This window comes from Sneathiella sedimenti, assembly GCF_017313765.1.
Taxonomy (GTDB): domain Bacteria; phylum Pseudomonadota; class Alphaproteobacteria; order Sneathiellales; family Sneathiellaceae; genus Sneathiella; species Sneathiella sedimenti.
This window is the reverse complement of sequence record NZ_JAFLNC010000001.1, coordinates 454,947-511,849: the sequence shown is the minus strand read 5'-3', so window position 1 is coordinate 511,849 and position 56,903 is coordinate 454,947. Positions and strand designations below refer to the sequence as shown.

General features: G+C 53.7%; 57 protein-coding genes (2 of these 57 cut by a window edge). 44 read left to right on the top strand and 13 right to left on the bottom strand.

The window, feature by feature from the left end; translation table 11 throughout:
* Positions 1-25, top strand: the end of a protein-coding gene (locus J0X12_RS02500) for a hypothetical protein (RefSeq protein WP_207041781.1). Its footprint begins 302 nt before the window's first position; only the last 25 of its 327 coding nucleotides appear in the window; the start codon falls outside the window, past its left edge; its stop codon occupies positions 23-25.
* On the opposite strand, the gene J0X12_RS02495 is transcribed toward J0X12_RS02500, so the two are convergent.
* The 3 genes from J0X12_RS02495 to acnA form a co-directional block, all read right to left on the bottom strand.
* Positions 26-835: an NUDIX hydrolase gene (locus J0X12_RS02495; RefSeq protein WP_207041779.1), complete on the bottom strand. Its 810-nt coding sequence runs from the start codon at positions 833-835 to the stop codon at positions 26-28.
* 68 nt (positions 836-903) lie between these two features.
* Positions 904-1,638, bottom strand: a complete 735-nt coding sequence (locus J0X12_RS02490; protein WP_207041777.1) for a DUF1223 domain-containing protein — start codon at positions 1,636-1,638, stop codon at positions 904-906.
* Between the two features lie 119 nt (positions 1,639-1,757).
* Positions 1,758-4,451, bottom strand: coding sequence for an aconitate hydratase AcnA (acnA, locus tag J0X12_RS02485; protein WP_237687929.1), 2,694 nt, complete (start codon positions 4,449-4,451; stop codon positions 1,758-1,760).
* Between the two features lie 264 nt (positions 4,452-4,715).
* On the opposite strand from acnA, the gene ccmA reads away from it, so the two are divergent.
* The 11 genes from ccmA (at position 4,716) to J0X12_RS02430 (ending at position 13,311) form a co-directional block, all read left to right on the top strand.
* Positions 4,716-5,327 carry a heme ABC exporter ATP-binding protein CcmA gene (gene ccmA / locus J0X12_RS02480; RefSeq protein ID WP_207041775.1) on the top strand — a complete coding sequence of 204 codons (612 nt, stop codon included), beginning with the start codon at positions 4,716-4,718 and terminating at the stop codon, positions 5,325-5,327.
* On the top strand, positions 5,324-5,989 hold the full coding sequence (gene ccmB / locus J0X12_RS02475; RefSeq protein WP_207041773.1) for a heme exporter protein CcmB: 666 nt from the start codon (positions 5,324-5,326) through the stop codon (positions 5,987-5,989). Before ccmA ends, ccmB begins: the two co-directional genes overlap by 4 nt.
* Before the next feature lie 26 nt (positions 5,990-6,015).
* Entirely contained in the window at positions 6,016-6,750 is a 735-nt protein-coding gene (locus tag J0X12_RS02470) for a heme ABC transporter permease (protein WP_207041771.1), read from the top strand.
* Positions 6,751-6,863: 113 nt separating this feature from the next.
* Complete coding sequence (ccmD, locus tag J0X12_RS02465; RefSeq protein WP_207041769.1) at positions 6,864-7,076, top strand: heme exporter protein CcmD; 213 nt, start codon at positions 6,864-6,866, stop codon at positions 7,074-7,076.
* Entirely contained in the window at positions 7,073-7,513 is a 441-nt protein-coding gene (gene ccmE / locus J0X12_RS02460; RefSeq protein ID WP_207041766.1) for a cytochrome c maturation protein CcmE, read from the top strand. Before ccmD ends, ccmE begins: the two co-directional genes overlap by 4 nt.
* A complete protein-coding gene (locus tag J0X12_RS02455; protein ID WP_207041764.1) occupies positions 7,513-9,510 on the top strand; it encodes a heme lyase CcmF/NrfE family subunit in 1,998 nt (665 codons plus the stop codon). The genes ccmE and J0X12_RS02455 overlap by 1 nt, the downstream gene beginning before the upstream one ends.
* A gap of 4 nt (positions 9,511-9,514) precedes the next feature.
* On the top strand, positions 9,515-10,048 hold the full coding sequence (locus J0X12_RS02450; protein ID WP_207041762.1) for a DsbE family thiol:disulfide interchange protein: 534 nt from the start codon (positions 9,515-9,517) through the stop codon (positions 10,046-10,048).
* Entirely contained in the window at positions 10,045-10,542 is a 498-nt protein-coding gene (locus tag J0X12_RS02445; RefSeq protein WP_207041760.1) for a cytochrome c-type biogenesis protein CcmH, read from the top strand. Before J0X12_RS02450 ends, J0X12_RS02445 begins: the two co-directional genes overlap by 4 nt.
* A complete protein-coding gene (gene ccmI, locus J0X12_RS02440; protein WP_207041757.1) occupies positions 10,539-11,927 on the top strand; it encodes a c-type cytochrome biogenesis protein CcmI in 1,389 nt (462 codons plus the stop codon). The genes J0X12_RS02445 and ccmI overlap by 4 nt, the downstream gene beginning before the upstream one ends.
* Positions 11,928-11,964: 37 nt before the next feature.
* On the top strand, positions 11,965-12,528 hold the full coding sequence (locus J0X12_RS02435) for an NUDIX hydrolase (RefSeq protein WP_207041748.1): 564 nt from the start codon (positions 11,965-11,967) through the stop codon (positions 12,526-12,528).
* A gap of 24 nt (positions 12,529-12,552) precedes the next feature.
* Positions 12,553-13,311, top strand: coding sequence for a DUF4197 domain-containing protein (locus J0X12_RS02430; protein WP_207041745.1), 759 nt, complete (start codon positions 12,553-12,555; stop codon positions 13,309-13,311).
* Here J0X12_RS02430 and J0X12_RS02425 read toward each other — a convergent pair.
* From J0X12_RS02425 to dapF, 5 genes are read right to left on the bottom strand one after another with little or no spacing between them, the layout of a single operon-like run.
* On the bottom strand, positions 13,308-14,156 hold the full coding sequence (locus J0X12_RS02425; protein ID WP_207041743.1) for a heme-dependent oxidative N-demethylase family protein: 849 nt from the start codon (positions 14,154-14,156) through the stop codon (positions 13,308-13,310). The genes J0X12_RS02430 and J0X12_RS02425 overlap by 4 nt on opposite strands.
* Positions 14,153-14,728: a septation protein A gene (locus J0X12_RS02420; protein ID WP_207041742.1), complete on the bottom strand. Its 576-nt coding sequence runs from the start codon at positions 14,726-14,728 to the stop codon at positions 14,153-14,155. The genes J0X12_RS02425 and J0X12_RS02420 overlap by 4 nt, the downstream gene beginning before the upstream one ends.
* Positions 14,729-14,744: 16 nt before the next feature.
* Positions 14,745-15,686 (bottom strand): signal recognition particle-docking protein FtsY, encoded by a 942-nt coding sequence (gene ftsY, locus J0X12_RS02415; protein ID WP_207041740.1) that lies wholly within the window; start codon positions 15,684-15,686, stop codon positions 14,745-14,747.
* The gene (gene mtaB, locus J0X12_RS02410; protein WP_207041738.1) at positions 15,683-16,960 is read right to left on the bottom strand and encodes a tRNA (N(6)-L-threonylcarbamoyladenosine(37)-C(2))-methylthiotransferase MtaB; all 1,278 of its coding nucleotides are present in this window, start codon (positions 16,958-16,960) and stop codon (positions 15,683-15,685) included. The genes ftsY and mtaB overlap by 4 nt, the downstream gene beginning before the upstream one ends.
* A complete protein-coding gene (gene dapF, locus J0X12_RS02405; RefSeq protein ID WP_207041730.1) occupies positions 16,960-17,799 on the bottom strand; it encodes a diaminopimelate epimerase in 840 nt (279 codons plus the stop codon). Before dapF ends, mtaB begins: the two co-directional genes overlap by 1 nt.
* A gap of 237 nt (positions 17,800-18,036) precedes the next feature.
* Here dapF and ffh point away from each other — a divergent pair, with 237 nt between their 5' ends.
* The 17 genes from ffh (at position 18,037) to J0X12_RS02320 (ending at position 33,600) form a co-directional block, all read left to right on the top strand.
* Positions 18,037-19,398 carry a signal recognition particle protein gene (ffh, locus tag J0X12_RS02400; protein ID WP_207041728.1) on the top strand — a complete coding sequence of 454 codons (1,362 nt, stop codon included), beginning with the start codon at positions 18,037-18,039 and terminating at the stop codon, positions 19,396-19,398.
* Between the two features lie 34 nt (positions 19,399-19,432).
* Complete coding sequence (gene rpsP, locus J0X12_RS17655) at positions 19,433-19,882, top strand: 30S ribosomal protein S16 (RefSeq protein WP_207041726.1); 450 nt, start codon at positions 19,433-19,435, stop codon at positions 19,880-19,882.
* 12 nt (positions 19,883-19,894) lie between these two features.
* On the top strand, positions 19,895-20,449 hold the full coding sequence (gene rimM, locus J0X12_RS02390; protein ID WP_207041717.1) for a ribosome maturation factor RimM: 555 nt from the start codon (positions 19,895-19,897) through the stop codon (positions 20,447-20,449).
* Positions 20,450-20,479: 30 nt separating this feature from the next.
* Complete coding sequence (gene trmD, locus J0X12_RS02385; protein WP_207041715.1) at positions 20,480-21,181, top strand: tRNA (guanosine(37)-N1)-methyltransferase TrmD; 702 nt, start codon at positions 20,480-20,482, stop codon at positions 21,179-21,181.
* A gap of 16 nt (positions 21,182-21,197) precedes the next feature.
* Complete coding sequence (rplS, locus tag J0X12_RS02380; protein WP_207041713.1) at positions 21,198-21,584, top strand: 50S ribosomal protein L19; 387 nt, start codon at positions 21,198-21,200, stop codon at positions 21,582-21,584.
* A gap of 67 nt (positions 21,585-21,651) precedes the next feature.
* Positions 21,652-23,058: a 3-isopropylmalate dehydratase large subunit gene (gene leuC / locus J0X12_RS02375; protein ID WP_207041711.1), complete on the top strand. Its 1,407-nt coding sequence runs from the start codon at positions 21,652-21,654 to the stop codon at positions 23,056-23,058.
* A 12-nt stretch (positions 23,059-23,070) separates the two neighbouring features.
* The gene (gene leuD / locus J0X12_RS02370) at positions 23,071-23,676 is read left to right on the top strand and encodes a 3-isopropylmalate dehydratase small subunit (protein ID WP_207041709.1); all 606 of its coding nucleotides are present in this window, start codon (positions 23,071-23,073) and stop codon (positions 23,674-23,676) included.
* 32 nt (positions 23,677-23,708) lie between these two features.
* A complete protein-coding gene (gene leuB, locus J0X12_RS02365) occupies positions 23,709-24,821 on the top strand; it encodes a 3-isopropylmalate dehydrogenase (RefSeq protein ID WP_207041707.1) in 1,113 nt (370 codons plus the stop codon).
* 69 nt (positions 24,822-24,890) lie between these two features.
* Complete coding sequence (locus J0X12_RS02360) at positions 24,891-25,913, top strand: aspartate-semialdehyde dehydrogenase (protein WP_207041705.1); 1,023 nt, start codon at positions 24,891-24,893, stop codon at positions 25,911-25,913.
* Between the two features lie 139 nt (positions 25,914-26,052).
* Positions 26,053-27,351: a right-handed parallel beta-helix repeat-containing protein gene (locus tag J0X12_RS02355; protein WP_207041696.1), complete on the top strand. Its 1,299-nt coding sequence runs from the start codon at positions 26,053-26,055 to the stop codon at positions 27,349-27,351.
* Positions 27,352-27,494: 143 nt separating this feature from the next.
* Positions 27,495-28,370 carry an HpcH/HpaI aldolase/citrate lyase family protein gene (locus tag J0X12_RS02350; RefSeq protein ID WP_207041694.1) on the top strand — a complete coding sequence of 292 codons (876 nt, stop codon included), beginning with the start codon at positions 27,495-27,497 and terminating at the stop codon, positions 28,368-28,370.
* Between the two features lie 15 nt (positions 28,371-28,385).
* The gene (locus J0X12_RS02345; RefSeq protein WP_207041692.1) at positions 28,386-29,450 is read left to right on the top strand and encodes a MaoC family dehydratase; all 1,065 of its coding nucleotides are present in this window, start codon (positions 28,386-28,388) and stop codon (positions 29,448-29,450) included.
* 102 nt (positions 29,451-29,552) lie between these two features.
* Positions 29,553-29,942 (top strand): succinate dehydrogenase, cytochrome b556 subunit, encoded by a 390-nt coding sequence (gene sdhC, locus J0X12_RS02340; protein WP_207041690.1) that lies wholly within the window; start codon positions 29,553-29,555, stop codon positions 29,940-29,942.
* 3 nt (positions 29,943-29,945) lie between these two features.
* Positions 29,946-30,326: a succinate dehydrogenase, hydrophobic membrane anchor protein gene (gene sdhD / locus J0X12_RS02335; RefSeq protein WP_207041688.1), complete on the top strand. Its 381-nt coding sequence runs from the start codon at positions 29,946-29,948 to the stop codon at positions 30,324-30,326.
* 10 nt (positions 30,327-30,336) lie between these two features.
* Entirely contained in the window at positions 30,337-32,130 is a 1,794-nt protein-coding gene (sdhA, locus tag J0X12_RS02330) for a succinate dehydrogenase flavoprotein subunit (RefSeq protein ID WP_207041686.1), read from the top strand.
* Positions 32,131-32,148: 18 nt separating this feature from the next.
* Complete coding sequence (locus J0X12_RS02325) at positions 32,149-32,925, top strand: succinate dehydrogenase iron-sulfur subunit (RefSeq protein WP_207041684.1); 777 nt, start codon at positions 32,149-32,151, stop codon at positions 32,923-32,925.
* Positions 32,926-33,024: 99 nt separating this feature from the next.
* Positions 33,025-33,600 carry an FMN-binding negative transcriptional regulator gene (locus J0X12_RS02320; protein ID WP_207041682.1) on the top strand — a complete coding sequence of 192 codons (576 nt, stop codon included), beginning with the start codon at positions 33,025-33,027 and terminating at the stop codon, positions 33,598-33,600.
* Positions 33,601-33,614: 14 nt separating this feature from the next.
* Here the strand turns inward: J0X12_RS02320 and J0X12_RS02315 are convergent, their stop codons facing one another.
* Together J0X12_RS02315 and zapE are read right to left on the bottom strand one after the other, a co-directional pair.
* Entirely contained in the window at positions 33,615-34,775 is a 1,161-nt protein-coding gene (locus J0X12_RS02315) for an iron-containing alcohol dehydrogenase (RefSeq protein ID WP_207041680.1), read from the bottom strand.
* Between the two features lie 82 nt (positions 34,776-34,857).
* Complete coding sequence (zapE, locus tag J0X12_RS02310; protein ID WP_207041671.1) at positions 34,858-35,985, bottom strand: cell division protein ZapE; 1,128 nt, start codon at positions 35,983-35,985, stop codon at positions 34,858-34,860.
* 353 nt (positions 35,986-36,338) lie between these two features.
* On the opposite strand from zapE, the gene mdh reads away from it, so the two are divergent.
* The 8 genes from mdh (at position 36,339) to J0X12_RS02270 (ending at position 47,065) form a co-directional block, all read left to right on the top strand.
* The gene (mdh, locus tag J0X12_RS02305) at positions 36,339-37,304 is read left to right on the top strand and encodes a malate dehydrogenase (RefSeq protein WP_207041662.1); all 966 of its coding nucleotides are present in this window, start codon (positions 36,339-36,341) and stop codon (positions 37,302-37,304) included.
* Between the two features lie 132 nt (positions 37,305-37,436).
* Positions 37,437-38,606: an ADP-forming succinate--CoA ligase subunit beta gene (gene sucC / locus J0X12_RS02300; protein ID WP_207041661.1), complete on the top strand. Its 1,170-nt coding sequence runs from the start codon at positions 37,437-37,439 to the stop codon at positions 38,604-38,606.
* Positions 38,606-39,481 (top strand): succinate--CoA ligase subunit alpha, encoded by an 876-nt coding sequence (gene sucD, locus J0X12_RS02295; protein ID WP_207041659.1) that lies wholly within the window; start codon positions 38,606-38,608, stop codon positions 39,479-39,481. The genes sucC and sucD overlap by 1 nt, the downstream gene beginning before the upstream one ends.
* 75 nt (positions 39,482-39,556) lie before the next feature.
* On the top strand, positions 39,557-42,445 hold the full coding sequence (locus J0X12_RS02290) for a 2-oxoglutarate dehydrogenase E1 component (RefSeq protein WP_207041657.1): 2,889 nt from the start codon (positions 39,557-39,559) through the stop codon (positions 42,443-42,445).
* A gap of 12 nt (positions 42,446-42,457) precedes the next feature.
* Positions 42,458-43,747, top strand: coding sequence for a 2-oxoglutarate dehydrogenase complex dihydrolipoyllysine-residue succinyltransferase (odhB, locus tag J0X12_RS02285; RefSeq protein ID WP_207041656.1), 1,290 nt, complete (start codon positions 42,458-42,460; stop codon positions 43,745-43,747).
* 27 nt (positions 43,748-43,774) lie between these two features.
* Positions 43,775-45,178, top strand: a complete 1,404-nt coding sequence (lpdA, locus tag J0X12_RS02280; RefSeq protein WP_207041655.1) for a dihydrolipoyl dehydrogenase — start codon at positions 43,775-43,777, stop codon at positions 45,176-45,178.
* Positions 45,179-45,262: 84 nt separating this feature from the next.
* Positions 45,263-45,862, top strand: a complete 600-nt coding sequence (locus tag J0X12_RS02275) for a glutathione S-transferase family protein (RefSeq protein WP_207041654.1) — start codon at positions 45,263-45,265, stop codon at positions 45,860-45,862.
* Positions 45,863-45,865: 3 nt separating this feature from the next.
* Positions 45,866-47,065 carry an MFS transporter gene (locus J0X12_RS02270; protein WP_207041653.1) on the top strand — a complete coding sequence of 400 codons (1,200 nt, stop codon included), beginning with the start codon at positions 45,866-45,868 and terminating at the stop codon, positions 47,063-47,065.
* 5 nt (positions 47,066-47,070) lie between these two features.
* Here the strand turns inward: J0X12_RS02270 and J0X12_RS02265 are convergent, their stop codons facing one another.
* Genes J0X12_RS02265 through fsa form a run of 3 tightly spaced genes read right to left on the bottom strand, consistent with a single transcriptional unit; the run spans position 47,071 to position 49,399 of the window.
* Complete coding sequence (locus J0X12_RS02265; protein WP_207041652.1) at positions 47,071-47,988, bottom strand: tyrosine recombinase XerC; 918 nt, start codon at positions 47,986-47,988, stop codon at positions 47,071-47,073.
* 2 nt (positions 47,989-47,990) lie between these two features.
* Entirely contained in the window at positions 47,991-48,716 is a 726-nt protein-coding gene (locus tag J0X12_RS02260; protein ID WP_207041651.1) for a DUF484 family protein, read from the bottom strand.
* Positions 48,717-48,739: 23 nt separating this feature from the next.
* Positions 48,740-49,399 carry a fructose-6-phosphate aldolase gene (fsa, locus tag J0X12_RS02255; protein WP_207041649.1) on the bottom strand — a complete coding sequence of 220 codons (660 nt, stop codon included), beginning with the start codon at positions 49,397-49,399 and terminating at the stop codon, positions 48,740-48,742.
* 65 nt (positions 49,400-49,464) lie between these two features.
* Between fsa and J0X12_RS02250 the strand changes: the two genes are divergently transcribed.
* The 7 genes from J0X12_RS02250 to J0X12_RS02220 all read left to right on the top strand — a co-directional run.
* Positions 49,465-51,645 (top strand): primosomal protein N', encoded by a 2,181-nt coding sequence (locus J0X12_RS02250; RefSeq protein WP_207041646.1) that lies wholly within the window; start codon positions 49,465-49,467, stop codon positions 51,643-51,645.
* Between the two features lie 202 nt (positions 51,646-51,847).
* The gene (locus J0X12_RS02245; protein WP_207041644.1) at positions 51,848-52,408 is read left to right on the top strand and encodes a F0F1 ATP synthase subunit delta; all 561 of its coding nucleotides are present in this window, start codon (positions 51,848-51,850) and stop codon (positions 52,406-52,408) included.
* The gene (gene atpA, locus J0X12_RS02240; protein ID WP_207041642.1) at positions 52,408-53,937 is read left to right on the top strand and encodes a F0F1 ATP synthase subunit alpha; all 1,530 of its coding nucleotides are present in this window, start codon (positions 52,408-52,410) and stop codon (positions 53,935-53,937) included. The genes J0X12_RS02245 and atpA overlap by 1 nt, the downstream gene beginning before the upstream one ends.
* A 31-nt stretch (positions 53,938-53,968) precedes the next feature.
* Positions 53,969-54,847: a F0F1 ATP synthase subunit gamma gene (locus J0X12_RS02235; protein ID WP_207041641.1), complete on the top strand. Its 879-nt coding sequence runs from the start codon at positions 53,969-53,971 to the stop codon at positions 54,845-54,847.
* Positions 54,848-54,897: 50 nt separating this feature from the next.
* Positions 54,898-56,319: a F0F1 ATP synthase subunit beta gene (gene atpD / locus J0X12_RS02230; RefSeq protein WP_207041640.1), complete on the top strand. Its 1,422-nt coding sequence runs from the start codon at positions 54,898-54,900 to the stop codon at positions 56,317-56,319.
* A gap of 26 nt (positions 56,320-56,345) precedes the next feature.
* Positions 56,346-56,747, top strand: a complete 402-nt coding sequence (locus tag J0X12_RS02225) for a F0F1 ATP synthase subunit epsilon (protein WP_207041639.1) — start codon at positions 56,346-56,348, stop codon at positions 56,745-56,747.
* Between the two features lie 132 nt (positions 56,748-56,879).
* Positions 56,880-56,903: the start of an FAD-dependent oxidoreductase gene (locus tag J0X12_RS02220; RefSeq protein WP_207041638.1), read on the top strand. It continues 1,311 nt past the right edge of the window; only the first 24 of its 1,335 coding nucleotides appear in the window; it begins with the start codon at positions 56,880-56,882; its stop codon lies off the right edge, out of view.

The following is a 56,903-nucleotide window of genomic DNA, read 5'->3' as shown; positions in this document are numbered from 1 at the left end:
TATCGCTTTGTCCCTATTAATATAATTACTTATCCATAATCGCGTCTATACGGCGGCGGGTTACACTGTAGCCGGCCTCTTTCGGGATAAGTAGATACTTTCCCTCCTCCGTTACTTCCATCTGGGGAAGGACCGTGAATGTGTCGGTTCCATGCGCATGTGCGACGGCGTATTCACTGGAGCTAAACCGGCTCAATGCCTCCACATTCATGCGGGTTGGAAAGATAACCGTATAGAGTCCCTTATCGGCATCCTCCATAACTTCCTGAGGGCCAACCCAAACTGAATCCACGGATTCTTCGCCATCATGCGCCGCCAGTTGATGCGGTGGCGCCTTGGCAATAAAGAAATGGGTGTCGAAGCGTTTAGGCATATGGGCTGGTGTTATCCAATGTGCAAAATGGCCGAGCAGGTCGGTCGCAAGCTCCAGATTTTCGGCCCGTACCATATCTCCAATCGGCAATTCTCCATTCTGGAGTGGCAGTCGGTACTTTTCCGCGAGGGCTTCCAGCCGGTCGTGGGTGACAAGCGCGCCGGTCTCCCGATTTCGGGCAAGCAGGATGTTGGCTTCCTCGAAACTTTCGCGAATGGAAGCGATTTTAAAGGAGCGCAAGGGATCGTCCCCTCGGTCGCTTTCCGGCAGATGATCGATCAGCATAGGATCCATATCACCCTCATCCACCTTGCCACCTGGAAAGACCAGGGCGCCGGAGGCAAAGTCGATCTGATGATGGCGGACAACCATAAAGACTTCAATTTTGTCGTTTTTCTTTACGCAGTCGCGAACCAGCAAGACCGTAGCAGCGGGTTTCAAAGGAACATTTTTGTCAGTCATAAAGCACCATTCTTATTCTTTTTTGGCCATAGTGCCTGAGAGTGGAAGGAGGATCAACTAAATGCTTTTTACAGCATGACTTCCAAGGCGGCAAGAATGGGTCCATATCCGTCTTGTTGAATAATCAGTGCACAGCCATCACGCCCTTCAGCGCGCATTTCCGCTAGGTCTAGGACAATGGTTTTGGCATCGCCCGCCCATTCCCCAAGGGTTCTAATTTTGCGCACCACATTGTGATAGGTGATGATCCGTCCGGTATTCTCCCCCCGGCGTATATCCACATCGTTTGAGCGGTCAATATCCGCGAGCCAGATGGTGGCATTGCCCGACCCCGCCGGCAGGACGACATTTAGCCGATCGCCATCGAACGCCCACTCAAGCGGAAGGCTTTTCGCGTGATCCGCGTGCTTTTGAATAAGGGAGTTGACGGCACTCGGGTCTGAGCCGACGGCATGGGCTTCCCCACCAATGACCATTTGCGGTGTATACACATAGCGAGAGTTGAAGCGACCACGATACTCCACCTGGCGGTCATCGTTATCGGGACTGCCGAAAGTATCCTTCCAGCCGATATAGTCCCAGTAGGTTACGGCAAAAGACAAACCCAGAACCGAGTCATCCTTGATAAGCTCGCTGAGCAGTTTATCCGCAGGAGGGCAGGAACTGCATCCCTGGGAGGTATAGAGTTCCACGACGGTCGACGGTTGATGCGCGCTCTGGGCGAAGACTGCGCTCGCGATGGTGGTCCCCATAAGAACGGCAGTGCAGATTACGGCCAATTTATTGACGTATAATTTTATCATGAATTCTAATTAGCTTATTCCAGCATCACAGACAAATCACCTGTCAGTGAGAGAAGGGTGCACAAAAAAACGGCGGATCGTTCGACCCGCCGTCTTCAATTTCATATCCCTACCGGATACTAGCTTTTTGACAGATTTCTCAGCACATACTGCAAAATACCATCGTGGCGATAATATTCGGCCTCATCCAGCGTATCGATTCGGCAGAGGAGCTCAATTTCCTGCGACGAGCCATCCGTGCGTGTGATTTTACAGGTGACATTCATACCTGGCGTAATGCCGCCTTGAATGCCAACGAGATCAATCACTTCGCTTCCGTCGAGGTTGAGCGTTTTGCGGGTGACCCCATCCGGGAACTGCAGTGGCAGAACGCCCATGCCGACGAGGTTGGAGCGGTGGATGCGCTCAAAACTTTCGGCGATGACAGCCTTGATTCCGAGGAGGAGAGTACCCTTGGCAGCCCAGTCACGGCTGGAGCCCGTACCGTATTCCTTACCGGCAAAGACCACCAGCGGCGTGCCTTCTTCGCGGTATTTCTCGGCCGCATCATAGATCCACATCTGCGTTCCATCCGGCATATGCTTGGTCACGCCGCCTTCGGTGCCCGGGGCAACTTCGTTACGAAGCCGGATATTGGCAAAGGTACCGCGGGTCATGACCTGATCGTTACCGCGACGAGACCCATAGGAGTTGAAATCCTTTGGCGCGACCTGATGCGATTTCAGATATTCCCCGGCCGGACCATCGGCCTTGATAGCGCCCGCAGGCGAAATATGATCTGTCGTTACCGAATCACCGAGAAGCGCCAGAACACGTGCACCATTGATATCCTCGAACGCGCCCGGTTCTTTCTGCATCCCTTCGAAATAAGGCGGATGCTGAACATAGGTCGAGGTGCTATCCCATGTATAGGTCTGACCTTCCGCAGTCTTAATCGATTTCCATGTGTCGTCACCGGAGAAAACATCCGCATACTGGGTTACAAACATATCGCGCGCGACGGCTTTGCGGACTGTTTCAATCACTTCCGCGTTGCTTGGCCAGATATCCTTCAGATAAACCGGGTTGCCGTCCTTGTCGTTCCCGAGTGAATCCTTGGTAATATCAATATTGAGTGACCCCGCGATTGCATAGGCGACAACCAGTGGCGGAGATGCCAGGTAGTTCGCTTTCGCTTGCGGGCTGACCCGACCCTCAAAGTTGCGGTTACCGGAGAGAACCGAGCAGGCGACAAGCTCGCCCTCGGCAATTGCGTCCGCAATGGCGGGGTCAACCGGACCAGAGTTCCCGATGCAGGTCGTACAGCCGTAGCCGACAAGGTTAAACCCGAGAGCATCCAGATCATCCTGAAGTCCAGCTTTTTCAAGGTAGTCCGTGACCACCTTGGAGCCCGGCGCGAGCGAGGTTTTTACCCAGGGCTTCACTGTCAGGCCTTTGGCAAGCGCATTGCGCGCCACCAGGCCAGCCGCCAACATCACATTCGGGTTGGAGGTATTGGTGCAAGACGTAATAGCGGCGATGATTACATCGCCATGGCCGATCTTGTAGTCCTTGCCGGCGACATCTATCTGCTTTTTCAGGTCGCTCGTCGTTCCGGCTAGTTCTGGCAGAGCGCCCTTGAAGGCGTTGGTTGCGTCTGTCAGCAGAACCCGGTCCTGGGGCCGTTTCGGGCCGGCGAGGCTTGGTTCAACCGTTGATATGTCGAGTTCCAGCGTCGCGGTGAATTCCGGATCCGGCGTATCGTTGTCACGCCACATGCCTTGTGCCTTTGCATAGGCTTCCACCAGTTTTACCCGTTTTGGATCACGGGCCGTGAAGTTGAGGTAGTTGATGGTCTCTGCGTCGATCGGGAAGAAACCGCAAGTTGCGCCATATTCCGGCGCCATGTTGGAAATGGTTGCCCGGTCGGCAAGGCCAAGTTCCGCAATGCCGGGGCCATAGAATTCGACGAACTTGCCGACAACGCCCTGCGCACGCAGCATCTGCGTTACGGTCAGTACGAGGTCAGTTGCTGTTGTCCCTTCCTTCAACTTGCCCGTCAGCTTGAAGCCGACGACTTCCGGGATCAGCATGGAGATCGGCTGGCCGAGCATAACAGCTTCGGCCTCGATTCCGCCAACACCCCAGCCAAGAACAGCAAGGCCGTTGACCATCGTCGTGTGGCTGTCTGTGCCTACCAATGTGTCCGGATACGCGACTTCGTTGCCGTTCTGGTCTTTTGTTGTCCAGACGGTCTGCGCAAGATATTCCAGGTTGACCTGATGGCAGATGCCAGTTCCGGGCGGAACAACACGGAAATTGTTGAATGCTTTCTGGCCCCACCGGAGGAAAGCGTAGCGTTCGCCATTCCGTTCCATTTCCAGTTCAACGTTCTGACCGAAAGAGGCAGCCGTTCCGAACTTGTCAACCATCACGGAATGGTCAATCACCAGGTCACATTGGGCAAGCGGGTTGATCTTTTCCGGATCGCCGCCGAGGGCTACCATTGCATCGCGCATCGCAGCAAGGTCAACAACAGCCGGTACGCCCGTGAAATCCTGCATCAGCACGCGGGCCGGGCGATAGGCGATCTCGCGATCCGCCTTGCGGTCTTTCAGCCAGCCAGCGATCGCGCTGACATCTTCCGAACTTACAGTGCGACCATCTTCGTGGCGAAGCAGGTTTTCAAGAAGGACTTTAAGGGAAAAGGGAAGGCGGGAGACATCGCCGAGGCCAGCTTTTTCAGCTTCCGGGATGCTGTAATAATCATATTTTTCACCGTCGATATCGAGTGTGCGGCGAATGTTCAGGCTGTCGTGACCAGTTGTTGTCAACGTATCGCTCCTTGAAGGTAGGGGGAACGGAAAATGCCGGAAGTTCGGCACCGGTTCAATAATGTGCGTTATGTGCCTTAAATTTGAAAAATTCTCAAGTGTTAAGGTGCAAAACCGACGTTTCAGACACCATTATCTTCGATATTTAGTAAGATCGATCCGCAAAAGTAGGTTCTAGTATTTGCGAATCCGGGATTCTTGCTGTAGTCAGTGAAACAGGGGGATACCCTAATTCTTGTCTCTTCGGAGTGATATGCCGCCACAATGAGTTTTGTCGCCCAAAATCTTGCCTGTCAGCGCGCCGATCAGCTGATATTTGAGGATGTTTCCTTCTCGTTGTCCCCCGGAGAGGCGGTTTGGGTGAAGGGGCGAAATGGCGCCGGAAAATCTTCCTTGCTACGGATATGCGCTCGCCTTTTAGCGCCTTTGCGGGGGCAAGCTGCGTGGCATGGAGAGGATATATTCAAGGATTATGACGGCTATATCGGAGACTATCATTATCTCGGTCATCTCGATGCCCTCAAGTATGCCTTGACCGTTCGCGAAAATATTGATTTCTGGGCGGAGTTTCACGGCATTCCGGATGTTGCCTCGGCGCTGGACCAATTCGACCTTCAGGCGCTTTCGGACATTCCGACGGGTATGCTTTCCCAAGGACAGAAGAAGCGGACCAACCTGGCGCGCCTTACCGCCTCTTCGGCGAAACTCTGGATATTAGATGAACCGTTAAGTGCGCTGGATCTTCATTACATCGCGCTTTTCAAGGAGAGGTTAATCCGGCATCTGGCGGAAGGCGGCATGGCGCTATTTGCAACCCATCAGGATCTGGAACTGGAGCAGGTCAAGATCCTCGATCTTGATGATTGGGCATCATGAACCGTTTTCTCCGCCTTATTGGCCGGGATGTCCGGCTAGCCTTCCGGCAGGGAAGCGCAATGACCCTCGGTCTGTCCTTTTTTGTCATCGTTGTTGTCCTGTTCCCGCTTGGTGTCGGCCCTGAGCTTGCCGTGCTCGCGCGGATCGGGCCCGGTGTACTCTGGGTGGCGGCGTTGCTCGCCTGTCTGCTAACCCTCGATCGGATGTTTCAGGCGGATTATGAGGACGGATCGCTCGACCTTCTGATGACTGGATCCTTGCCGACGGAAATATTGGTGCTCGCCAAGGTAATCGCACATTGGCTGACGTCAGTCTTACCGCTAATAGTTATAGCGCCCCTGCTCGGCATGTCCCTGAACCTGCCAGGAGACGGCATTCTTGCCCTGACAGCCGCCCTGTTGATCGGAACGCCAACGTTGAGTTTGATCGGGGCGGTTGGCGCCGCACTCACCATGGGAATGCGGCGCGGCGGTGTTTTGTTGTCACTTTTGGTACTTCCCCTATATATACCGGTATTGATTTTTGGTGTTGCCGCGGTCGATGCCTCGATGGCCCAGCTATCTGCGACCCCTCATCTCCTGTTGCTAGGCGGGGCATCGCTTGGGGCGCTGGTTGTCGGGCCGCTGGCAGCGGCGGCGGCCTTGCGGCTGTCTCTGTCGTAAGAAAGATTTAGGAACTGATTGACGTCATGGCCATAGATTTACACAAATATGCCAACCCTAAGCGGTTTCTCGCGATTACCGGGGCGATTTACCCATGGAGTGTCGGGCTGACAGTCGTATTGCTGCTGGTAGGGCTTTATCTGAGCCTGTTCGTCGCGCCACCTGATTATCAGCAGGGCGATACAGTCCGTATTATGTTCGTGCATGTTCCTGCCGCCTGGATGGCGCTTATGATCTATACCATGATGGCGATCAGTTCGGCGGTCGGCCTAATCTGGAAACATCCGGTTGCCGATCTTACGGCCAAAGCCTCGGCGCCGATCGGGGCCTGCTTTACTTTTCTTGCCCTTGTAACGGGTTCGCTATGGGGCCAGCCCATGTGGGGAACCTTCTGGGTATGGGATGCCCGGTTGACCAGCATGTTAATTCTGTTGTTCCTGTATCTCGGCTATATGGCAATTTGGGAAAGCTTCGACGATCCGGTTAAAGCCGCCAAGGCGGCGGCCATTCTTGCGCTTGTCGGGGTAATTAATATTCCCATCATCAGATTTTCGGTCGACTGGTGGAACACCCTGCATCAACCGGCAAGCGTTGCGACGATGGATGGCCCTAAAATTCATAGCACCATCCTGATTCCGCTGCTGGTGATGGGTCTTGCGTACACGGCCTTTTTTGTCATGGTACTGATTATCCGGGTGAAGGCGGAAATACTGAAACGGCGTCTTCGCGTTCTACAAATCGCGGAATTAAGAGAGAGCTAAGGCAAGGTCATAATGCCGGATCGCGGCATTGTGACGCAGAATGATCGATCCGTTGTGTATTTTAGGCGGGAAACCATTATATTCGCGCCAAACAATCGTCTTTGAGGGTCATATTGGATCAGGTTGCAACATATTTTGATATGGGTGGGTATGGGCTGTTTATCTGGCCGTGCTTTGCAGTATCCGCTTTTGTGCTGCTGGTGCTTTATCTATCGAGCCGCCGACGCCTGACTATCGTAGAAAAAGAACTTGCGACGCTCGAACGCCGTCGGCAAAAGCAAAGCGGACGGAACATCTCTTCGTCAACTGAAGAAAGCCTGTCATGACCCGGAAAAAGCGGCGATTATATTTCGTTCTTGCGGGAATGAGCGTTCTTGGGATCGCGGCGGCACTTGTGCTGACATCCTTTGAGGATAGCCTTGTATTCTTCCGAAGCCCCTCTGACCTTGTCGAGAAACCAATCCCTGCCGGAAGGAATTTTCGTCTGGGCGGACTCGTTGAAGAAGGCAGTGTCGAGAAAAATGGGGTCGTGACCCGGTTTAATGTAACCGATTTGAACAAGGCGGTGCCGGTTACTTTTGAAGGGTTGCTCCCTGACCTGTTCCGTGAAGGCCAGGGCGTTGTCGCGGAAGGGTCATTCACCGAAGATGGTGTCTTTGTCGCGACCAATGTTCTTGCCAAGCATGATGAGAATTACATGCCGCCGGAAGTGGCGGACGCGCTCAAAAAAGCCGGACAATGGAAGCCGGAGGGTGACAACTGATGGTCGCGGAAATTGGTCAGTTTGTTCTTATATTGGCACTCATAACGGCGATATTTCAGGGTGTCTTTCCGCTAATCGGCGCCGCACGGAACAGCCAGCCCATGATGCGGTTCGCGAATAATGCTGCTTTCGTTCAGTTCGCCGCTATTACCGCTGCTTTCATTTGCCTGACTGTCGGGTATATCACCAGTGATTTTTCAATTCTCAACGTGGCGAACAATTCCCATTCTCTGAAGCCCATGCTCTACAAGATAAGCGGTGTCTGGGGTAACCATGAAGGGTCACTCCTGCTCTGGAGCTGGATATTGGCTCTTTTTGGCCTCGCTGTTGCTGTTTTTGGCCGCAACCTGCCGGATAGCCTGAAAGCGCGCGTGCTTTCCGTCCAGGGCCTTGTCGGTGTTGGGTTTCTGATGTTCATCCTGTTTACGTCTAACCCGTTTGAGCGGATCGATCCTGCCCCGCTTGACGGGAGTGGCCTTAATCCGCTTCTGCAGGATCCCGGTCTTGCCTTCCACCCCCCGTTTCTTTACCTCGGCTATGTCGGGCTATCCATAACCTTCTCCTTCGCCATTGCTGCACTGATTGAAGGGAAGGTTGATCCAGCCTGGGCCAGATGGGTGCGTCCATGGACACTGGCGGCCTGGGGGTTTTTGACAATCGGAATAGCTCTGGGATCGTGGTGGGCTTATTATGAACTCGGCTGGGGCGGCTGGTGGTTCTGGGACCCCGTTGAGAACGCCTCCTTTATGCCCTGGCTGGCGGCAACGGCACTTTTGCATTCCGCCATTGTTGTTGAAAAGCGGGATGCCCTGAAAAATTGGACCATATTGCTGGCGATTGTTGCCTTTAGCCTGAGTCTGTTGGGCACTTTCCTGGTTCGTTCCGGCGTACTTAATTCCGTTCATGCCTTTGCCACCGATCCGGCGCGGGGTGTCTTTATCCTGATGTTCCTGATTGTCGTAATTGGTGGATCCTTGCTGCTGTACGGAATTCGCGCGCCGATGATGAAGGGCGGAGGCCTTTTCGCGCCGATCAGTCGGGAGGGGGCACTGGTTCTCAATAACCTGCTTCTCTCTACCGCGACAGCAACCATATTGCTTGGGACACTTTACCCGATTTTTCTGGATGCCATTACCGGCGCCAAGGTTTCAGTTGGACCGCCGTATTTTGAGGCCACCTTCATTCCCCTCGCGATCCCGCTCATAATTGCCATGGCCTTCGGACCCTTTCTCGCCTGGAAGCGGGGGGATCTTGCGGGCGTGGTATCGCGTCTTAAGTTCGCGCTGTTGCTTTCGCTCCTGCTCGTCGGCGTAATCTGGTGGCAGCAGACGGATACGCCAATTATGGCGCTTGTCGGCCTAGGCCTGTTTGGGTGGCTTGTCATTGGATCGCTGCTTGAGTGGACGGAAAGAATAAAATTGTTTCGCGGTCCTTTGTCGGCCAGTTGGCGGCGGATGACCCAGCTTCCGAGAAGCGCTCATGGCATGACGGTCGCGCATATTGGCGTCGCTCTGGTTATCTTGGGGATAACGGCCTCGGAAACCTGGCAAACGGAACATCTTGGCGTGATGCGACCAGGAGAAATTGTGTCTGTCGGCGGGTATGATTTCAGGTTTGACGGGGCAGAAACGGTTGCCGGGCCTAACTATGATGCGGTGCGCGGTACTTTTCTCGCATCAACGGGAATCGAAAAGGGTGTCTATCTGTATCCGGAACAGCGGCGCTATAGCGATCCGCCCATGGAAACGACCGAAGCCGCTATACGCCCGATGCTGAGTGCGGACCTCTACGCGGTCATTGGGGAAGAAGATGGCAAGGGCGGCTACGCGGTGAGGATTTATCACAAGCCCTTTATCTCCTGGATCTGGATCGGTGCCTTTGTCATGTTCCTCGGTGGCGCGTTGAGCCTGAGTGACAGGCGGCTGCGGCTTGGCGCGGCGCGGCGGGCGCGTCAGCAGGAGGCTGCCACTGAAAGCCTGTCAGGCGCGAAAGGATAGGAAAATGCGGATACGGTTCCTGATCCCTGTTGTGACCTTTGTCGGTATTGCCGCCATGATGTGGTACGCACTCTTCAACCTAAACCCGACGGAAATACCGACCGAGTTCGTAAGCAAGCCGGCTCCAGAATTTTCGCTGGAACCGGTTCCTGGTTATGGGCCGGGGTTGGCGCAAGAAGATCTTGCGACAGGCAAGGTAATTTTGCTGAATGTTTTCGCGTCCTGGTGTGTGGCCTGTATGGCTGAACATCCCTTTTTTATGGAGCTGAAGGCGCAGGATACGGTTGATATCTTTGGCCTGAATTACAAGGATACGCCAGACGGGGCCGCCAAATGGCTGGCCCGTCACGGAAATCCCTATAAGCGTACGGGTATGGACCTGAAAGGTCGGGTTGGGATCGATTTTGGTGTTTATGGCGTTCCCGAAACATTTGTCATCAGCCCGGATGGTAAAATCCTCGATAAAATTATTGGTCCGGTCAGTCCGGATATGTTCGAAAGCCGTATCCGCCCACTTTTGAATGAGGCCGGGTCGTGAAATCATCTTTTCGCCTGTTGATGCTGTCCATGCTGCTCGCGCCATTCCTCGTTCTTTCGGCCACGGCTGTATTTATTGAGGAGAAACTCAAGGATCCGGTCTTGGAGGCACGGGCGCTGGAAATATCAGCCGAAATACGCTGCCTGGTTTGCCAGAATCAGTCCATCCTCGACAGCAACGCGGAATTGGCGAAAGATCTCCGCCAGATTGTCAGGGAACGGATTGCGCTTGGGGAATCTGATGAGGAGGTTCGGGGCTTCCTTGTCGATCGTTATGGGGATTGGGTTCTTCTCAATCCACCCTTTAAAATAAGCACCGTTTTTCTCTGGCTTGGCCCTGCTGTAATTTTCATTCTTGGTGCTTTTGCAATGGTTGTTTTTCTGCGAGGTCGTAACCGCCTTGTGGAAGATGAATCGCGCACCAAGCTTTCCACAACGGAAGAGGCGGAAGTCAACCGGTTACTAAAATCAGATGAGACCGGACAGAATTCATGATTTGGATCGTCTTTTCTGTAGTTCTATTGTTGGCGATTGCTATTCTCGTCTGGCCTTTCCTGCGGACGGGCGGACGCTTGCGCGATCATGCGGACCAGGGGCTTGAAGTCTACAGGCAACAGCTCGATGAACTTGCCTCCGATGTGGCTCGCGGTGTCATGAGCCAGTCCGAGGCTGAGGCTATGGAAACGGAAATCAAGCGGCGTATGCTCCGAATGGATCGTGCGAGTGGAAAAAACTCCCTCTCTTCAGGGCACAAGGCTGGGTGGCCAATTGCCATAACGCTTGCAGTTGCAGTTCCGGCAATTTCTTTTGCGCTATACGCTGACCTCGGCTCCCCGGATACACCGGCCCGTCCCCTGATGGCACGGAATATCGAGGCGGAGCGGGCTGCCCTTGAAACACAGGATGTCGCTTCCCTGATTCAGCGACTTGTCGATGCATTGAAGGCCCAGCCGGATAATCTGGAGGGATGGGTTCTGCTTGCACGGACATTGAGTCGCCTGGAAAGGTATGATGAAGCTGCGGAAACCTACATGAAGGCGACCCTGCTGGCGCCTAATGCGGCGGCACTATTTGTTGGCGCAGGGGAAAATTACTATTTTGCGGCAGAGGGGAAAATCACGCCCAATGCAGAAGATGCATTCGAGAAGGCGATCGCGATTGACCCCAGTAATCCAGGCGCCCGCTATTACCTAGCGGTTCGCGATGCGCAGCAAGGGGACACATCGGGTGCGCTGGAAAAATGGATTGCACTTTATGAAGAGAGCCCGGCGGACGCTCCCTATATGCCGGTTCTGGCGAGTCGCATTGAACAAACAGCAGAACAAACCGGTACCGATACGGGCGATCTTTTCGAACGCAAAAAGGCATCTTCTGAAACGTCAGGACCAAGTTCCGAGGATATTGCCGCTGCGGCCGCGATGTCTGCAGAAGACCGGCAGGAAATGATCGCCGAGATGGTGAACAGGCTGGCCACGCGCATGGAGGAGACACCCGAATATGAGGGGCTCATGCGGCTTGGGCAAGCCTATGGCACGCTTCAGAATTACGAAAAATCAGCGGAGGCCTATCGCAAGGCACGCAGCTTGAAACCTGACAGTCTTGCTGCTCTCCAGGCTGAGGCGTTTTCCCGGATTCAGGCGGCCGGCAATTCGGGTGTCCCGCCGGCTTCCGCCGTTGAACTCTACCGTATCATCCGCGAGCAAAACCCTAACCATCCCCAGGCTCTATGGTATCTTGGAGTTGCGGAAGCAGCGGAAGGGAATAACGAGAAGGCGGTTGAGCTTTGGACCCGGCTTGAGGCTGTGACCGAGACAGGAACACCTGTAAATACCGCCGCTAAGGAGGCGATAAAGAGCCTTTCCGTTACCGGTAAAAATTGATACCGTTACTCTTTTATGGATGGAGTGAAGTCACGCTGTGTCGACACCAAACCCAGACGATTACGCTTTTGAGCGAAAGATACCCGACGGGGATAACATGGAGCGCCATGTGTGCGCCGACTGTGGCTGGATACATTATGACAATCCCAAAATTGTTGTTGGCTCAGTTGTTACCTTTGAAGAAAAATTCTTGCTGTGCAGGCGGGCGATCAACCCGCGCAAAGGTTACTGGACGTTGCCGGCAGGATATCTCGAGCAGAACGAGACCACTGCCGACGGCGCAGTGCGCGAGGCGTTTGAAGAAGCAAATGCCAACATCCGTATACGCGATCTTCTCGCCCTCTATAGCGTGACCCACATAAGCCAGGTTCAGATCATGTACCGGGCAGAGCTGGATCGCCCGGAATTTTCCGCCGGACCGGAATCATTGGAGGTACGCCTTTTTGAGTGGGAGAATATCCCCTGGGAAGATCTGGCCTTTCCTACTGTTTATTGGGCCCTACATCAGTATATGCAGATTAAGGACGAGGATTATTTCGCGCCTTTTGCAAATGCGAGCGGGGAAATGCTTGAAAAATCGTATCAAATTTTGCGTCGCTAACAGACTTATTGGAGGATTTCTATCATGAACAAAACAATAGCAGTCGTGGCGATGGGGGTCGCTTTGACGTTCGCCGGTTCGACGAACCTGCAGGCGGGGTTGCTGGACAAGCTGCAAAAAACGATTACCGATACGACGTCCTCAGGATCAGGCGGGGCAGGTAGCAGTGCAGCTAGTAATCTATCGACGGGTCAAATCACTGACGGCTTGAAAGAGGCCTTGAGAGTTGGCACGGAAACTGTGGTTGGGCAGATTGGAACGACAGACGGCTATTACGCCGATCCCGCAATCCATATTCCGCTGCCCGAAAAAATGCAACAAGCTCAATCTTTGTTGAAGAAGTTTGGCCTCTCCGGCATGGCCGACGAGGTAGAGGAACGACTAAACCGGGGCGCTGAAGCCGCCGCACCCAAAACAAAGGAAATTATCTACGCTGCCATTTCCGAAATGACGCTTGACGACGCTCGGGAGATATACAACGGTCCGGACGACGCCGCGACGCAGTATTTTCGCAAGGTTTCAACGGCGGACCTGACAGAAACGGTTCGCCCGATTATTGAACAGTCGTTGCAGGATGTGGGGGCGTTTACTGCCTATGACAATCTTGTTTCACAATATAAAAGCTACCCTCTCGTGCCGGACATCAGGTCTGACCTGACCGGCCATGCGACGGAAATGACGCTGGAAGGCCTGTTTTATTATCTCGCCAAGGAAGAGGCGGCCATTCGCACTGATCCGGTGAAGCGGACGACGGAAATTCTGACAACAGTGTTTGGTAACTAGACCAGCGCTCGCCCAAGATAGTCCATTATGAGCTTCTCATAGCGTGGTAGCGATTTATACGCACGCATGTGAGGGTCCATTGTCTGCAGTCCATGGAGAAGCCGTTCGGCACGATCTTTATTGCCACAAATCTCCGCGAGGCTGTTGTGGAATATCCGGATCGTGAAGAGGATGTCTTTGCTATCGTGCAGCCTCTGCAGGGTCTGGCGTTCGACGCGGAAGAATATCTTCTCGCCGACGGTTTTCGCCGATATTGACATGTCGACAGGTCGGTTGCTGCGCCACCAGCCGGGCTGGAAAAGCTCGCTGCTGTCATAAAGTCCCCAATTGAATCTTTCGACCCTCTTGGAGGATTTCAGGTTTCGGAAGAACCGGTCTATGGGGCTTCCCAGCCGGTCATTTAACCCGGGGACAGGCTGGTGGATGAACTTTATGGTCTGGCCGGCTTTCTCAATCAGATTCCAGCCCGTCGGAAAGCAAACACAGGCAGCCGCAAGAACATAGCCGTCAGAAGATTCGCGCATTAGGACGAGGTCTTCCTGTATCAGCAGCGCCGCCCGGACGAGTGGGCTCTCTTCGACCTGCGGTTCCGTTGAGGGGGCTATTTCCGGATGTTTTGCCGCGAGTTCATGCCTAACCAGATGGTGGATTTTCTCTTGCGCAGCCTGCGTGCCTTCCGTGTCGGAATAGACCAGATCGCGATGTTTCACCAGAAGGCGGCGCTTCTCAGCGATATCATTCTCATAATGCTCATCGATATCAAGGAAGGAGCGATCCCTTAATGCCTGCAAGCCCATGGTCAGGCGGAAATCAGAGCCGTCGAGTGGAAAATAGCGGAGTGTCATGCGTCCGTGTGAGGTTTTTCCTGTTTCATATGGCGCGTGATCAACGGGACCTGGGAGATGAAAAAGAGGAAGGTCGCGGCGGTGAAGCCAAACACCTTGATATTCACCCATAGTTCCGTCGAAAAATTGCGCCAGACGATCTCATTGGCGACGGCCATGAGAAGGAAAAAGGCAGCGAGACGCACCGTCAGCTTCTTCCAGCCGTTATCATCCAGGTTCCAGAAATTATCAAACAGGATTTTAACAAAGGATTTTCCGAGCAGGAGACCGGCGAACAGGATGACCGAAAAAATGGCATAGATGATCGTCGGCTTCATCTTGATGAAGGTTTCATCGTTCAGATAGAGGGTCAGCCCGCCAAAAACCATGACAACGATCGCGGTGACCAGCGGCATCATGGGAAGGCTGCGGGTATAGTAATAGGAGATGGCTAGCGCGATCAGCGTTGTGATCATGATGGCGCCGGTTGCAATAAAGAGGTCGCCGAAATAATAGGCGGCAAAGAAGACAAGAATCGGGCCGAGTTCTGTTGCCGGCTTCAATCCTTTCTGCATATCTTTTCCAGTCGCCATCCTTATGGTGTCCTTCCTAGTTGGCGCCGGCGCCTGACAGGGCGCGCGCGAAATCACTTGCGGCAAAGGGTTGCAGATCATCTTCGCCTTCTCCAACGCCGATGGCATGAACAGGCAGCCCGAAGCGATCAGCGATCGCGACAAGGACGCCGCCGCGGGCAGTCCCATCCAGCTTGGTCATCACCAGTCCCGTAACGTTACAGATTTTGCCGAAAATTTCGACCTGGTTCAGGGCATTCTGTCCTGTGGTGGCATCAAGTACGAGAAGACAGGAATGCGGGGCATCGGGATCAAGCTTCTTGATCACCCGAAGGACCTTTTCAAGCTCGGCCATCAGGTCGGATTTGTTCTGCAACCTTCCGGCGGTATCGATCAGCAGCAAATCCGCGCCATCAGCCTTTGCTTTTTCAAGCGCGCTGAACGCCAGACCCGCCGCGTCGCCACCAACTTTCGTGGTGATGACATCGCATCCGGTCCGCTGGCCCCATATCTGAAGCTGCTCTACCGCTGCTGCGCGGAAAGTATCTCCAGCGGCAAGAACCACTTTTTTGCCCGCCGCGCGATATTGCTTGGCGAACTTGCCGATCGTCGTTGTCTTGCCGGAGCCATTGACACCGACCACCAGAACAACATGTGGCTTGCGGCTCTCATCAAGAAGAAAGGGAGCCGCCACCGGATCGAGGATCGCCGTAACTTCCTCAGCAAGCGCTGCGCGGATTTCCTCCGGCGCAATCTCCTTGTCATAGCGGTTCTTGGCAATATTGGCGGAAATTCTGGCGGAAGTCGTTACGCCAAGGTCCGCGCTGATGAGCAGTTCCTCCAATTCCTCGATGACATCGTCGTCAAGCTTGCGTTTGGTGAAGATATCAGTAATTCCGCCGGAAATCGCGGTGGAGGAACGTTTGAGCCCGTCGCGCAGGCGGCTGAACCAGCCCTTTTTTTCTTTTGTGTCGCTCATTGGCCTCTATTCTCGGCGGGTACTGCAAAGACTTTTTTGCCGTCTGTCCCGGTTATGCGGACAGGAATAATCTCGCCTCCGGTGGCCTTGAATTCAAGCTCAACCGGCGCATAATGACGTGTCCGTCCCGTCGTCTCATTCTCAACCAGCACCGTCTGTTCCGTCCCAACCAGTCTCTCAAGGAACCGTGCAAGGTTGCTATCGCCGGCGGCCCGAAGATCAGCGGCGCGCGCCTTCCGGACATCGCCCGGAACCTGCGGCATCTTTGCGGCGGGTGTGCCAGGACGGGCGGAATAGGGAAACACATGCATATAGGCGATGTCGCACTCTTCAACCAGCTTAAGGCTGTTTGCCGCCATCTCATCTGTTTCCGTCGGAAACCCGGCAATGATATCCGCGCCGAAAACGACGTCGGGACGAAGCTGCCGTGCCTTTTCGACGAAATCATAGACGTCTTCGCGCAAATGGCGCCGTTTCATTCTTTTGAGGACCATATCATCGCCGGCCTGCAGGCTGATATGCAGATGCGGCATCAGACGTGGTTCTGTTTCAATCAGGCGCCACAGGTCATCATCCACTTCGACCGGATCAAGCGAAGAAAGACGAAGGTGCGCGATTTCTGGAACGGCAGCGAGCAGGCGACGGCACATTTGCCCGAGCGTCGGTCGTCCCGGTAAGTCCTCGCCATAGGCTGTGATATCGACACCCGTGAGAACAAATTCCTTATATCCATTCCGGGTGAGGGAGCGCGCCTGATCGACAATCGCGCCCATGGGCACGGACCGGCTATTGCCGCGTCCATAGGGAATGATGCAGAAAGTGCAGCGATGATTGCAGCCATTCTGGATCTGCAAAAAGGCGCGGGCGCGACCATCAAATCCCTCAATAAGATGCCCGGCGGTTTCTTCGGCGGACATAATATCATTTACCTGTATGCGTTCTGACTGTTCCAGGCCGAAGGACTGCGGTTCCAGCTTTTCCATATTGCCGAGAATCTGGTCAACTTCCGGCATTTTGGAGAATTGCTCCGGATTTGTTTGTGCGGCGCAGCCGGTGACAATGATCTTGGCATCGGGATGTTCGCGGCGAGCCTTGCGGACGGCCTGCCGGGCTTGTCGTTCCGCCTCATTCGTGACGGCGCAGCTGTTGATGATAACCGCATTGGACATTCCGGCCGACATCGCATGTCCGCGCATCACTTCTGACTCATACGTATTCAGGCGGCATCCGAAGGTAATGATTTCCGGCGCCTCAAGCGGCTTGATCTCCCCCATTACACGGCCCCCGCCAGCAGGCTCGCATCAAGCGCGCCCCGAAAAGAAATCGCGATGGGACCACCCATGAAAACATGACCGTTATCGCTAATCCGCATATCAAGCGGGCCACCGTTCAGATGTAATGTTGCCTTTTTACCCGCAATGCCCCTGATATTGGCGGCCACCATCGTGGCGCATGCGGCCGACCCGCAAGCGAGCGTAATTCCGACACCACGCTCCCAGACCCGCAGACGGATATCACCGTTTTTCATCTTGCTGGCAACGCTGATATTGGCTTTTTCGGGAAAAAGAGGATCCGTCTCTGCGATGGGCCCCCATTTTTCAAGATCGACAGTATCGGCATCCTCAACGAAGAACACAGCATGGGGATTCCCCATATTGACGCCTACGGGATTGCTGAGCGGCCCGACCGTCAGATTGATATGCATTGTATCCTCCTCGCGGGAAAGAGGAATATCCTGCCACCCCATCTTAGGAGACCCCATATCAATCACGATATGCTGACGGTCTTCAGTCGTCCCTCCCAGGAGTCCGGCGCATGTCTCTATCGTTACCGAGCGACTGTCCGATTCTTCCATAAGGAGATGGGCGACGCAACGGGTTGCATTTCCACAGGCCTCAGCCTCACTGCCATCGGAGTTATAAATACGCATAAAGACGTCCGCGCCATTTGTCGCTGGTTCCATGACAATCAACTGGTCATAGCCGACCCCCCGATGCCGGTCGGCAATAGCGCGCAGGGCCGCAACCGAAAGTTTTGGCAGTTGCTCCCGTCCGTCAATGATCACAAAATCATTGCCGAGGCCGTGCATCTTTATGAAGGGTATCTGATCCATATCCCGCGATATAGGCGTTTCGGTGCGTCCGGTCCAGTATATTTATCACGTTGTGCTGATGAGTTCTGCTTGACTTATGGCGGTGCCTATGGCTAATTCCAGCCAATCACGACAGTCGAGTCGCAACATAGAAGTGCCGTAACGGTATCCGCCAGCCCGCGAGTTTCGCGCCCTGGCGTTTTTTGCGTTGTTTGATTCGACGTCTGAAATGTGGATTTTGAACGGGTTTAGAACTGAATGTTTGAAAGTTTGACAGGCAGACTGGGTGATGTGCTTGGGCGGTTGACCAAGCGCGGCGCACTCACGGAAGCAGACGTCGCGGAAGCGTTGCGCGAAGTTCGCGTTGCTCTTCTTGAGGCGGATGTCGCGCTGCCTGTTGTCAAAAGCTTCATCAAGCGGGTCAAAACCAGAGCGGTGGGGACGGAAGTTCTGAAATCCGTCAATCCGGCGCAAATGGTGATCAAGGTTGTTCACGACCAGCTCATCGAGATGCTTGGATCGGAACAACAGGAACTCAACCTCGTCGCCGTTCCACCGGTCGTCTTCATGATGGTCGGTCTGCAAGGCTCCGGTAAGACCACTTCAACCGCGAAAATTTCCAAGTGGCTGACGGAGAAGCAGGGCAAGAAGGTCATGATGGCCTCTCTCGACGTACGTCGCCCCGCGGCTCAGGAACAACTCAAGATTCTGGGTGAGCAGACAGGGATTGCGACCCTGCCGATTATCGAAGGGCAGATGCCGGTCGATATCGCAAAGCGCGCCGTCCAGTCGGCAAAGCTGCAGGGTATCGATGTAGTCATGCTCGACACTGCGGGTCGGCTGCATGTAGACGAATCCCTGATGGCCGAAATGGAGGCCGTCTATAAGGAAACCCATCCGACAGAGACCTTGCTGGTTGTAGATAGCTTGACCGGTCAGGATGCGGTCAATGTGGCCGAGCAGTTCAAGTCCCGTGTCGATGTTACCGGTATCGTCATGACCCGGATCGACGGTGACGGACGCGGTGGTGCCGCGCTGTCCATGCGCGAAGTAACCGGCTGCCCGATCAAGCTCCTCGGTACTGGTGAGAAGCTGGACGCGCTGGAGACTTTTCACCCGGACCGGATTGCCAACCGCATTCTCGGCATGGGCGATATCGTCTCGCTGGTTGAGAAGGCGGCGGAGACGATTGAGAAGGATGAGGCCGAAAAACTAGCCCTTAAAATGCAAAAGGGCATGTTCGATCTTGATGATCTGGCGAGCCAGTTGCGCCAGATGCGCAAAATGGGCGGCATGAACAGCCTGATCGGTATGCTGCCCGGCGTTGGCAAGATGAAGAAGCAGCTGGACAACGCCAATCTTGATGACAAATTACTTGTCCGTCAGGAAGCCATGATCCAATCAATGACGCCGAAGGAACGGCGCAACCCGCAAATTATTGCCGCCTCCCGCAAGAAACGTATCGCGGCGGGTTCCGGCATGACAGTTCAGGATGTCAACCGTCTGCTCAAACAGCATAAGCAGATGGCAGGCATGATGAAAAAAGTGAAAAAGCTTGGTAAGAAAGGCATTGCACGCGGAGGCATGCAGGGGCTTTTGCCGCCAGGAATGAAGTTTTAATCGAAATTGAGTTTGTTAAAGGAAAGAGCGTAATATGGCACTTAAGATTCGCCTAACCCGTCAGGGCGCAAAAAAGCGTCCCTTCTACCGCGTTGTCGTTGCTGAAGCCAGCAGCCCGCGCGATGGACGGTACATTGAGCGTCTGGGCACTTACAACCCGATGCTGCCGAAGGACAATGAAAACCGCGTATCCCTGAACGGGGAGCGGATCCAGTACTGGATCGGCAATGGCGCGAAAGCAACAGACCGTGTAGCCCGTCTGATGGCGACTGCAGGTCTCGGCGAGAAGCCGGTTCGCAACAACCCTGAAAAAGCCAAGCCAAAAGCGAAGGCACAGGAACGCCTGCGGGAGCAGGAAGAAGCACGTCTGGCTGCCGAAGAAGCAGCTGCTGAAGCGGCTGCACAGCCTGAAGCTCCGGCTGAGGGCGCTGCTCCGGCCGAAGAGGCGCCTGCCGAGGATGCTGATAAGCAGGCTGAAGCGTAAGGACGTTATTCTATGCCGCAAGCAGACATGTTGCTGCTGGGCGTGATCGTCGGGGCAAAGGGCATCAAGGGCGAGGTGAAGGTAAAAAGCTTCACCGAACAGCCTGAAGATATTGCTGCCTATGGACCTTTGAAGGATGCGTCGGGAAAGTCGATTTTCGAACTGAAGGTCGTCGGGCTCAGCAAAGGTTTGCCGGTGGCGCGGATTAAGGGTATATCAGATCGCAACGCGGCTGAGTCCCTGAAGGGGACAGAGCTCTATGTGTCGCGGGACAGATTGCCCGAAACGAAAGAAGAGGAAGAATACTATCATGCGGACCTGATCGGTTTGCCTGTGTTCTTTCAGGACGGAACGAAATTCGGTACTATTTTGCGCCTGCATGATTTTGGCGCTGGGGACATGCTGGAGATCGTGCCGGAGGGAAAAGGCGCGAAAGCCGCAGTACTAGTTCCCTTCACGGTCGATTTGGTGCCGGAGGTGGATATTTCCGGTGGCCGGGTCGTGGTAGAGTTGGACGAGGACTTCTTTGAGGTTCCGGAAAACCCGGAGAATACGGTAAAGCCGTAACGTGACTGAGTCGGGAAGAGGGAAGAGCGGATGGTCTGGACCGCCCATATTTTAAGCCTTTTCCCGGAGATGTTTCCGGGGCCGCTGGGGTTAAGCCTGGCGGGCAGGGGACTTGCGGAGAAGGCTTGGGACCTGACGGTCAGAGATATTCGCGATTTTGCCATTGGCAAGCATCGCAGCGTCGATGACAGTCCCTTTGGTGGTGGTGCCGGAATGGTGATGCGGCCGGATGTGGTGGGTCCCGCGATTGATGCGGCACTTGCGGCGTCTAAAGACGTTACGCGGGTGATTTATTTCAGTCCCCGCGGCCGGGTGATGGATCAGGGATTTGTCCGGGAACTGGCGGATGGGCCAGGTGCGGTTATGATCTGCGGCCGCTTTGAAGGGGTCGACCAGCGGGTCCTGGAAACCCGCAATGTGGAAGAAGTCAGCCTTGGCGACTTCATCCTGTCCGGCGGCGAGGTTGCGGCGCTGGCATTATTGGATGCGGTGGTGCGCTTGCTGCCCGGGGTAACCGGCAACAGAGAGTCGCTGGAAGAAGAGAGTTTTGCGGATGGGTTGTTGGAATATCCCCATTACACCCGTCCATCGGTCTGGGAAGGCCGGGCGGTTCCGGAAGTTCTGCTTTCGGGGCATCACGAGAAAATAAAGGAGTGGCGAACTCGCCAGTCTGAAGAGTTGACAAAGGAACGACGGCGGGACCTGTGGGACCGACGGAAGCGTAATTTTTGAGAAAAGGGTGAAAGCCATGAATACGGTTGAAAAGCTAGAGCAAGAGCAAATCGAAAAACTCACAGCAGAACGTCCTGTGCCTGAGTTTCGTCCCGGGGATACCCTTCGGGTACATGTGAAGGTTGTTGAAGGTACACGTGAGCGTGTCCAGGCCTTCGAAGGTGTCTGCATCGCCCGCAATGGCGGCGGCATCAATGCCAACTTCACGGTCCGGAAAATTTCCTACGGTGAAGGTGTGGAGCGTATTTTCCCGCTCTATTCCCCGCGTATCGATCGTATCGAACTGGTTCGCCAGGGTGTCGTTCGTCGTGCGAAGCTGTATTACCTGCGCGAACTGCGTGGCAAGAAGGCCCGTATTCGCGAACGTCGTGAAGACCGTTACGCGAGCAAGAGCGGCGAATAATCGGGCGGTTGGCGCGCCTGCGGGAAATTAATGAATAAGAAAATTTGACGATTTGCGAGGATAGAAAATGGGAAACCCTAGAACGTTGTACGACAAAATCTGGGACAGTCATGTTGTGGATCAACTGGAAGACGAAGCCTATATTCTATACATCGACCGTCATCTTGTTCATGAAGTAACCAGCCCGCAGGCCTTCGAAGGTTTGCGTAACGCGGGGCGCAAGGTTCGCCGCCCCGACGCGACTTTTGCAGTTGCCGACCATAACGTTCCGACCAAGGACATCGAGAAGGGTATTACGGACCCTGAAAGCAAGCTGCAGGTAGACACACTGGAAGCCAATACGGCGGAATTCGGTGTTCCCTATTTCTCGATGACTGACGACCGGCGCGGTATCGTGCATATCATCGGACCAGAACAGGGCCTGACCCTGCCGGGCATGACGATCGTATGCGGTGATTCCCATACGTCGACACACGGTGCGTTCGGGTCTCTGGCCCACGGGATCGGTACCTCCGAAGTCGAACATGTGCTGGCAACCCAGACGCTGGTTCAGGAGAAAGCGAAAAACATGCGCGTAACCGTAAAAGGGGAAATTCCTCTCGGGGTTACGGCGAAGGATATCGCGCTTGCCATTATCGGCAAGATAGGTACCGCAGGTGGAACCGGGCATGTCATCGAATATGCCGGCGATGCGGTTCGCTCGCTTTCCATGGAAGGGCGGATGACCCTTTGCAACATGACAATTGAGGCGGGCGCACGTGCTGGCCTGATTGCTCCGGATGAAACCACTTTCGAATATATCAAGGGTCGCCCATATGCGCCAAAAGCCGGAGCCTATGAACAGGCTGTGGCTTACTGGAAGACATTGAAGTCTGACGAAGGCGCTCATTTCAATAAGGAAGTCGAGCTCGATGCGAGCGAGTTAATTCCTTATGTGACATGGGGCACCAGTCCTGAAGACGCATTGCCAATCACGGGTTCAGTCCCTGCGCCTGCCGATTTCGCTGACGAAGGCAAACGTGGTGCGGCAGAGCGGGCACTAAAATATATGGGTCTTACGGCCGGCATGAAGCTTTCCGACATTGAGGTAGATCATGTCTTCATCGGCTCCTGCACAAACGGCCGGATTGAGGACTTGCGCGCTGTCGCCAAGATTGTTGAGGGCCGGAAAGTCAAGGATACAGTGAACGCGATTATCGTTCCGGGATCCGGACTGGTCAAAATTCAGGCGGAAGCTGAAGGGCTCGACAAGATATTTGTTGCCGCCGGATTTGAATGGCGCCAGCCAGGATGCTCCATGTGTCTGGCAATGAACCCGGATAAACTTGCGCCGGGTGATCGTTGTGCGTCAACCTCCAACCGGAACTTTGAAGGGCGTCAGGGCCAAGGTGGCCGCACCCATCTGGTGAGCCCGGCAATGGCGGCAGCCGCAGCCGTGACCGGCCATTTGACGGACGTTCGGGAACTGGGATAAGGGAATAAGAAAATGGAAAAATTCAACAAATTGACGGCGGTTGCCGCGCCAATGCCCCTGGTCAATATCGATACCGATATGATCATTCCCAAACAGTATCTGAAAACAATTCAGCGTAAAGGTCTCGGCAAGAACCTTTTTGCCGAGATGCGTTACAAGGATGACGGCAGCGAGCAGGAAGATTTTGTGCTGAACCAGCCGGCATACCGGAACGCTGAAATTCTCATTGCCGGGGACAACTTTGGTTGCGGTTCCAGCCGTGAACATGCGCCCTGGGCGTTGCTTGATTTCGGAATTCGTTGCGTTATTTCCACGAGCTTTGCCGACATCTTTCATAACAATTGCTTCCGGAACGGCATTTTGCCGATTGAGGTATCTCAGGAAGACCTCAGTAAACTAATGGAAGACGCTGAGCGCGGCGCCAACGCGACAATCTCTATTGATCTGGAAGCTCAGGAAATCCGGGGCCCGGACGGAGGTGTCATACAATTCGAGATCGACCAGTTCAACAAGCATTGCCTGTTGACGGGACTTGATGAAATCGGCCTGACCCTGAAAAAGGAAAATAAGGTCACAGAGTATGAGGAAACCCGCAAAATGCAGCAGCCTTGGCTGTAGTTTGAGTTTCGATTAATTGAGAGTGTATTGTTATGGCATCTAATAAATCCCTGTTGATCTTGCCCGGCGACGGTATTGGCCCAGAAGCTATGGGCGAAGTACGCCGCATTGTGAACTGGATGGAAGATAATCGCGCCGTTTCCTTCGATGTTGACGAAGATCTCGTTGGTGGTTCGTCCATCGATAAACACGGCATACCGGTGACGGACGAAGTCGTCGAAAAGGCGCAGAATGTAGATGCCGTCCTGCTTGGTGCGGTTGGGGGCCCGAAATGGGATAACCTTGATTTCTCGATCAAACCGGAGCGCGGCCTCTTGCGTCTGCGCAAGGATCTCGAGCTATTCGCCAACCTCCGTCCGGCGGTCTGTTTTGATGCATTGGTAGATGCATCCAGCCTGAAACCGGAATTGGTAAGCGGCCTGGATATCATGATCGTGCGCGAGTTGACGGGTGGCGTCTATTTTGGGGAACCGCGCGGGATTGAAGACCTCGGGAACGGTGTTCGCCGGGGTGTGAACACGCAGGTTTACACGACGCCGGAAATTCAGCGGGTTGCCCGCGTCGCCTTTGAGTTGGCAAAGAAGCGCAATAATCGCGTTTGCTCCAGTGAAAAAGCAAATGTCATGGAATCAGGTGTCCTCTGGCGTGAAGAGGTTACTAAAATTGGCGAGACCGAGTTCCCCGAAGTGGAGCTCAGCCATATGTATGCGGATGCCGCCGCGATGGAACTTGTCCGCAAACCCAAGCAGTTTGATGTAATTGTCACCGATAACCTGTTTGGCGACATTCTTTCAGACTGTGCGGCGATGTTGACCGGTTCACTTGGCATGCTGCCATCGGCGTCTCTCGGCGATGTTGATGAGACAGGACGGCGCAAAGCCCTTTATGAGCCGGTTCATGGCTCCGCACCGGATATCGCGGGGCAGAATATCGCGAACCCTATCGCAACGATCCTCTCCTACGGGATGGCGTTGCGCTATAGCTTCGATATGGGCGAAGAGGCAGATCTTGTAGAGACAGCAGTGCAAAAAGTGCTTGCAAGTGGCATTCGCACTGGCGATATCATGTCTGCGGGCATGACGCAGGTATCGACCACGGAAATGGGCGATGCCATTATCCGTGAGCTGGACAAGGCGAACGGTTAATTCACGCTAAATGCGCGATTGATTTAACCATCGGTGTGAACGCACCGGGAAAGAGAAGAGATTAAGACCATGGGATACAGAGTTGCGGTAGTCGGCGCCACTGGCAACGTGGGGCGCGAAATGCTGAATATTTTGCATGAAAGACAATTTCCGGTGACGGAAGTAATCGCGCTCGCCTCGAAACGTTCCGTCGGGCGCGAAGTCTCCTTTGGCGATAAGACGCTGAAGGTGAAGGCGCTCGAAGATTTTAATTTCACGGGCATGGATTTTGCCCTCTTTTCCGCAGGCGGTACGGTATCGGCAAAGTTCGCTCCGATTGCGGCTGCGCAGGGATGCATCGTCATTGATAACTCCTCGCACTATCGTATGGACCCGGACGTGCCGCTGATTGTACCGGAGGTTAATCCGCAGGATGCTGCCGGATATACCCGGAAGAACATTATCGCGAACCCGAATTGCTCGACCGCACAGCTTGTCGTGGCGTTGAAGCCGCTTCATGACGCGGCTGTCATCAAGCGCGTCGTGGTTTCGACCTATCAGTCGACGTCCGGTGCGGGCAACGAGGCAATGGATGAATTGTTCACCCAGACCAAGGGCATCTATGTGAATGATACGCCGACCCCATCAAAATTCACTAAGCAGATTGCCTTTAACGTGATCCCGCATATCGATGTCTTCATGGACGACCGTTATACCAAGGAAGAATGGAAGATGATGGTCGAAACCAAGAAGATTATCGACTCGGCCATCAAATTGACGGCAACCTGTGTGCGGGTTCCGACATTCGTCGGCCATGCGGAAAGCGTCAATATCGAATTCGAAAACGAATTGACCGCGGACCGCGCGCGGGAGATCCTGCGTGAATCGCCGGGTATTATGGTTGTCGATAACCCGGAAGAGAATGGGTACGTAACGCCAGTGGAATGTGTTGGTGATTATGCCACCTTTATATCTCGCATTCGCGATGACGCGACGATCGAGAACGGTATTAATCTGTGGTGCGTCTCGGATAACCTCCGCAAGGGAGCGGCGCTAAATACAGTTCAGATTGCTGAACTGGTTGGACGCGAGTATCTGAAAAAAGCGGCCTAGTCGCCCCTATAACCTATAATGAAGCCGGCCCGACGAAATTAAAATTGCGTCTGGCCGGCTTGTTCATTTCTTGCCGTTGTCATAATCTTGCAGGATGTCAAAACAGCCGCGCGGCTGTTTTCAAATTCCGGAGGTCGCTATGACGGCACATACTCTGAAACTCACCAGTTCATTCCTTGTTTTTTTGGCGGTTGCCCTGATGGCAATCCCGCCGGCATTGGCACGGGATCACTTCGTGGACCCGGCGTCTGTCGGCACAGCGGATGGCAGCAAGGCGTCGCCCTGGCGCAGCTTGCAGGACATTCTCAATGAACATGTTGTTCTGGCCGGCGATCGCGTGGTCCTCGCGGGCGGATCCTATGGACGGCTCGTCATTCAGGATAAAATGATGTCCGATGTAACGTCGGTTGTGGTCGCCGACGGGCAGCAGGCAATCTTCGAAAATGTGGAAATCATGGGAAGCGCCAACTGGGTCCTGTCAGGCCTGACCGTAACCTCAGCGGGCCTTCGCAAGCTGGAAGAAAAATACCATGTCCGTATCGATAAGAAATCCCGGAATATCAAGATAGAGGAATTCACTATATATACAGTCGAGGATATCTCCGACTGGTCAGCGGATGACTGGAATGAAAAGGCGCTGGATGGCATCTTTTCCGAGGCGGACTACACGGATATTCGAAATAACAATATCAGAAATGTGAACTTTGGAATTTCAACGCTTGGTGTTCATAGCTCTGTAGTAGGGAATAACATCGAAAATTTCTCTGGGGATGGCCTGCGCGGGTTGGGTGATCACAGCCTGTTTGAAGAAAATGTAGTAAAAAACTGTTATCAGGTGAACCCAAATCATTCAGACGGATTTCAGTCATGGTCAACCGGTGCGGATGGGCGACCCGGAACAGGGGTGATAAAAGATGTGACATTGCGCCGTAATCTGATTCTGAATTATGAGGATTTTAATCAGCGCTATGCCTGCAAGCTCGAGGGAATTGGGCTTTTCGACGGTGTCTATGAGGACTGGACCATCGAAAACAACATCATTGCTGTCGACAACTGGCATGGTATTTCTGTCTTCGGTGCCCGCAATGTACGGATAAAGAATAATACGGTAATGGATATCGACTACTTTCCGCCCGGCCCTGCCGCAATCACAATTATTTCCGTCGCCGGGGACGACCCGAGGGAAGCCAGCCTGGTCGCCAATAATATTGCGAATGAGATAAAAATCGAAGGAGACGGCGTTGAGCGTTTCGGGAATATTGAAATCGATGACCTGGATGACGTGTTTGTCGATATCGATGATGGAGACTTTCGTTTGCCGGAAAATAGCGAGGTTATCGATAGGGGCGTGCCGGACCCGGACATGAAGATCGATTATTTTGGCAATCCCCGACCTGTAGGAAAGAGACTTGATGTCGGAGCGGTAGAAAAGCAATAACGGGTCTCGGGCAAGTTGGTATATCTAACAAACGCATTTTTGTCCCTAATTGTTGCGTCGCAATAAAAACCCTTTATGATGCGGCTCGCATTTCTCAAGTTGCTGATATTTATGGATAGGGCGATGCGCCCGAGGGATTAACAATGACAAAAACAATTCGCCCCCGTCGTTCGGTTCTTTATATGCCGGGTTCCAATGCCCGGGCCCAGGAAAAAGCAAAAACGCTCGCGGCTGACGCCCTTATTCTGGACCTTGAAGATGCGGTTGCTCCGGATGCCAAAGCAGAGGCCCGTGACATCGTCTGCGCAAATGCGGCTTCGGGCGGCTATGGCAAGCGTGAAATCATCATTCGGGTCAACGGTCTTGATACGCTCTGGGGGAAGGAAGACATTGTCGCGGCGGCGAAAGCGGGCCCCGATGCGATCCTGCTTCCGAAAGTCGAGAGCGCTGCGCAGGTTCATGAGCTGGAAAAAATCATGGAAGGCGCAGGGGCGCCTGAGACGACTACTATCTGGTGCATGATGGAAACGCCGCTCGGCATGTTGAAGGCCGAGGAAATAGCATCATCGAGCTCGCGCGTAGACTGTCTGGTCATGGGCACTTCCGACCTTGTTAAGGAATTGCAGGCACAGCATACGCCGATGCGTCTTCCGGTGGTCACGTCGCTCGGCTTGTGTTTGCTGGCGGGCCGCGCCTATGGTTTGACAGTTCTTGACGGTGTTTATCTCGATCTCGCTGATGAGGACGGGTTTCATGCATCTTGTGTACAGGGCCTGGAATTTGGGTTCGATGGCAAGACCCTGATCCACCCGAAGCAGCTTGCCTCCACGAATGGGGTGTTCGCACCGTCAGAGGCAGAAGTGGCCCATTCCCGAAAAATCATTGAGGCCTTCGAAGCTGCCGAGAAGGAAGGCAAGGGCGTTGTCCTTGTTGACGGCAAGCTCGTCGAAAACCTTCATGTTGAGATTGCAAAAGCGAAAGTCGCCATGGCCGACGCCATCGCCGCCGCCGCCGAGTAAGGGAAGAGAAAAATAATGAGCAAAACCAATCCCGGAAATTATTTCGAAGATTTCAAAATCGGGCAAGTGCTCGATCATGCAACACCGCGGACCATAACCGAGGGCGATGTCTCCCTCTATACCGCGCTTTATGGCGGACGATTTGCGCTGCAATCTGCGGACAGTTTTGCCATGGAATGTGGCCTTGAAGCCGCGCCGGTTGATGATCTGCTGGTCTTTCACATAGTTTTCGGCAAAACCGTGCCTGATGTTTCCCTGAACGCGGTCGCCAATCTCGGTTACGCAGATGTCCAGTTCAAGGCGCCGGTCTTTCCGGGTGATACCGTTAGGACCAGCTCGACGGTGATCGGGCTCAAGGAAAATTCCAACGGCAAGACCGGCGTCGTCTATGTGCGTTCGACCGGTACAAACCAGATGGGCGCGATCGTTCTTGATTATGTGCGCTGGGTGATGGTCCGCAAGAAAGATGAAAACGCGCCAGCGCCGGAAACCGTCGTGCCAGAGCTGCCGGATCGTGTTGACCCATCGCAGATTTCCTTGCCGCAGGGGATTGATTTCTCAGGCTATGATGACACGCTCGCCGGATCCCCTCATTATTTTGAAGATTATGACGTCGGTGAAAAAATCGATCATGTGGACGGCATGACGATTGAGGAAGCCGAGCATATGATGGCGACGCGACTCTACCAGAATACGGCCAAGGTTCATTTTAACCAGCATCAGATGCAGAATGACCGTTTTGGCCGGCGTTTGATTTATGGTGGCCATGTTATCAGCCTTGCACGGGCGCTATCCTTCAATGGTCTCGGCAATGCCCAGCTCATCGGTGCAATCAATGGCGGGTCTCATACGGCGCCGACATTTGCCGGCCACACTATTTACGCCTGGAGCGAAGTTCTGGAAAAATCCGAGCTTGCTGATAATCCAACAGCGGGCGCCCTGCGTATTCGAACAATAGCGACAAAAGATGCCCCGTGTGAAAGCTTTCCTGATAAGCTGGTTGACGGAAAGCGTGATCCTGCTGTGGTGCTGGATATTGATTATTGGGTGATCTTGCCAAAAAGATCGCTCGAGGTGTAAATAAGTACACAGTTCTATTGACTTGAGATAGCTGAGGATTAAACTCCTCGGCGAAAAAAGAATAAGAAATTTCGGAATTTTATCAGCGAGAAAGACTTCCAAATGGCGAAAATTGAAAGACCGCTGTCGCCACATCTGCAAATCTACAAGCCGCAGATTACGATGGTTACCTCAATAACGCATCGCGCGACCGGGATAGCTCTCGGCGTGGGTACGCTATTGCTGGCATGGTGGCTGATTGCGGTCGTTGCGGGACCGGAGGCTTATGCCACGGTCAGCGCGTTTATGACGTCCTGGTTCGGACAGATCGTCCTGTTCGGTTTTACTTGGTCGCTGTTTTATCACCTCTGCAATGGTATTCGTCATCTCTTCTGGGACATGGGCAAGGGGTTTGAACTGCCGACAATGCGTAAGTCCGGTATGGCGGCGATTATCGCCTCTGTCGTGCTGACCCTGCTCACCTGGATCATCGCCTACGCTATAGGAGCCTGAGTTATGGGAATGAGAGCCCCTCTTAAAAATGTCCGCGGCCTGGGTTCCGCGAAAGAAGGCACGACTCACTGGTGGCACCAGAAGGTAACGGCTATCGCCTTGATACCGCTCTTTTTGATCGCAATTGGTTGTTTTATCAGCTTGGTTGGCGCTGAATATACCCATGTGAGATACGTGCTTGGTCAACCCTTTATTTCGCTTGTGATGTTACTGCTGATTGTTGCGATGTTTTATCATCTCAAACTCGGCCTGCAGGTTGTTATTGAAGATTATATTCATACGGAAAGCACGAAAGTCTTTCTGCTGTTGCTCAACAGTTTTTTATGCGCGGTCGTCGGCTTGGCCGCTGCGCTCGCAATATTGAAGCTGGCGCTCGGGGGATAAAGAAACAATTATGTCAGAAGCCTATCCAATTACAGAACATAAATATGATGTCGTCGTCGTCGGCGCCGGCGGAGCGGGTTTGCGCGCGACGATGGGCATGGCTGCCGCCGGCCTAAAAACGGCTGCGATTACAAAAGTATTCCCGACCCGTAGCCATACAGTCGCCGCACAGGGAGGCATTTCCGCCTCTCTTGGCAATATGGGCGAAGATAACTGGCAATGGCACATGTATGACACGGTCAAAGGGTCCGACTGGCTCGGTGATCAGGATGCCATTGAGTACATGTGCCGTGAGGCGCCCGCAGCGGTGCTTGAGCTGGAGCAATTCGGCATGCCCTTCAGCCGGACCGAGGAGGGCAAGATCTATCAGCGCGCCTTTGGCGGGATGACAACCCAGTTCGGGGAAGGTCCTGCCGCGCAGCGTACATGTGCCGCAGCAGACCGGACCGGCCATGCGATGTTGCACACGCTATATAGCCAGAGCCTCAAGCATGACACCGAATTCTTTATCGAGTATTTCGCACTCGATCTGATCATGGATAAGGACGGTGCCTGCAAGGGCGTGCTCTGTCTCTGCCTTGAAGACGGCACCTTGCACCTGTTCCGGGCGCATATGGTTGTTCTGGCAACAGGTGGTTTTGGCCGCGCTTATTTCAGCTGTACCTCTGCTCACACCTGTACCGGTGATGGCGGCGGTATGGTGCTGCGCGCAGGCTTGCCGCTCCAGGATATGGAGTTCACACAGTTCCATCCGACCGGTATTTACGGCGCGGGCTGCCTGATTACAGAGGGCGTACGTGGTGAAGGCGGGTTCCTCGTCAATGGCGAGGGCGAACGCTTCATGGAACGTTATGCGCCTCATGCGAAGGATCTGGCCAGCCGTGACGTGGTAAGCCGGTCCATGACTCTGGAAATTCGCGAGGGTCGTGGCGTCGGTCCACGGAAAGATCATATTTATCTGCATCTGGATCACCTTGATCCGGCGATGATTGACGAACGTCTTCCCGGTATTTCGGAAAGCGCCCGTATTTTTGCCGGTGTCGATGTGCATAAAGAGCCTATTCCGGTGCTGCCAACCGTGCATTACAACATGGGCGGTATTCCGACCAACTATCATGCAGAAGTCGTTGATCTGAAGGACGGCAATCCGGACGCGATAGTGCCCGGCCTAATGGCCGTAGGAGAAGCGGCCTGCGTTTCCGTTCATGGGGCGAACCGTCTTGGCTCCAACTCCCTGATTGACCTTGTGGTCTTCGGGCGGGCGGCAGCCCTTCGGGCAAAGGATGTGGTGACACCTGGTGCTTCCCATGCGCCCCTTCCCGCAGATGCCTGTGATGAGTCTCTGGCGCGTCTTGACAAGTTCCGTCATGCGAATGGCGGCAGTTCGACGGCAACCATTCGCGATAATATGCAGCGGGTGATGCAGGACGATTGCGCGGTATTCCGTACCAGCAAGACGTTGCTTGAAGGCGTAGGCAAGATCAACAAGGTGTGGGATCAGATGGCCGATATCAAGACGACCGATCGGTCTCTTGTTTGGAACTCCGACCTTGTGGAAACACTGGAGTTGGACAACCTGATCCGGCAAGCAGTTGTTTCAATGACAGCAGCGGAAAATCGCAAGGAAAGCCGCGGGGCGCATGCCCATGAGGACTTCCCTGATCGTGATGATGAAAACTGGATGAAGCACACGCTCACCTATCACAGCGATGAAGGCGGCGTGAAGCTCGACTACCGACCGGTGCATGATTATACGCTGACGGAAGAGATCGATTATATCAAACCAAAGGCACGTGTGTATTAAGCGCGTTAGGAATGAAACATGGTTGAACTGACATTACCAAAAAACTCAAAGGTCGGTACCGGCAAGACGCATCCGAAGCCGGACGGGGCGACAAATACCAAGGCGTTTAATGTCTACCGCTGGTCTCCTGACGATAATCAGAACCCGGCAATTGATACGTATTACGTCGATCTCGATACTTGCGGGCCGATGATCCTGGACGGGCTGATCAAGATCAAGAATGAGATTGATCCCACGCTGACGTTCCGGCGCTCCTGCCGGGAAGGGATTTGCGGTTCCTGTGCGATGAATATCAATGGGACGAATACACTGGCCTGCACCACTGGCATGGATGAGGTCGAGGGCGATATAAATATCTACCCGCTCCCGCATCAGCCAGTCGTGAAAGACCTGGTGCCGGATCTTACCAATTTCTACGCGCAGTATGCGTCGATCAAGCCCTGGCTGCAGGCGGAGACACCATCGCCTTCCAAGGAACGGCTGCAGTCGAAGGAGGATCGTGAGAAGCTAGACGGGCTTTATGAATGCATTCTATGCGCCTGCTGCTCCACTTCCTGCCCGAGCTACTGGTGGAACTCTGACCGGTTCCTTGGCCCGGCCATCCTGCTGCAGGCCTATCGCTGGATCATCGATAGCCGCGATGAACACACCGGGGAGCGTCTCGACAATCTAGAGGACCCCTTCCGGCTCTATCGTTGCCATACGATCATGAACTGCGCGAATACCTGCCCGAAGGGCCTGAACCCGGCCAAAGCGATTGCCGAGATCAAGAAGATGATGGTGGAGCGCCGGTAATTGGTTCTTTGAAAATGAAAAAATTGGCACTGTTTTCTAGCCAATTTGACGATAAAGTAAGGCCGCTCTTTGAAGCGGCCTTTTTTATGGAATAAAACAATGTATGTCCCTCCGCACTTCTCCGTTCCGGGCAAGGAAACCCTGACCCGGCTTCTGCCCGAGGCTAGTTTTGCGCTTCTTGTCTCCGCAGGCGAAGACGGTGTGCCTATCGCCTCCCATCTTCCGTTTTCCTATGACGAAGATCGCGGGGAATATGGCACCTTGATCGCCCATATGGCTCGGGCCAATCCACATGGACAATTGCTTGAAAAAGGCGAGGCACTTGTCATATTTCAGGGGCCGCATGCCTACATCTCGCCAAGGTACTATGCGACGAATGTAAATGTACCGACCTGGAATTATGTCGCGGTACATGCGTATGGGACGCCAAGGATCATCGAAGATAGGGACAAGATACGCATGCTTCTTGACCAGTTGACCCTTGATAACGAGAAAGCCACGGTAGAGCCATGGAGCGCCGACGAGCTGGATCCGAAGCGTATCGAGGGATTAATGCGGGGCATTATCGCCTTCGAAATTCCCATCGACCGGCTCGAGGGAAAAGCCAAGCTCGGCCAGAATAAGTCAGCCGAAGATCAGGCAGCCGTCGAAGCGGCCATCGGTAAGTTATGGTAACTCGACGTCTTTGCTTAGCCTGAGAACTTCATAATCTTGGCGACATCCTCGATACTCGAGATTGCCTTCGGATTTGCCTGCACGACCGGGTGGGTGAGGGCGGCTGATTTTATTTCGGCGATTGCTTCATCGGAAATATCAAGCATGCTGAGTCTGTTTGGCAAACCAAGTCCGCCAATAAAATCTTTCAGGGCTGACGATACGTCGGCGGCGGAGGGTACCTTCAGAACCTTTGCGATATCCGTCTGTGGGCCTTCGGTCTCCGAGAGATTATAGGCAACAACCGCCGGCAGGAAGACACAGGAGGTTATCCCGTGGGGCACATGCCCAATAACGCCGAGAAGGTATCCGAGCCCGTGACTGGCGCCCATGCGGTATCTTGAAATGCCCGCTGTGGCATAATAAACGCCGAGTTGGCTATTTTCGCGATGGGTAAGACTTTCAGGATCATTCTTGGTTTCCTGCATGCCGGTATAAAGCAGGTTCAGGCCTTTCAGGCAATAGTCGGCAATATCCGGATCGACGCCGGGGGCGCATACCGTTTCCACCGCATGGTCAACCGCGCGGATACCGGTCGAGAGCCAGAGCCGTTCTGGCGTATATTTGCTGAGCGTCGAGCTCTGGACAATGTAATTGGGAACGAGGTAGGCATGTGCAAAGCCGGTCTTGCGTCCGGTAATGCTGCTTGTCGCCCCGGCGATCGGCGTAAATTCCGCGCCGGAAAGAGTTGTCGGGACTGCAATATGCTGTATGGGCCAGGACGTGAACTCAACGCTTTTTTTGCCTGAAGACGCCATCTCCTCAAGCCCCGCGGCGTCCTTAACTTGCAGGTTCGCAACAAGAAGGGCAATTTTCCCACCATCAATAACACTGCCGCCGCCGATAGAAACGAGATGAGTGGCATGGCTGTCGGTAATGGCTGCTGCAAGTTCGAAAACACTGTCGTAAGGCGTATGCTCAGTCAGTACACTGACGGCGTTTGCAATTTTCCCGCCAAAGCTTTTCTTGAGGTCCTCGACAACGGGAGAATTCTTGGCCAGAGAGCGTGAAACCGAAATCAAAATGCGAGGATTTTCGACGCTTGCGATAATATCCGAAAGGGCAGTTGAGATATCCTGGTTAATCACCAGGCGCTCTTTTATGTTGGTCATGTCGGGAAAAGCGGGTTCGGTCATTTTGACTGCCTTTTTTGTGATTTTATCCAGCCCCTTATGAAATTATATGCATTTATTCCTCAAAAGGATACGGCGGGATTCATTATTTTCCCTTCCGGCCCTTAAGATAATCCTCTGATCGCATCTCCATCAATCGGGACACCGTCCGGGCGAACTCGAATTTACCGTCGCCTTCCGGATAGAGGTCTTCCGCTTCCACGTCGGCGGAGATCACAAGGTTTGCACCGGCCTCATACAAGATATCGACCAATGTGACGAAGCGTTTGGACTCATTACGGCGCGCGGCACTTAGCTGAGGGACATCTTCCAGAAGCAGGGTATGAAAATGCTCGGTCAGGGTCAAATAATCCGACGCCCCGAGCGGGCGGGCACAAAGCTCCTCGAAAGTAAATCGGGCAACGCCATGAGCGGTTCTCTTGACCTCCAGGTCCCGCCCCTGTGTTGTCAGTGTTTGAGGGGAAAGCTTATACCCCTCCGTCATCTCGGCGAATATCCGGTCCATCTCTGAAGCGGCGGTATCATCTAGAGGGGTAAAGTAAACCGGGCTTTCCGCCAGTCTTTCCAGCCGGTAGTCACGCCCGCCTGCCAGGTGCAGAATATCCAGTTGTTCTTTAAGTAAGGCAATAAACGGAAGAAATAATTGCCGGTTTAATCCGTCTTTATACAGATCGTCAGGCACCCGGTTTGAGGTCGCCACAACGACCACTCCCCGATCAAACAGAAACTCGAACAGGCGTCCGAGAATCATCGCGTCCGCTACATCCGTTACCTGAAATTCATCGAAACAGAGAAGCCAGGCATCTTCGGTGATAGAATTGGCGAGGGCCACTACGGGGTCATCATCCCCTCTGTTTTGTTTCTGTCTTTCCTCATGCATAAAAGCGTGAACTTCCAGCATGAAGGCGTGAAAATGAACCCGTCTTTTATGGGCGACTGGTGCGGTTTCAAAAAATAGATCCATCAGCATGGATTTGCCGCGCCCCACATCGCCGTAAATATAGAGGCCCTGTGGCGGCTCAACCCTTGGCTTGCGCGGCCCCAGGCGGAATATATGAGTCCATTTGGGGCTTGTGCCGGGATCGTAGTTCACAAGGCGCCGATGCAGAGTTTGGAGTTTCTCGACGGCGAGCAGCTGAATCGGGTCATGCTGCAGCTGATTGCTTGCGATCAGTTTGCGGTATGCATCGAAAGGGCCGGTTATTTCAGTCATGAAAAGGGGGACATATAGCTAAAAAATGCAGGAAAAATAGGGTCAGACTTCGATCTGTACAGACAAGAGTCGTTTCTGGCAACGGTCAGAGAGTAATTTGATTCATTATTGCTGGTTCTTTTCAATGGTTGAGCGTTTCAGCCTGGACAGGTCTTACTCCTAATATATCTATTGGAAAGTACATTATTCCCTTTAAGAAAGAGTATTCTCTCCACCCACAGAAAATTGACAATAATTTTCTCTGGCGATCTTGCTCTTGGTCGAGAAACGCGCTAGTACCCACAATAATATTCACAAGAGGACTTTCTGTCTTCTCAGAGGGCCCTCCCATCTTACTGACTTCGGAGAATATAATGGCTCGAAAAAAAATTGCCCTCATCGGCAGTGGGAATATCGGCGGCACCCTTGCACATCTTGCCGGCCTTAAAGAACTTGGCGATGTGGTTCTCTTTGATATCGCAGAAGGTTTGCCGCAGGGCAAGGCCCTCGATATCGCTTCTTCCTCTCCCGTTGATAGGTTCAATGCGAACTTCTCCGGTGCCAATGATTACAGTGCAATTGAAGGCGCAGATGTCTGCATCGTAACCGCTGGTATCGCACGCAAGCCTGGCATGAGCCGTGATGATCTGCTTGGCACGAATATTAAGGTCATGCAGTCAGTTGGTGAAGGCATCAAGAAACATGCGCCGAATGCCTTTGTTATCTGTATTACAAACCCGCTAGACGCGATGGTCTGGGTATTGCGTGAAAAATGCGGCCTGCCTCACAACATGGTTGTCGGTATGGCAGGCGTTCTGGACAGTGCCCGTTTCCGGCTCTTCCTCGCCGAAGAATTCAATGTTTCTGTTGAGGATGTCACGGCGTTTGTTCTTGGCGGCCACGGGGACACGATGGTTCCGCTGATCCGCTACTCCACGGTTGCGGGTATTCCGGTTCCAGACCTGATCAAGATGGGCTGGAGCACACAGGAAAAAATTGACGCCATCGTTGACCGGACGCGTAACGGCGGCGCCGAGGTTGTCGCGCTTCTGAAAACCGGGTCCGCATTCTATGCACCTGCGTCCAGTGCAATCACGATGGCGGAATCCTATCTCAAAGACAAGAAGCGGGTTCTGCCATGTGCCGCCTATGTCGATGGCCAGTATGGTCTTGACGGTATGTATGTCGGGGTTCCTTCCGTGATTGGTGAGGGTGGAATTGAACGGGTTGTCGAAATTGACATGAACACCGAAGAAAAAGCCATGTTCGATAATTCAGTGAATGCCGTTAAAGGCCTTGTTGAAGCCTGTATCGGAATTGATCCAAGCCTGAAGGGGTAGGGGCAAAAATAAGGGGCACGCCAATAACCGGTTGTGCCCCTTTTTATGGTGCTATACCGTAAGCTCCATGCTTTGCGAATTGAGTGATCAGTATAAATCGATGTCTTTGAATAGCAGCAAAAACGGAACACAATGAATATTCATGAATATCAGGCAAAAAGCCTGCTCGCGAAATATGGTGTGACAGTGCCCAAAGGTGGCGTAGCCTATACCTCTGAAGAAGCCAAGACAGTTGCACAGGAGTTGGGGGGGCCAGTCTGGGTCGTGAAAGCCCAGATCCATGCAGGTGGCCGTGGTAAGGGCGGCGGTGTGAAGGTTGTCAAATCCACTGAAGAGGTGTTGTCAACTGCAAAGGCCATGATCGGGATGCAATTGATCACGCATCAGACCGGACCGGAAGGCAAGGAAGTTAAACGTGTTTATATCGAGGAAGGCTGCGACATCGCCCGTGAGCTTTACCTTGGCGCTATTATAGACCGCGCGAACGACTGCATAACCTTCATGGCCTCTACAGAGGGCGGCATGGAGATTGAGGAAGTCGCCGCGGAAACACCGGAAAAAATCCTCATGGTCAGTATTGACCCGGCGACGGGTATTATGCCTTTCCACGCCCGAAAGATCGCGTTTGGCCTCGGGCTTGAGGGCAAGCAGGTTGGCGCGGCCGTCAAGTTCATCATGGCCCTGTACCGGGCAATCGTCGACACGGACGCAAGCCTTGTCGAGATCAACCCGTTGGTGGTAACCGGAAGCGGCAATGTCATCGCCCTGGATGCGAAAATGAATTTCGATGACAATGCGCTTTTCCGCCACAAGGACATCGCCGAGCTTCGCGATCCGGACGAGGAAGACCCGGCTGAACTTGAAGCCGCACAATATGATCTGAACTACATCAAGCTGGACGGAAACATCGGCTGCATGGTGAACGGCGCTGGTCTGGCCATGGCAACGATGGACATTATTCAGCTGAACGGCGGTACGCCGGCGAACTTCCTCGATGTGGGCGGTGGCGCGACGAAGGAGAAAGTAACCGAGGCTTTCAAGATTATTCTGAAAGATGAAAATGTCGAAGGCATACTCGTGAATATTTTCGGCGGCATCATGCGCTGCGATGTGATCGCTGAGGGCGTTGTTGCGGCGGCAAAGGAAGTCGCGCTCAGCGTGCCTCTCGTTGTTCGCCTTGAAGGAACTAATGTGGATCTGGGTAAGAAAATTCTCGCGGAATCAGGATTACCAATTCTGTCAGCTGACGACTTGGGCGACGCCGCAGAGAAAATTGTAAAAGCAGTGAAGGAGGCAGCGTAATGGCCGTTCTCGTTAATAAGGACACAAAGGTCATCTGTCAGGGTTTCACGGGCTCTCAGGGGACATTTCATTCCGAACAGGCTATCGCCTATGGTACGAAAATGGTTGGCGGTGTAACGCCGGGTAAAGGCGGGGAAAAACATCTCGATCTGCCGATTTTCAACACCGTCGGTGAGGCAAGAGAGTCAACCGGTGCAAATGCGAGTGTGATCTATGTTCCGCCGCCATTCGCTGCGGACGCCATTCTGGAGGCGATTGACGCCGAGATTGAACTGATCGTTTGCATCACGGAAGGTATTCCCGTCCTTGATATGGTAAAGGTCAAGCGGGCGCTCAAGAATAGCGGTTCCCGTCTGATTGGGCCGAACTGCCCCGGCATCATCACGCCGGACGAATGTAAAATTGGCATCATGCCGGGCCATATCCATCGTCGGGGCAACGTCGGCATTGTTTCGCGCTCCGGCACACTTACTTATGAAGCGGTAGCCCAAACCACGGCAGCCGGTCTCGGTCAAACGACCTGTATCGGTATCGGCGGCGACCCGGTCAATGGCACCAACTTTATCGATTGCCTGGATTTGTTCCTCGGTGATGACGAGACTGAATCCATCATCATGATCGGTGAAATTGGTGGTTCAGCCGAAGAAGAGGCCGCCGAGTTCCTCAAAGCGTCTAAGACCAAAAAACCCGTTGTCGGCTTTATTGCCGGTGTGACGGCACCTCCCGGACGGAGAATGGGTCACGCCGGCGCCATTATTTCCGGCGGCAAAGGCGGCGCCGAGGACAAGATGGACGCAATGCGGAGTGCCGGAATAACGGTTTCCGACAGTCCGTCTGCACTGGGCTCAACTTTGGTAAGGGTTTTGAAAGGTTGACCTATTATATGGTTAACCATTAATTCTTTAACAGGCTCTTAAGGGGGCGGGTGTAGTCCCGCCCAATTACAGGAAATGTCTCAGCAACTGGAAAACTCTTCTTTCCTCTTTGGATCCAACGCCGGTTTCATTGAGCAACTATACGCGCGCTATCTTGATGATCCTTCTTCCGTAGATACCAGCTGGCAACAGTATTTTGGCTCGCTGGGAGATGATGCAGGCACGGTTGTTGCCGAAACCCGCGGGGCCCCGTGGACACCAACAAATGGTATCGAACCCGAGGATGAATATGAAATTCTCGGGGATGCGGCAAATCGGGCAACAGAACGCGCGGTTGAAGCGGGCGCAAGTCAGGAAGATATCCGGTCCGCCGCCATTGATACCATCCGCGCGCTGATGTTGATCCGGTCGTACCGGGTGCGCGGCCATTTGAAGGCTAATCTTGATCCGCTCGGACTTGAAATCCCGAAGGAACATCCGGAACTCAATCCGGCTACCTACGGCTTTACGGAAAAAGACTGGGACCGGCCGATCTTTCTCGACAACGTACTGGGTCTGGAAACTGGAAGCATTCGCGAAATTCTTGCTATTGTCAAACGGACCTATTGTTCGACAATCGGCGTTGAATTCATGCATATCCAGGAACCTGACCAGAAGGCCTGGATTCAGGAGCGCATCGAAGGTCGTCACAAGGAAATCTCATTCACCAAGGAAGGTAAAATTGCCATCCTGCGCAAACTGATCGAAACCGAAGGGTTCGAACATTTTCTGAATGTGAAATATACCGGCACGAAGCGCTTTGGTCTCGATGGCGGGGAATCTCTGATCCCGGCAATGGAAGGGATCATTAAACGCGGCGGTCAGCTTGGGGTACAGGAAATTGTCCTCGGCATGCCTCATCGCGGCCGGCTCAACGTGTTGACTAACGTGATGGCCAAGCCCTTCAGGGCCGTGTTCTCGGAGTTTCAGGGAAATCCTGCCAACCCCGAAGATGTCGAAGGTTCTGGCGACGTGAAGTACCACCTGGGTACTTCTTCGGATCGGGAATTTGACGGCAATAACGTTCATATGTCCCTGACGGCCAACCCGTCGCATCTGGAAGCCGTGAACCCCGTTGTTCTAGGCAAGGCGCGTGCCAAGCAGGCCCAGATTGGCCCGGATGTGGGCGGCAAGGTCATGCCGCTGTTGATGCATGGCGACGCGGCATTCGCAGGTCAGGGTATTGTCGCTGAATGCTTTGGGCTGTCGGAGCTGAAGGGTTATCGTACTTCGGGTACCATTCATTTTGTTGTCAATAACCAGATCGGGTTCACGACCAGTCCGAAATATTCCCGCTCCAGCCCCTATCCTTCCGATGTCGGGAAGATGGTGCAGGCGCCGATTTTCCATGTGAACGGCGATGATCCGGAGGCGGTTTGCCATGTGGCAAAGATCGCGACCGAGTTCCGGCAACTTTTCCAGATTGACGTTGTCATCGATATGTTCTGCTATCGGCGCCATGGTCATAACGAAGGGGATGAGCCGGCCTTCACACAGCCGCTCATGTATCGCACGATCGCCCAGCATCCGACGACCATGCAGATTTACGCGAAGAAACTCATCGCGGAAGGTGTGACGACCGAGAAAGAGGTCGAAGGCTGGATCGCTGAATTCAAGGATTATCTTGAAAAGCAGTTTGAGACGGCTAACAGCTTCAAGCCGAATAAGGCGGACTGGTTTGAAGGGCGCTGGCAGGGTTTTGAGCGCGCTGATGATGGCGCGCGGCGCGGCAGCACAGCGGTTCCAATTGAGGAACTCAAAGAAATTGGCCGGAAACTTACGGAAATTCCGGAAGGTCACAATGTTCACCGGACGCTTCAGCGTATTCTTAAAGCCAAGAAGAAGATGATCGAAAGCGGTGAAAATATCGATTGGGCGACGGCTGAGGCGCTCGCATTCGGATCGTTGCTGAAGGAAAAAGTGCCGGTTCGACTCTCGGGTCAGGATTGTGGCCGGGGAACTTTCTCCCAACGGCATTCCGTTATTGTCGATCAGGTGACGGAAGATCGGTATATTCCGTTGGATAATCTGAGTGACGACCAGGCTCATTTTGAAGTGATTGACAGTCTGCTGTCTGAGGCGGCTGTGCTCGGGTATGAGTATGGATATTCACTCGCCGAGCCGAGAGCTCTGGTCCTATGGGAAGCCCAATTCGGTGATTTTGCCAACGGTGCGCAAGTTATTATCGATCAGTTCATTTCGAGTGGTGAATCCAAATGGCTCCGGATGAGCGGTTTGGTCATGCTGCTGCCACATGGTTATGAGGGGCAGGGGCCGGAACACTCGTCGGCACGGCTGGAGCGGTATCTGCAACAGTCTGCGGAAGATAACTGGCAGGTCGTGAACTGCACAACACCGGCGAACTATTTCCATGTCTTGCGCCGGCAGATCCATCGCAAGTTTCGGAAACCTCTCGTGATTATGACGCCGAAATCGCTACTGCGACATAAGCAGGCGGTGTCAACATTTGAAGATATGGGTCCGGGCTCCACGTTCCACCGCGTCCTTTATGACAACGAAAAATTATGCGCGGACAAGGATGTGAAGCGCGTCGTGCTTTGTTCAGGAAAAGTCTATTATGACCTTTATGCGCGCAGACAGGAATTGGGTCTGAAAGATACCTATTTCTTGAGGCTGGAGCAGCTCTATCCGTTCCCGTATCAGGCGTTGGAACAGGAAATGCAGAACTTTACTCATGTCGAGGAAGTGGTCTGGTGTCAGGAAGAACCCAAGAATATGGGGGCGTGGACTTTCGTTGAGCCGCATCTTGAAAAAGTATTCAAGGATTTGAAAATGAAGAAGGTGTCGCGTCCACGATATGCAGGCCGGAAGGAATCTGCCGCGACGGCGACGGGACTTCTCAAGAAGCATAATCTTGAGCAAGCAGCATTGGTAGATGACGCGCTTGGCGTCAAATCTGAATAGGAAAGTCACATCATGACGGTTGAAATTCGTGTTCCCGTGCTTGGGGAATCTGTAACTGAGGCAACGGTTGGTCAATGGTTCAAGAAAGTTGGTGAATCAGTTGCTAAGGATGAACCGCTCCTGGAGCTTGAGACGGATAAGGTCACGCTTGAGGTCAACGCTTCAGAAGCAGGACGCCTGGAAGAAATTATCGTTGCCGAAGGCGAAGACGTTGAAGTAGGCGCCTTGTTGGGTCAAATCGCGGAAGGCGCAACCGGAAGCGCGCCGGAAGAGAAAAAGGAAGCAGCAAAAGAAGAGGTTGCCGAGAAACCGGCGACCACTCCTGCTCCGGCTTCTAAGTCTGAACCTGCGCCGGCAGAGTCCCCAGCATCGTCGGCGAAAGTTGAGGTATTGCCGGCAGCGCAAAAGCTGATTGACGAGAACAATCTAGATACCGGCAAGATTCGCGGAACGGGCAAGGATGGCCGGATCACCAAGGGTGACGTTCTGGAAGCTCTCGAAAACGGGGGCGCCTCTCCGACGGCTCCTGCATCTGATGCCGCGCCTGCCGCTGCGCCGGCAGCACCGGCACCTGCCGCTCCGTCAGGACCACGCGCAGAAGAGGCACGTGAAGAACGCGTGAAAATGACACGGCTGCGCAAGAGCATTGCTGCGCGGTTGAAAGATGCGCAGAATACAGCCGCGATGCTGACCACCTACAATGAGGTGGATATGTCGGCCATGTTGGATTTGAGAGCTGAATACAAGGAGCTTTTCCAGAAAAAACATGGCGTAAAACTCGGCTTCATGTCGTTTTTCACGAAGGCCTGTATTGCTGCCCTGCAGGAAACTCCGGCAGTGAATGCAGAAATCGATGGCGATGACTTGGTTTACAAGAACTATTATAATATGGGCATCGCGGTGGGCACGGATTCCGGTCTTGTGGTGCCCGTGTTGCGCGACGCCGATAAGCTCAGCTTCGCTGCAGTAGAAAAAGGCATTGCGGAACTTGGCAAGAAGGCACGGGACGGCAAACTCAGCATGGCTGATCTGCAGGGTGGTACATTTACCATCACTAACGGTGGGGTTTACGGCTCCCTGATGTCGTCACCGATCCTCAACCCGCCGCAGGCAGCAGTTCTTGGTATGCATAAGATCCAGGAGCGGCCGATGGTAATCAAGGGTGAGATCAAGGTCCGCCCAATGATGTATCTGGCGCTAACCTACGACCACAGAATTATTGATGGCAAGGAAGCCGTGACGTTTCTGGTTCGTGTGAAAGACGCCCTTGAGGATCCGCAGCGATTGTTGCTGGACCTGTAATCATTCCAAAAGAATGCGAGGAATAAAATGAGCGACGAAACATTCGATCTGGTCGTTGTGGGCGGTGGCCCGGGCGGCTATACGGCCGCTATTCGGGCTGCACAGCTCGGTATGAAGACAGCCTGCGTTGAAAAGCGTGGATCATTAGGCGGTGTTTGCCTGAATGTCGGATGTATCCCTTCCAAAGCACTGCTCCAATCGTCCGAATTATACGAAGAAGCGCAGCACAGTTTCGAGGACCGTGGCATATCGGTCGGCTCCCTCAAGCTCGATTTGAAGAAAATGATGGGGCAGAAGGATGCCACAGTCCAGGGGCTGACGCAGGGCATTGAATTTCTATTCAAAAAAAACAAGGTTACCTATGTCAAAGGCGCTGCAACATTGCAGGGTGGCGGCCGGATTGAAGTGACCGGGGATGATGCAAAAACCCTGAAGGCGAAGAATATCCTGATCGCGACGGGATCCGAGGTAACGCCTCTTCCCAATGTTGAGATTGATGAAAAGCAGATCGTATCCTCCACCGGCGCGCTTGAGCTGGCAAAGGTTCCAAAGAAGCTTATCGTTATTGGTGCTGGCGTGATCGGTTTAGAACTTGGAACCGTCTGGCGACGATTGGGCGCGGAAGTCACGGTTGTCGAGTTTTTGGATCGCATTCTGCCCGGTACGGATAATGAGGTCGCTAAAAATACCCAGCGGATCCTGAAAAAGCAGGGCATTAATTTCATGCTTGGCAAAAAGGTAACCGGTGCGAAAAAGACGAAAACCGCGGTTACCCTGACGATGGAGCCCGCAAAAGGCGGAGATGAAGAAACGCTCAAGGCAGATATTGTCCTGGTAGCGATTGGCCGTCGACCCTATACGGAAGGACTTGGTCTCGACGATCTGGGGGTTGAGACGGATAAAGCAGGGCGTATTGTTGTCGACAGTAGTTTCAAGTCCAGTGTGGACGGAATCTACGCTATCGGTGACGTGATCGATGGTCCGATGCTGGCCCACAAGGCAGAAGACGAAGGCGTCGTCTGCGTCGAGAAACTCGCCGGACAAAAGCCACATATCGATTACAACACTATTCCAGGCGTAATTTACACTTGGCCGGAAGTTGCGACGGTCGGCAAGACGGAAGAACAGCTGAAAGAGGACAAGGTCGAGTATAATGTTGGCAAGGTGCCCTTCATGGCGAACAGCCGTGCGCGCGCCAACGGTTTTACAGATGGTTTCGTAAAAATTCTGGCTGACAAGAAAACCGACAAGGTCCTTGGGGTTCATATAATTGGCCCGGATGCCGGAACCGTTATTCATGAATGTGTTCTGGCAATGGAATTCGGCGCGTCTGCCGAAGATATTGCTCGGACCTGTCATGCACATCCAACACTCAACGAAGCCGTCAAGGAAGCCGCGCTGGCGGTTGCCGGACGCACAATAAATAGTTGACGTTCCTCTAAATAAGTCATCACAATGAGGGGCTGGGATTTCCAGCCCCTCTTTTATTAATATCTATATCCCCAAGGAGACGTCATGAAGCTCTGTTATAGCGCCCTCTCTCCCTTTGTTCGCAAAGTCAGAGTTGCGGCAATTGAACACAATCTGATGGATAAAATCGAAATTGTCGATTCCGACCATAGTGACATGTTCAAAGGCATCAATCCGGCGAATCCCCTTGGCAAGGTGCCCAGCCTGACGCTGGAGAACGGGGATGTTCTTTTTGATTCTTTTGTGATTTGCGAGTATCTCGACAGCATCGGGAGCGGCCCGTCGTTGTTTCCTGCGGCTGGGTCTGAGCGGTGGCAGGTATTGACTCTTCATGAAATGGCAAACGGCATGACGGATGCGGCTTATCAGCGGCGCGTGGACAGTATCCTGCCGGAAGGAGAAGGCTCTCCCAGCTGGAGCGCTCGCCTTAAGCTTTCCATGGAAAGCTGCCTGAATGAGATGGAAAAGCAAGCCGAAAGCTACGGCGATAAAGTTAATATTGGTACTATCGCAGTTGGTTGCGCGCTTGGTTACCATGATTTCCGGTTTGGGGATGAAAAATGGCGAAATGGCCGGCCGAAGCTGACTAAATGGTATGAGGGTTTCGTTGCCCGTCCGTCAATGGCGCAGACCGCTCCGGCCTAAATTATGACTGCGGCCGTTACGGGACCCCGGCTGACGCTGGCAATTTGCATTGCCGAAATCGTGGCGATGTCGTCCTTCGCCACTTTTCCCGCATTAACCCCCTTCTTTTTTGATCACTGGCAAATGTCGGGGGAAGATGCGGGCTGGGTAAATGCGGCCTTTTTCTTCGGCTTTACAATTGTTGGACCTTTCGCGACGTCGCTGACCGATCGCCTTGATGCGCGTCAGGTCTTTCTCGCAGGATGTCTGTTGGCACTCTTAGGTGCCTATGGGTTTGCCTTCCATGCGGATGGATTTTATTCCTCTTTGCCGTGGCGTTTTATCTCTGGCGCCGGGCTTGGCTGCACTTACATGCCGGGCCTGAAACTGCTTACAGATCGGCTGCCGACCGGTGATCAGTCACGCGCCATTGCTTTCTATACTGCGAGTTTTTCGACGGGCTCCGCTGTCTCCTTTCTGCTCGTTGGCCAGGTTGATCTGTGGCTGGGTTGGGAAATGGCGTTAATTTCGGTAATCGCCGGCCCACCGATTGCCATGGCGATCATTTTTCTTGCGACCTCGTCCAAGCCGCTTTTAGCGCCCAGGCCCTGGTCGCAGATCTTTAATTATGCCCCGGTGATAACCAACCGCTTCAGTATGGGCTATGTCCTGGCTTACGTGTGCCACACATGGGAACTTGTGGCGATGCGGTCCTTCATGCTCGCCTTTCTTGCCTACTCGCATGCCCTGACCGATGCGCCCGGATGGATGGATGTTTCCGTCATTACGGCGGCAGCGGTGTTTCTTGGTCTTCCATCAAGTGTTCTCGGGAACGAGTTGTCATTGAAAATAGGACGGCAACGGTCGATCACTTTGATCATGATTTGCTGTCTCGCCTTTTCCTTTACGATAGGTTTTACAGCAAACATGCCGTTCGCATTTGTTGTCGCGATGGCGGCTCTCTACGGCATTATGATTACGGCGGATTCGTCGTCCCTTACCGCTGGTGCGGTTAGCAGTGCACCTGCCGACCTTCGGGGTGCGACCATGGCCGTACATAGTTTCCTCGGATTTGGTGGTGGCATGATAGGTCCCGTGGTTGCAGGAATCGTCCTTGATCAGGCGGGTGGGCCGGACTCAACCATGGGCTGGGGCTTGATGTTTATCTCCATGGGGGCGATAACCTTGCTTGGCCCCTTCGCCCTTCGGCTGACAAAGAAATAGCGCGTTCAAGCCTTGGGATGCGCCTTGTCATACACAGCCAGCAGTTTTTCCGTATCCAGATCGGTATAGCGTTGAGTGGACGAAAGGGACGCATGACCGAGCAAATCCTGGATCGACCTTAAATCGCCGCCACCAGCCAGCAGGTGACTGGCGAAGCTGTGACGCAGCGCATGTGGCGTTGCTGTTTCAGGTAGACCCAGGTTGCGGCGTAGCGCCTGCATTTTCAGCTGTATATTCCGCGCATTGAGCCTTTTGCCACGGCGCCCGACGAAGAGCGGGCCGGCTCCCTTCAGTGAAAACGGACACTCCTTGATATAAAGAGTGAGCGCATCGCGGACAGCGGGTAAGACTGGCACCATGCGCTCCTTGTTTCCTTTGCCGATGACCGTCATGAATTCACCGGTTGGTCGGGCATTGAAATTGAGAGAAAGAGCCTCACCAATACGCAAGCCGCATCCGTACAGCAATGTGAGAACCGCTAGATCCCGATGACGAACCCAGTTCGCCTCCTGCGGATTTGGGGCATCTGCCAGCAACTTCTTGGTATCGACAGCGGAAAGCGGGCGGGGCAATTTTGTTCCAGCCTTCGGGGTACGCAAGGTTTTAAGATACGGGTTATGTAAATGCCCATCCCGCTCCTGTCGTTTGAAAAAACTCCGGATCGAGGAGAGGACGCGGCGCAAGGAGGTGGCCGTCAAGCCTTCCTGGCGCCGATGCGCGAGATAGGCGCGGAAATCAGCAGCACGCAGGTTCTCAAGATCGCTCAGGTCTGGTTCCTTGCCGATATGGCCGGTAATAAACGCCAGGAAGTCCCGCATATCCCGTTCATAGGCTTGAACGGTGTGCTGGCTTGCTCTTCTCTCGTGGACTAGCCAGTCTATCCAGTTTCCAAAGGCAACAGTGAGAGTAGGGCGGGAGGGCATGGCTACGCCGGCTTCTGCTCCAGCCACATTTGCAGGCAGGATTGAATAACGATGGCCAGAAACCGAAGGAGGTCTGTTGCCTGGTCTTCACGAAAATGGCCGTCCTGCCGGCTGCCAAATGCGACCATTGCTTGGGCATGAAGGGAAGGCACGTCAAGTTTTATCAGGGCATCAGAATGAACAAGATCCTTGGCCGGGCCGAAAATGGCTTTTGATTTCGGCGCTTCCGGGCGCAAAAGGATGGCATGTCCCCGCCACGGGGCACGGTCAATACTTCCCGGTTTGAGGCGTTGCAGGCCTGTCATGTCCGGAAGCGGGATCGGGCCGTCTTCCACGCAAAGGGTAATGACGTCGATTTCAAGAAGTTCCGGCAGGTCCTGGGTCAGGATATGAACAAAATGTGCGAGACTGGAGGCACCCAATACCGCCTGAATGGAAGCATGGACCATGTCCTGCGTATGCATATTGTTCCGTGCGGCTTCGACGAAATCGTCCTGCAGGGCGGTAAGGTAAGTCACCTCTTTTTGCAGGCGACTTACGAGGAAGGACTGCATGTCGATAACGCCGTCCCCCGAAACACGTTCCGGGGGAATCACCGTAGTCAGCAGGTCGGCATTATGTGTCAGGAAGTCAGGATGATCGATCAGCCAGTTGCGTACATCGTCCTCCGTCAACTGGGGAGCGACCTCCTCGCCGGCACTGGCTTTCTTATCTGATATTTCCGTCACCAAATCTACTCACTTCTCGACAGTTAACCAAGGATAGTCTGACCTGTTTTCTCCCAATCCGCAAGGAAGGCCGCAAGCCCCTTGTCTGTAAGCGGATGCGAGACAAGCTGCTTTAGAACGGCGGGTGGAATGGTACATACATCTGCGCCCATTAGAGCGGCGTCCACAATATGAGTCGGATTGCGGATAGAGGCGACAAGGACCTCAGTATTCAGGTCCGGATAATTATTGTAAATCTGGACGATATTGCCGATGAGGTCCATGCCGGTCTGGCCAATATCATCAAGGCGCCCGACAAAGGGGGAGATAAAGGTAGCTCCGGCTTTGGCGGCCAGGATGGCCTGGGCAGCGGAGAAGCAAAGCGTGACGTTCACCTGTGTGCCTGCACGGCTGAGTTCCGCGCAGGTTTTAAGTCCGGCCATGGTCAGCGGAACTTTAACGGCGATATTTTCCGCAAGTCCTGCCAGCTTTTTGCCTTCTTCCAGCATTGCTGGATATTCGGTCGCAGCCACTTCGGCGCTTACCGGCCCATCGATCAGTTCGCAAATCTCCTTTATGACCTCGAAAAAATCGCGGCCGGATTTTGCGATAAGGGATGGGTTGGTTGTGACACCATCGAGAAGACCGGTTTCGGCAAGCTCGCGGATTTCTTCTGTATCCGCTGTATCAACAAAAAATTTCATAGGTAATTCTTTAATCCTGATGCTAATCACTGGTTCGAAATGCCAGAATAGTCTATCGCATAGATATGAGTAGCACAAATAAACATCGTCGCGTTCGTGTTCTTCTGCCTCTCTCAATCGGGGATGTATATGACTATCGCGCGCCGGACTCTCTTAACATTGAAATCGGTCATTTTGTAACTGTTCCTCTTGGCAAGAGAGAGGTAGTCGGCGTGGTCTGGGAAGAGGCAATCAACTCCGTCCTCGCCGAAGAACGTATGAAGGATATCCTTTCTGTTCTGCCTTGTGCGAAACTCCCGCCGGAAAGCCTCAAGTTTATCGACTGGGTTTCCCAATATACCATGCAGCGACGCGGCCGGGTTCTCCGTATGGCGATGAGCGTACCCGACGCCCTTTATCCGAAAGCCCCGCGCACCGGATATCGCTTTACCGGAGAGCTGCCGGAAAAGATTACGGCGGCGCGGCAACGGGTGCTTGACGTCGTTTCGGAGGGAGGGGCGCAAACAGCAACCGATCTTGCGGCAATTGCTGGGGTGAGTACTTCTGTTATCAAGGGGCTTGCCGTCAAGGGCGTCCTGGAAACGGTGAACCTGCCTGCGGAGGCCCCTCTGCAACCAGCGAACTGGCAACATGCCGCGTTTGACCTTTCCCCGGATCAGGATACAGCAGCAACGGCACTTACTTCATTTGTCGCGGAAGACAGCTACCATGTTGCGCTTCTTGAAGGCGTGACGGGATCGGGTAAGACCGAAGTTTACTTTGAAGCTATCGCGGCCTGCTTGAAGGAGGGTCGGCAGGCTTTGGTGCTGTTGCCGGAGATAGCCTTGACGGCGCAATGGCTCGCCCGATTCGAAGATCGGTTTGGCGCGCGGCCGGTGGAGTGGCATTCGGATCTCAGTCAGTCGATCCGCCGCCGCAACTGGCGCGCGGTCATCGACGGGCGGGCTGATATTGTTGTGGGCGCGAGGTCGGCTCTGTTCCTGCCTTTTTCGAAACTCGGTCTCATCGTCGTGGATGAGGAACATGAATCCTCCTTCAAGCAGGATGAAGGTGTCCCTTATAACGCGAGGGATATGGCCGTGGTGCGGGGAAAAATAGGGGGCTGCCCGGTTGTACTTGCGTCAGCCACGCCGTCGCTTGAAAGTCTGATAAATGCCCGCAACGGAAAATATGAATATCTCAAGCTGCCGTCCCGCTATGGCGGCGCCACTCTTCCCAATGTCAATATCGTCGACCTGAAGGAGCACAAGCTCGGGTCGCAGCGCTGGATATCAGACCCGCTTCGTGAGGCGATGGAAGAAACACTCTCCATGGGGCAACAGGTGATGTTGTTCCTGAACCGGCGCGGCTATGCACCCCTCACCCTGTGCGATACATGTGGTCATCGGCTGCAATGCCCGCATTGCAGCGCGTGGTTGGTGGAACACCGCCTGATGAAGCGGTTGCAATGCCATCATTGTGGATTTACTTCCGCGCTGCCTAAATGCTGCAGCGAATGTGGCGCCGAGGAGAGTTTTAAGGCATGCGGGCCGGGTATCGAGCGGCTGGTCGAGGAAGCGGAGGCTCTATTTCCAGGCCGTCGTATCGCGATGATGGCAAGTGACACGATTTCAAGTCCGCGCGCCGCGGCAGAATTTGTTGCGGCGATGGAGCGCGGCGAGATTGAAATACTGATCGGGACCCAGATTGTTGCGAAGGGATATCACTTCGCAAATCTGACGCTTGTTGGCATTGTCGACGCGGATCTTGGACTCGCGGGCGGGGACTTGAGAGCATCTGAGCGAACTTACCAGCTGTTGTCGCAGGTCACCGGGCGGGCGGGGCGCGAATCCAGCTCAGGTACGGTGTTTCTGCAATCCTATTTGCCGGAGCATCCTGTTATTGAAGCAATCGCGCGTCAGGAAGGGGAGGCGTTTTTCAAGCTAGAGGCGGCAGGCCGCGAAAGCGCCGGAATGCCGCCATATGGCCGTCTGGCGGCGGTGATATTATCCGGTACGAATGCCGAATCAGTTGCCGGTTTTGCCTCCGAGCTGGCAAGACAGGCGCCGATGGGGGAGAAAATTACGGTGCTCGGGCCGGCACCGGCGCCGCTTTCCATGATCCGGGGACGCCATCGCTACCGATTTTTGGTGAAATGTACGAAAGACATTCCAATTCAGTCTGTTCTCGGAAAATGGCTGCAAGGGCGTAAAGTGCCGAATAATATCAGGCTGCAGATAGATATAGACCCGTATAATTTCATGTAAAATCGGGATTTTTTAGATACCTGACCCGTAAAACGGAAATTTTGGTGAATAAACTGGTGTGCAGCATATTGCCACCCGGATTTCCCTGTGCTAATAACCCCGTGCCTTGACGATGGGGACCTGGAAGGGTGCCCATACGGGAGGGGGATTTCATTTTTGTCGGACGTATTTCACGTCTTTTTTCAGGCCTGGGGATCGTTTCTTGTCAGCTGAGAACATAACAGTTTCCGGTATCGCGGGTCGTTATGCAACGGCTCTGTTTGATTTGGCTGTATCGGCCAAAGAACTCGATGCCGTCGCCAGTGATCTGGCGACAATCAACTCAATGATGGAAGAGAATAAAGATCTCGCCCGTCTTGTCAAAAGCCCGATTATCAGCCGTGCTGATCAAGCTCGTGCCATGGGGGCCGTCCTTGAGAAGCTTGGGGTTGGCGATCTGGTGCGCCGGTTCGTTGGAACCGTCGCGCAGAACCGCCGGCTTTTTGCGCTGGCTGGTATGATCGGGGCCTACAATCAACTGCTCGCAGCTGAGCGTGGCGAGGTTGTCGCCCGTGTCAGTTCGGCTAAGAAACTCAGTGAAAGTCAGCTAAACGCTGTGTCAGCGGCTCTTAAATCTGCCATCGGCAGTGATGTCAGTCTCGAATCGGATGTCGATGAGAGCCTGATCGGGGGCCTGGTAATAAAGGTTGGTTCACGTATGGTCGATAATTCGATCCGGACTAAACTTCAGAATCTTAAGTTTGCGATGAAAGGGGTTGGGTGATGGACATCCGCGCCGCAGAAATTTCCGAAATTCTTAAACAACAGATTGCGGGTTTTGACACGCAAGCTGAAGTCTCAGAGGTTGGCCAGGTGCTCTCCGTCGGTGACGGTGTGGCCCGCGTATATGGCCTGGACAATATTCAGGCCGGTGAAATGGTCGAGTTCCCGGGCGGTATTAAGGGTCTGGCCCTGAACCTTGAAACCGACAACGTCGGTGTCGTGATTTTCGGTTCCGACCGTGACATTCGTGAAGGTGACACGGTGAAGCGGACGGGCGCGATTGTTGAAACCGGTGTCGGCAAAGGCCTGTTGGGTCGTGTTGTTGACGGTCTCGGCAATCCGATTGACGGTAAAGGCCCGATCGAGGCAACAGAAACCCGCCGTGTTGACGTTAAGGCTCCGGGTATCATGCCGCGTAAATCGGTGCATGAACCGATGATGACGGGCCTTAAGGCAATTGACAGTCTTGTGCCAGTCGGTCGAGGCCAGCGTGAGCTGATCATTGGTGACCGCCAGACCGGTAAGACGGCGGTCGCAGTTGACGCAATCCTCAACCAGAAATCTGTTAATGCGTCTGGTGATGAAAGCAAGAAGCTCTATTGCGTCTATGTCGTGATTGGGCAGAAACGCTCCACTGTTGCGCAGGTTGTGAAGACATTGGAAGAAAACGGCGCGTTGGAGTATTCCATCGTGGTTGCAGCTACCGCTTCTGACCCGGCGCCGCTTCAGTATCTTGCACCCTTTACCGGTTGCGCCATGGCTGAATATTTCCGCGATAACGGCATGCACTCTCTGATCATCTATGATGATCTTTCCAAGCAGGCAGTTGCTTATCGTCAGATGTCCCTTCTGCTCCGTCGTCCTCCTGGACGTGAAGCATATCCGGGCGACGTTTTCTACCTCCACTCCCGTCTTCTGGAGCGGTCTGCAAAGCTAAACGAGGAAAATGGTTCCGGGTCCATGACCGCATTGCCGGTTATTGAAACCCAGGCCGGTGACGTGTCGGCCTATATCCCGACAAACGTTATCTCGATTACAGACGGTCAGATCTTCCTCGAAACAGAACTGTTCTACCAGGGCATTCGTCCCGCAATTAACGTGGGTCTGTCGGTGTCTCGTGTGGGCTCTTCTGCTCAGACGAAAGCGATGAAGCAGGTTGCCGGTTCAATTAAGCTGGAACTGGCGCAGTATCGTGAAATGGCTGCCTTCGCGCAGTTCGGTTCTGACCTTGACGCAGCGACGCAGAAGCTGCTGGCTCGTGGTGCCCGTTTGACGGAACTGCTGAAACAGCCACAGTACAGCCCGCTGACCATGGAAGAGCAGGTTGTTGTGATTTTCGCCGGTGTACGGGGCTATCTTGATAGCATCGAAGTCGGCCAGATCGGCGACTTTGAAAAGCAATTCCTGTCGGAAATGCATGCCAAGCATCAGGATCTTCTCGATACGATCCTGAAAGAAGGCGCGCTGTCGCAGGAAAGCGAAACGAAGCTGAGCGAAATTCTGAGCAGCTTCTCGAAGACATTTGCGTAAAGATTGAGCTTAAGAAAGGGGTAGCCGGAACATGGCGAACCTTAAGGAACTCAAAAACCGGATCAGCAGCGTTACTTCAACGCAAAAGATCACTAAAGCCATGAAAATGGTGGCGGCGGCCAAGCTGCGTCATGCGGAAGAGGCGGCAAATGCCGCCCGGCCGTATGCCGAGCGTATGGATAATATGATGGCATCGCTCGCATCCGGCATGGTCGGGCGCGATGATGCACCGAAGCTGCTTGCCGGAACCGGTTCTGATCAACGGCACTTGATTGTTGTCGCAACCGGCGAACGTGGATTGTGCGGTGGTTTTAACAACTCCATCTCCAAGGCCGCCGGACAAAGAATTGATAAACTGATTGCCCAGGGCAAGGATGTCAAAGTTCTTTGTGTGGGCAAGAAGGGCCGTGATGCACTGAAACGCAAATACGGACATCTGATTATTGGTTTGGTGGATCTTTCCGGATCCAAGCGCATCAGCTTCGATGATGCGCAGCCAATTGCGCAGCGTGTACTGGCGATGTTTGATGCAGATGAGTTTGATGTCTGTACAATATTCTATGCGAAATTCGTCTCGGTGTTGACCCAGGAAGTGACGGCGCAGCAGATTATCCCTGCGTCCATTCCGGAAGCTACCGACGATGAAGCAAGTGACGTCGTCTACGAATATGAACCGGACGAAGAAGAAATTTTGGCGGAATTGTTGCCGCGAAATCTTTCGGTTCAGGTGTTCCGGGCGCTGTTGGAAAATTCTGCCTCCGAGCAAGGAGCCCGGATGTCAGCTATGGAAAACGCCACGCGCAATGCAGGGGAAATGATCGATAAATTGACCTTGCAATATAACCGTGAACGTCAGGCGGCGATTACGAGTGAACTGATTGAAATTATCTCCGGTGCGGAAGCTCTCTAGTTTTCCCATCGACTGTTAAGAACTGAAGTGACCCTGTAGGGAGCATGAAAATGGCTAATAATGTCGGCAAAATCACCCAGGTATTGGGCGCCGTCGTGGACGTACAATTTGATGGGGAACTGCCCAAAATCTTGAACGCTCTGCATTGTGAAAATAACGGACAGCGGTTGGTGTTGGAAGTAGCGCAGCATCTGGGCGAGAATACTGTTCGGACAATCGCCATGGACGCGACCGAAGGTCTGGTTCGTGGTCAGGAAGTTACGGATACGGGCGATGCCATCCGTATGCCGGTTGGACCGGAAACGCTTGGCCGCATCATGAACGTTGTGGGTGAGGCCGTCGATGAGCGCGGCCCGATCAAGACAAAAACAACAGCCCCCATTCACGCCAATGCACCTGATTTCGCGGATCAGTCGACTGAAGCTGAAATTCTCGTGACGGGCATTAAGGTTGTTGACCTTCTCGCGCCATACGCGAAAGGTGGTAAAATTGGCCTCTTCGGCGGTGCCGGTGTTGGTAAGACAGTTCTTATCATGGAGCTGATCAACAACGTTGCCATGGGCCACGGTGGTTATTCAGTGTTTGCGGGTGTCGGTGAACGTACTCGTGAAGGTAACGACCTTTACTACGAAATGATCGAAGGCGGCATTATTGACCTGGAAGGCGACAAATCAAAAGTTGCGCTTGTCTATGGTCAGATGAACGAGCCTCCCGGAGCGCGTATGCGTGTTGCTCTGTCCGGTCTGACGCAGGCGGAATATTTCCGTGACGTCGAGGGTCAGGACGTGCTGTTCTTTATCGATAACATTTTCCGCTTCACACAGGCCGGTTCGGAAGTGTCCGCCCTCTTGGGACGTATTCCTTCCGCTGTGGGTTATCAGCCCACACTGGCTACCGACATGGGTGCGCTGCAGGAACGTATTACCTCAACCAACAAGGGCTCGATTACATCGGTGCAGGCCATTTACGTTCCGGCCGACGACTTGACTGACCCGGCGCCGGCAACTTCGTTTGCCCATCTGGACGCGACCACCGTTCTGTCCCGTCAGATCGCAGAGCTTGGTATTTACCCGGCTGTTGATCCGCTCGACTCAACGTCTCGTATGCTCGATCCGGCGGTTGTTGGTGATCGTCATTACCGTATTGCTCGTGAAGTACAGGAAACACTGCAGACCTATAAATCCCTGCAGGATATTATCGCTATTCTGGGTATGGACGAGCTTTCGGAAGAAGATAAGCTGATCGTTGCCCGTGCGCGTAAGATCCAGCGTTTCCTCAGCCAGCCGTTCCATGTGGCTGAAGTCTTCACTGGGTCTCCAGGTAAATTCGTGAAACTCGAAGACACTCTCGACGCATTCGAGAAGATCTGCGCTGGTGAATATGACGAACTGCCGGAAGCTGCCTTCTATATGTGCGGTGGTATCGAAGAAGTGCTTGAGAAGGCGAAGAAACTGGCTGCGGAAGCTGCCTAATCATTGCCGCCTGAAGGAGTATTGAAATGACCGACATGATCACCATGGATCTGGTATCTCCCGAAAAGCTCCTGCTTTCGGATGAGTTTGAAATGGTCGTATTGCCGGGCGCCGAAGGGGATTTCGGCGTTCTGGCTGGTCATTCTCCGATCACCTCTTCCTTGCGTCCCGGTGTCATTAGCATCTATGACGGGGATACAGAAAAAGAGCGCATTTTTGTCAACGGCGGCTTTGCTGAAGTTGCGAATGACAAACTGACGGTTCTTGCGGAAGAAGCGATTTATATTGCAGATCTTGATCGCCCCGACCTGGAGCAGCGTATCCAGGACGCCCGCGAGGACGAGGAAGACGCGAAGGATGATGAAACTCGCCGCCGCGCTGCTGAAAATCGTGATCATCTTCAGCAACTACTGGATGCGATGGGCTGACAGGCTGGAGAATATTCAGAATGCTAAAAGGGGCCAATGGCCCCTTTTTTTATTGATGCGTTTGAAGTTATTTTCATTTCTGTGCTGATGACGTAGGCTGATTACAGGTAAAATGAAAAGTAAAATTAAGCTATGACAAGGACTGCGATCATTGCC

What these genes read in the sequence shown, in the direction of transcription:
- J0X12_RS02495 (WP_207041779.1), bottom strand. Translation starts at nt 835, where the DNA reads ATGACTGACAAAAATGTTCCTTTGAAACCCGCTGCTACGGTCTTGCTG.
- J0X12_RS02490 (WP_207041777.1), bottom strand. Translation starts at nt 1,638, where the DNA reads ATGATAAAATTATACGTCAATAAATTGGCCGTAATCTGCACTGCCGTT.
- ccmA (WP_207041775.1), top strand. Translation starts at nt 4,716, where the DNA reads ATGAGTTTTGTCGCCCAAAATCTTGCCTGTCAGCGCGCCGATCAGCTG.
- ccmB (WP_207041773.1), top strand. Translation starts at nt 5,324, where the DNA reads ATGAACCGTTTTCTCCGCCTTATTGGCCGGGATGTCCGGCTAGCCTTC.
- J0X12_RS02470 (WP_207041771.1), top strand. Translation starts at nt 6,016, where the DNA reads ATGGCCATAGATTTACACAAATATGCCAACCCTAAGCGGTTTCTCGCG.
- ccmE (WP_207041766.1), top strand. Translation starts at nt 7,073, where the DNA reads ATGACCCGGAAAAAGCGGCGATTATATTTCGTTCTTGCGGGAATGAGC.
- J0X12_RS02455 (WP_207041764.1), top strand. Translation starts at nt 7,513, where the DNA reads ATGGTCGCGGAAATTGGTCAGTTTGTTCTTATATTGGCACTCATAACG.
- J0X12_RS02450 (WP_207041762.1), top strand. Translation starts at nt 9,515, where the DNA reads ATGCGGATACGGTTCCTGATCCCTGTTGTGACCTTTGTCGGTATTGCC.
- ccmI (WP_207041757.1), top strand. Translation starts at nt 10,539, where the DNA reads ATGATTTGGATCGTCTTTTCTGTAGTTCTATTGTTGGCGATTGCTATT.
- J0X12_RS02430 (WP_207041745.1), top strand. Translation starts at nt 12,553, where the DNA reads ATGAACAAAACAATAGCAGTCGTGGCGATGGGGGTCGCTTTGACGTTC.
- J0X12_RS02425 (WP_207041743.1), bottom strand. Translation starts at nt 14,156, where the DNA reads ATGACACTCCGCTATTTTCCACTCGACGGCTCTGATTTCCGCCTGACC.
- J0X12_RS02420 (WP_207041742.1), bottom strand. Translation starts at nt 14,728, where the DNA reads ATGGCGACTGGAAAAGATATGCAGAAAGGATTGAAGCCGGCAACAGAA.
- ftsY (WP_207041740.1), bottom strand. Translation starts at nt 15,686, where the DNA reads ATGAGCGACACAAAAGAAAAAAAGGGCTGGTTCAGCCGCCTGCGCGAC.
- mtaB (WP_207041738.1), bottom strand. Translation starts at nt 16,960, where the DNA reads ATGGGGGAGATCAAGCCGCTTGAGGCGCCGGAAATCATTACCTTCGGA.
- dapF (WP_207041730.1), bottom strand. Translation starts at nt 17,799, where the DNA reads ATGGATCAGATACCCTTCATAAAGATGCACGGCCTCGGCAATGATTTT.
- ffh (WP_207041728.1), top strand. Translation starts at nt 18,037, where the DNA reads ATGTTTGAAAGTTTGACAGGCAGACTGGGTGATGTGCTTGGGCGGTTG.
- rpsP (WP_207041726.1), top strand. Translation starts at nt 19,433, where the DNA reads ATGGCACTTAAGATTCGCCTAACCCGTCAGGGCGCAAAAAAGCGTCCC.
- rimM (WP_207041717.1), top strand. Translation starts at nt 19,895, where the DNA reads ATGCCGCAAGCAGACATGTTGCTGCTGGGCGTGATCGTCGGGGCAAAG.
- trmD (WP_207041715.1), top strand. Translation starts at nt 20,480, where the DNA reads ATGGTCTGGACCGCCCATATTTTAAGCCTTTTCCCGGAGATGTTTCCG.
- rplS (WP_207041713.1), top strand. Translation starts at nt 21,198, where the DNA reads ATGAATACGGTTGAAAAGCTAGAGCAAGAGCAAATCGAAAAACTCACA.
- leuC (WP_207041711.1), top strand. Translation starts at nt 21,652, where the DNA reads ATGGGAAACCCTAGAACGTTGTACGACAAAATCTGGGACAGTCATGTT.
- leuD (WP_207041709.1), top strand. Translation starts at nt 23,071, where the DNA reads ATGGAAAAATTCAACAAATTGACGGCGGTTGCCGCGCCAATGCCCCTG.
- leuB (WP_207041707.1), top strand. Translation starts at nt 23,709, where the DNA reads ATGGCATCTAATAAATCCCTGTTGATCTTGCCCGGCGACGGTATTGGC.
- J0X12_RS02360 (WP_207041705.1), top strand. Translation starts at nt 24,891, where the DNA reads ATGGGATACAGAGTTGCGGTAGTCGGCGCCACTGGCAACGTGGGGCGC.
- J0X12_RS02355 (WP_207041696.1), top strand. Translation starts at nt 26,053, where the DNA reads ATGACGGCACATACTCTGAAACTCACCAGTTCATTCCTTGTTTTTTTG.
- J0X12_RS02350 (WP_207041694.1), top strand. Translation starts at nt 27,495, where the DNA reads ATGACAAAAACAATTCGCCCCCGTCGTTCGGTTCTTTATATGCCGGGT.
- J0X12_RS02345 (WP_207041692.1), top strand. Translation starts at nt 28,386, where the DNA reads ATGAGCAAAACCAATCCCGGAAATTATTTCGAAGATTTCAAAATCGGG.
- sdhC (WP_207041690.1), top strand. Translation starts at nt 29,553, where the DNA reads ATGGCGAAAATTGAAAGACCGCTGTCGCCACATCTGCAAATCTACAAG.
- sdhD (WP_207041688.1), top strand. Translation starts at nt 29,946, where the DNA reads ATGGGAATGAGAGCCCCTCTTAAAAATGTCCGCGGCCTGGGTTCCGCG.
- sdhA (WP_207041686.1), top strand. Translation starts at nt 30,337, where the DNA reads ATGTCAGAAGCCTATCCAATTACAGAACATAAATATGATGTCGTCGTC.
- J0X12_RS02325 (WP_207041684.1), top strand. Translation starts at nt 32,149, where the DNA reads ATGGTTGAACTGACATTACCAAAAAACTCAAAGGTCGGTACCGGCAAG.
- J0X12_RS02320 (WP_207041682.1), top strand. Translation starts at nt 33,025, where the DNA reads ATGTATGTCCCTCCGCACTTCTCCGTTCCGGGCAAGGAAACCCTGACC.
- J0X12_RS02315 (WP_207041680.1), bottom strand. Translation starts at nt 34,775, where the DNA reads ATGACCGAACCCGCTTTTCCCGACATGACCAACATAAAAGAGCGCCTG.
- zapE (WP_207041671.1), bottom strand. Translation starts at nt 35,985, where the DNA reads ATGACTGAAATAACCGGCCCTTTCGATGCATACCGCAAACTGATCGCA.
- mdh (WP_207041662.1), top strand. Translation starts at nt 36,339, where the DNA reads ATGGCTCGAAAAAAAATTGCCCTCATCGGCAGTGGGAATATCGGCGGC.
- sucC (WP_207041661.1), top strand. Translation starts at nt 37,437, where the DNA reads ATGAATATTCATGAATATCAGGCAAAAAGCCTGCTCGCGAAATATGGT.
- sucD (WP_207041659.1), top strand. Translation starts at nt 38,606, where the DNA reads ATGGCCGTTCTCGTTAATAAGGACACAAAGGTCATCTGTCAGGGTTTC.
- J0X12_RS02290 (WP_207041657.1), top strand. Translation starts at nt 39,557, where the DNA reads ATGTCTCAGCAACTGGAAAACTCTTCTTTCCTCTTTGGATCCAACGCC.
- odhB (WP_207041656.1), top strand. Translation starts at nt 42,458, where the DNA reads ATGACGGTTGAAATTCGTGTTCCCGTGCTTGGGGAATCTGTAACTGAG.
- lpdA (WP_207041655.1), top strand. Translation starts at nt 43,775, where the DNA reads ATGAGCGACGAAACATTCGATCTGGTCGTTGTGGGCGGTGGCCCGGGC.
- J0X12_RS02275 (WP_207041654.1), top strand. Translation starts at nt 45,263, where the DNA reads ATGAAGCTCTGTTATAGCGCCCTCTCTCCCTTTGTTCGCAAAGTCAGA.
- J0X12_RS02270 (WP_207041653.1), top strand. Translation starts at nt 45,866, where the DNA reads ATGACTGCGGCCGTTACGGGACCCCGGCTGACGCTGGCAATTTGCATT.
- J0X12_RS02265 (WP_207041652.1), bottom strand. Translation starts at nt 47,988, where the DNA reads ATGCCCTCCCGCCCTACTCTCACTGTTGCCTTTGGAAACTGGATAGAC.
- fsa (WP_207041649.1), bottom strand. Translation starts at nt 49,399, where the DNA reads ATGAAATTTTTTGTTGATACAGCGGATACAGAAGAAATCCGCGAGCTT.
- J0X12_RS02250 (WP_207041646.1), top strand. Translation starts at nt 49,465, where the DNA reads ATGAGTAGCACAAATAAACATCGTCGCGTTCGTGTTCTTCTGCCTCTC.
- atpA (WP_207041642.1), top strand. Translation starts at nt 52,408, where the DNA reads ATGGACATCCGCGCCGCAGAAATTTCCGAAATTCTTAAACAACAGATT.
- J0X12_RS02235 (WP_207041641.1), top strand. Translation starts at nt 53,969, where the DNA reads ATGGCGAACCTTAAGGAACTCAAAAACCGGATCAGCAGCGTTACTTCA.
- atpD (WP_207041640.1), top strand. Translation starts at nt 54,898, where the DNA reads ATGGCTAATAATGTCGGCAAAATCACCCAGGTATTGGGCGCCGTCGTG.
- J0X12_RS02225 (WP_207041639.1), top strand. Translation starts at nt 56,346, where the DNA reads ATGACCGACATGATCACCATGGATCTGGTATCTCCCGAAAAGCTCCTG.